The organism is Alphaproteobacteria bacterium, assembly GCA_033344895.1.
Taxonomy (GTDB): Bacteria; Pseudomonadota; Alphaproteobacteria; order UBA8366; family Aestuariispiraceae; genus Pacificispira.
In genome coordinates this window covers 2,986,485-3,044,155 of the sequence record JAWPMN010000001.1, presented here as the reverse complement: position 1 = coordinate 3,044,155, position 57,671 = coordinate 2,986,485, and the positions used below count along the sequence as shown (strand labels likewise).

Below are 57,671 nucleotides of genomic sequence, written 5' to 3'. Positions count from 1 at the left end.
GGCATTCTGCCCGCCGCGATCCTGGGGGTGATCATTCTGCGCACCCAGGCGGACGGCTCTCCCTTTCAAAGCGATTTCGGAACCATCCTGAGACTCGCGGCCGAAAGCCTGATGGTTTTCGTTCTGGTAACCGCCCTTCCCCATTCGGTCTTTTCCCCGGAAGACCCGAGCTGGCGCCTGACCGGACTGGAGCCCGAGAAAGGGCAGCAGATTCTGCACCTCATCCGTCCCCTGGCGCTTCTGTTCTGTGTCGACGAGTTCGTGCTGCGCACAGGGGACGCCGTGCCGCAGCTGTCGGACGTACTATCCGTCGAGTTTCAGTCTGTCTGGACGTTCGGCATGTGCCTTGCGCAGGGGCTGCTCACGCTCGCTCTGCTGCGCCCCTCGCTTTGGAAGACCGACGATGAAATCGCCCAGGATCGAACGGAGGACCCCGACGAAACGGATGAGGAGGAGGAAGGCGTTCGGTCCGTCCGGCGGCCGTTCTGGAAGGCGACGCACGCCCTTCTGGTCCTTCTGACACTGGTTGGAACGCTCGCGCCCGCACTCGGCTACATCAATCTGGGCGACTACCTTCTGAACAATCTTCTGGGGTCGGCCATTCTGGTATCGATCCTCTACATCCTGCGTGGCCTGTTTCGGGAGGTCATTGGCCTGGTCACGGGCAGCACGGTCGTCCGGGATCGGCTGGCCGTGCGTCACAAGACACGCAGCCGGCTGAAATTCGTCACCCGTTTCCTGCTGGACGTGGCCATCTTCATTCTGGGTCTCAGCATCATCGCGCCGAATTGGGGCGTTTCCGAATCCGACATGCTGCACGGCATGCGGATCGCCCTCAGCGGCCTTCAGATCGGAAATGTGACGATCTCGCTGACCGACATCCTGCTGGCGGTTTTCGTCTTCATCGCCGCGCTGGCATTGATTCGGGCCCTGAAACGCAGCCTGGCGGAAAAGATCCTGCCGGAAACCGAGATCGAAGAGAGCCTGCGTCACTCGATCACGGCCGGCATCGGATACGTCGGTTTCGTTGTTGCGGCGGCTCTGGCAGTCGCGGTCGCGGGTGTCGATCTGACCAATATCGCACTGATCGCAGGCGCACTGTCGGTCGGGATCGGCTTCGGCCTTCAGAACATCGTGAACAATTTCGTGTCCGGCCTGATCCTTTTGATCGAGCGTCCAATCAAGGTCGGCGACTGGGTCGTCGTCGGCTCCAATGAAGGCTTCGTCAAGCAGATCAACATGCGGGCGACGGAGATCGAAACCTGGCAGAAGGCGAGCGTCATCGTCCCCAATGCGGACCTGCTGTCCCAGGCCCTGAAGAACTGGACGCATAAGGACAAGATCGGCCGTGTCGACATTCCGATCGGCGTCGCCCTGGACAGCGACATCGACAAGGTTTGCGATATCCTGTTGGAGATCGCGCGGGAGCATCCGCGTTGCCGGCGCTATCCTGAGCCGGTCGCGCTGGTCATGAATGTCGGCGAAAGCCGGATCGATATGGAAATCCGGCTGTTTACCAGCGACATACTCTGGGTCGTCTGGATCGCCAGCGATGTCCGCAAGGAAATCCTGCGTCGGTTCCCGCAAGAAGGAATTGTTATCCCCTATGCGCAGCGTGTCGTCCATCTGGTCGAAAACGGCGATCCGGCGCAGGCGCGATTGCAGGCGGTCACAGGGCAGGTCAAGTCGGACGAAGCAACGGATGCAACACCGGACGTGGACCGGACACCGCAGGAACCTGGCCAGGACGCCCCGCGCTAGGGCTTCAGCACGGCCTCCAGCCGGTCCTCGACATCCAGGGCATGCCGGCCGTGCGACTCGTAGAACTCCTCATATATGCGAAGTTCGCGGTGCACGGTCAGCCCGCCCAAAAGATGCGTGACCTTGCCGTCCTCGCCAAGCGGCAAGGTCAGGCGCTGATAGAGAATGCCGCTTTCGCCGTCGACCTTGTAGATAACCCGCGAATACCAGGGCACGGCCCCTTTGACGATCCGCCCGTAGGAGCGGAGCGCATTGTCGAGGTCATGCCCCTCCAGAACCGCGTCGAGACGCTTTCCGGTGACATCGTTCCTGAAGATTTCCGCCATCCGCGTCCCGGCCAACCTGAACCGATAGCCGCCATCCGGCTCCAGCGTCAGGATATAGAGATGCGGCAGCAGTGCTTTCGGTAGATCGAGCGGATCGATATCCGACCGTCGGGGAAACGGCGCGTCGGCGCGACCCCGCCACCAATAGTCAAACAGGTCCCGCAGTTCGGTCCCGGTCAATGCATCACGGAACGCCTTTTCGTTCAGGGCGCCGGGCTCCCGGACACGTCTGCTGAACAAACCGTTCACGGCTGATCGGACCCCTTTTCACCATTCGCAGGTCCGGGCTTGCGGAGCAGAAACTCGCGCCCGACCTTGACGCGGCGCTTGCCGTCATACTCGACGATGTCGGCCGTCGCGTAGGTTTCCGACCAGCGGTCGGGCAGATAGCTGCCGGTCCCGATCACATTGAGCGGCGCATCGGCCAGGGCCATCACCTTGCATTTCTCCGGACCGAAGCCGCTGGATGCGACGATCTTCACATTCACAAACCCGGCCCGGTCCAGCGCCTCACGCATATGCCAGACGGCGGCGGCAGACACGCCGGGGCCGATCAGGTGCCGCAGCTCGTTTTCGTTGCGATACCCGCGGATCGAACGTGGCGCGTTTCGGTCCAGGACGGCATAGGATTCCGCCGGGTCCAGCCCCTCGCAGAAGCGCCCGCCCGGTGTATCCAGGCGCACCCCAAGACTGCCGGCGCGGGCCAGTTCCGGAAAACGCTCGCAGACCGCCAGCGCGTCGGTGACCTCATGGCCGAAATAGTCGACCAGAACGATCAGCATCTTGTCCGGATGGGCCTCGTGAAACATCTCGGCGGCACGGACCGTGGAGCCGGCATAGCCGATCAGCGCATGCGGCATGGTCCCCATACCCGCGCTCTGGCCAAAATAGTGCGCAGTGGCATCCGTTGCATTGCCGCTGAACCCCACGGCGCCGGACTTGCGCTTCGCCCTGTCCGATCCGACGGAAGCGGCATAGGCCATGATTTCCGCCATTTCCGTACCGGCGCAGTGACGCGCATCCATGGCCAGAAAGGCCGTCTGCGGCAGCTCCTGACACATGGTGAACGCATTATAGGCCGCGACACAGGGCGGGCCGATCTTCTGCAGCAACAGGGTTTCAAGGTCGCAGAGTGCCCGAAAAGACCCCGTCACATACATGATCGGTTCCCCGGCACCGACCCAGCGCCCTTCCTCGTATCGCAGATCGATATCGACGGTGCTGCCTCTTTCCTCGACGGTTCGGCGCAACCATTCGATGGCCAGACGCGGGGCGGACACGACAGGGCGGCGCATGAAGATGGCATAGGTCACCCTGCAATCGCCGAACTTCTCGACAATCTCGCGGGTGCGGTTGAAATAAGCGTCCGTCCAGCGATGGACGAAGGCGTCTACCTCTTTACGATCCGGCATGATGCCCCTGCCCCCACGACAAGGAATGAAAGGAAGGAAGTCCGCCGCGGGAACCAGCGCCCCCGCGGCGTCCCATGATTACTCGGCAGCCTCCGACGGGCGCAGGCGTCCCGCGGCACGACCGGCCTTCAGTTCCTCGGCGATCAGGAAGGCCAGTTCCAGCGCCTGAGCACCGTTCAGGCGCGGGTCACAATGCGTGTGGTAACGCGCCGACAGGTCGGAATCCGAAATTGCCTGCGCACCGCCCAGGCATTCGGTGACATCCTGACCGGTCATTTCGAAATGCACGCCGCCGGCATGCGTACCTTCGGCCTCATGCGCATCGAAGAACTGACGAACCTCGGCCAGAATCCGGTCGAACGGCCGCGTCTTGTAGCCGCTTTCCGACTTGATGACGTTGCCATGCATCGGATCGCAGGACCAGACGACCTTGCGGCCTTCCTGCTTCACGCGCCGCAGCAGGGCCGGCAGGTGATCCTGCACCTTGTCGCTCCCCATACGTGCGATCAGTGTCAGGCGACCCGCTTCGTTCTTCGGGTTCAGAATGTCGATCAGACGGATCAGTTCGTCCGGATCGGTCGACGGGCCGCATTTCATGCCAATCGGGTTTTCGACCCCGCGGCAGAATTCGATATGGGCCCCATCCGGCTGACGCGTACGGTCCCCGATCCAGATCATGTGGGCCGAACAATCGTACCAGCCTCCGGTGATGCTGTCGCGGCGGGTCAGCGCCTGCTCGTACCACAGCAACAGACCTTCATGACTGGTGTAGAACTCGGTCTCCGCGATCTGTGGCACCCGCTCCGACGTCAGGCCGCAAGCGGCCATGAAGCTGAGCGTTTCGTCTAGGCGGTCGGCCAGGGCCTGATAACGCTCACCCTGGGCGCTGTCCGCAACGAAATCCAAATTCCACTGATGCACCTGATGCAGATCGGCGAAGCCGCCCTGCGCAAAGGCGCGCAACAGGTTCAGTGTCGACGCGGCCTGATGGTAGGCGCGCAGCATGCGCGCCGGATCCGGCACACGATCGGCGTCGGTGAACTCGATCCCGTTGACGATATCGCCGCGGTAGCTGGGCAGTTCCTTGTCGCCTTGCTTCTCGGTCGGCGCCGAGCGCGGTTTTGCGAACTGCCCCGCCATGCGGCCGACCTTCACCACCGGGCAAGCCGCCCCGAAGGTCAGCACCACAGCCATCTGCAGCAGAACCTTGAATGTGTCGCGAATATTGTTCGCAGAGAATTCCGCGAAGCTCTCGGCACAATCCCCGCCCTGAAGCAGAAATGCGCGGCCTTCCGCAACCTCGGCAAGCGACGCTTTCAGCTTCCGCGCCTCGCCGGCAAATACCAAGGGCGGATTGGAGGCCAGTTCCGCCTCGATCGACTGCAGTTTCGATGCGTCGGGATACTCCGGCACCTGCAGGATCGGCTTTGTGCGCCAGCTTTCCGGGCTCCAGGTTCCGTGTGCCATTGTCCTAAACTCCAAAGTTCTCTCTTTCCCCGGCGGACGGCCCTATGCCGAATCATGGTCGGGGCGGGGGCCTGTTTTACGCGGTCACCGCAAGGTTTTCCACCGGTTATTCGGGAAATTGAGGTATTTACAACTTTCCCACATTCACGCCGATCCGGATTGGAACCTTCGGCAGAAACCGGGAACGGGATGGAAACATGAAACCTGGCGTCAAAATTGCCATTTGGGCCGGAATCGGGGCTGTTTCGGCCTATCTTGTATGGGAAGCCCTGCGTCCCGGCCCGCCGATGCCCGGCGACAAGCGCTGGTGCCAGGCAATCCGGGACAAGCCGCTGACAAACTGGACCGCCGAGGATGCGCGGGGGTTCGCCGAACAAAACTGCATGCGCTGGGATCTTCAGCCCCCGGACGCGAACAAGGAAGAAGGATCGAGCGGATGAAGAACAAGCTGGTAATCGGGACCGTTTTCCTGGCCGCACTGGTGCTGGCGGGCTGCGAGCCGAAGGTCGGCAGCCAGGAATGGTGCGACATGATGAAGGAACGCAATGCCGAGGACATCACGGCCAAGGAAGCCGCGGAGTTCGCCAAGCACTGCGTCCTGTAAGCGTCGGCCGGGTTATTCGGCGGCGGCCCTGGTCGGCCGCGCCGGCTCGCGCATCGTCACAAACTCCTCCGCACTGGTCGGATGAATGCCGACCGTGGCATCGAAGTCCGCCTTCGTCGCGCCCGCCTTCATGGCGACACCGAAGCCCTGGGTGATCTCACCGGCTTCCGGGCCGACCATATGCAGGCCGACGACCCGGTCGCTGGCCTTGTCGACGATCAACTTCATCAGGCTGCGCTCATCGCTGCCGGACAGCGTATGTTTCATCGGCCGGAATTCGGAACGATAGATCTCAATCTCGCCGTATTCCTTGCGGGCCTCTTCTTCGGTGAGGCCGACCGTGCCGATCGGCGGCTGACTGAACACCGCCGTCGGAATGTCGCGATAGCTCATCTTCCGCCCACCCTTGCCATAGGTATTATGGGCGAAAACCATGCCCTCTCCGATGGCGACAGGCGTCAGCGCGACGCGGTCAATGACGTCCCCCAGCGCATAGATCGACGGCACAGTGGTCTGGTAATCGTCGTTCACGACAATCGCGCCCGACTTCGTCATCTCGACGCCGGCCGCTTCCAGCCCCAGATCCTTCGTCTTAGGGGTTCGCCCAGTGGCATAGAGAATGGTATCCGCTTCCATCTCGGTCCCGTCCTCGAGCGTCGCAACCAGGGCGCCATCGGTCTTCTTCTCAACCGAGGCGATGTTCTTCTTGAACTGCAGGTCGATGCCCTTCTTGCGCACCTCGCCCGCCGTAAAATGACGGATATCCTCATCAAAACCGCGCAAAAAAAGCGGGCCGCGATACAGCTGTGTCACCGAAGCGCCCAACCCGTTGAAGATCCCCGCCAGTTCGACGGCAATGTAGCCGCCGCCGACAACGATGACCCGCTTCGGCAAATCGTCGAGATAGAAGAATTCGTTCGACGTGATCACATGCTCCTTGCCAGGAATGTCGGGTACGGACGGCCAGCCGCCGACAGCGACCAGAATGCGCTCGGCGGTGATCCGGCGTCCATCGACCTCGACCTCATGCGGCCCGGTGACGGTCGCGCGACCGTTGAACAGTTCGACACCGGCATTTTTCAGCAGATTGCCGTAGATGCCGTTCAGGCGGGAGATTTCGGTATTCTTCGCCTCGATCAGCTTCGACCAGTTGTGGGCCCGCGGGCCGACCGTCCAGCCGAACCCTGCCGCCTCATCGAAATCCTCGTGATAATGCGAGGCATAGACCATCAGCTTCTTCGGCACGCAGCCGACATTGACGCAGGTGCCGCCGAGATGCAGGTCCTCGGCAATGGCAACCTTCGCGCCGAGCGAAGACGACATGCGGCTGGCCCGGACCCCGCCGGAACCGGCACCGATGACAAACAGGTCGTACTCGTATTCGCTCATGTCGCGACTCGCTCCTATATGTTACTCAGGTCTCTGTAGTTGGATGGGAACATGGGGTAACGATCCCGCCGGGACAATAGCTGCAGTGCAACAACGCTGGTTCCGCGCGGGAACAAGGGAACGGTATAGAGCTCAATTGCCCATGGAACGTCGCTACACCAAAATGCGGATCTGCACCAATCTGAGGGCGGGCGACATCCTGCCGTCCTGTGGTGCACGGGGATCGAAGGAACTGGCCAAGGCACTTCGCAATGAGTTGGAGAAGCGCGGCGATTTCATACAGATGGAAACCGTCCACTGCCTGGGTCGCTGTCATATCGGCCCGACCATCAAGCTGCTGCCCGGCGGACCGTTTCTACAGGGCGCCCGCCCGGACCAGGCGGCGGAGTTGATGGATCTGCTGGAGACGGAAGACTATGACACGGCGGCCAAGACCTTCCCCGATCAACCGGCGGATTAGGACCATACCGTGTTGCACCCTGCCTTCATCGGACTTGTGATCACCCTCATGCTGCCTGCCGCTGCCTACGGGCAAAACCAGGCCCGGGATTTCCTGCGCCGAATTCCGGAGGTCGTGGAGCCCGAGCCCCATGGCGAGGTGCGATCGCGCACGGACGGATCGCAGATCAATTTCCCTGTCGACGCCCGGGAACTGCCCAGGAACCTTTCGGATACGCTTTCCGACGCCTGTTCACGGCTACGCTTCAATCAGCGACGGCAGGGCAAGTACTACGTGATCGTGGATCAGCAAAATGCCCCGCCCGTCCGCTACGGTTATGCGCAGGGCAACGGCCTCAACCTCTACGATCCGGAAAGGCTGAGCGGCCCGGAACAGGCCTATCTGTTCAGACTGGACGGGACCTCCGAATGCCGCGTCTACGTACTGGCCCTGCCCTGAACACACGCAATAACGCGAATGTGACAAGCCGCGCTGCCAGCCTTTCAATTGAACCCATTCCCATCGCGACCTAACATCCAGGTGATGAACAAGCGCCTGATCCTTGCCCTGTCAGCCTTTCTGGCGGCTACCGCCGTTCCGGCCGCCCCGTCATCGGCATTCCTTTGGGGCTCGGATGAGGAGACCGGTGCCGTCAAGGGAACGGGCCGAGAAGGGAAATGCGGCGCGACGGATCTGGTCATCGCCATCGACACGACGCATTCCATGGCGGCCGCCATCCGCGAGATGAAGCGGGAGGCGATCCGGCTTATCGATCTCGTATCGTTCGTATCGGCGGGCGATTTTCGCCTCGGCCTCGTCAGTTTTCGCGACACCGTACGCGTCGATGTCGATCTGGGATCCGTCGCCGATCCCGGGAAGGCGAAGGATGCGATCACCTGGGCGATCCGGCGGCTGCAAGCGGAAGGCGGCAATGGCGGCCCGGAGGCCAGCGATGAGGCCTTGCGCACCGCTGTCGTCGGGCTCAGTGCCGCCGACCGGGCGCAGGAGGGCGATTTCAGGGGCGAATGGCAGGCCCGCAGCCGCATTCTGGTCCTGATCACGGACAATCTGCCTGGCGGCTTCGACGATTCCTTTGACGAAGGGGTCGACGACGTCAACGCGCGGGAGATCACGACCGAGGCCCTGCGCCGCGACATCCGTATTTCATCCGTCTACATCCCGACCGCCGGCTTTCAATTGTCGCCGGATCCGCGCGTCATAGAAATCATGCGCGCCTATCCGCAACTGACCGGCGGGGTCTTTTCGGTAACCGAGGAATCCGGACGCGGCACCGCGGAGGCGATCGCGGATATCGTCGACCGATGCGGCATGCGTCCGCTGTCCTGATCATTTTCGGAAAGGCCCGGGAAAGACAAAAGGCCCCGCCGGTGCATCCGGTGGGGCCTTTCCGCAAGTCGATCCCGAAATGGATCAGGCAGCCAGTTTCAGCGCCGGGATTTCGGCACCGAACAGCGCCTCGTAGGCCTTCGGGTCGTAATGCTTCAGGCACAGTGCAGCGAATTCGGACGCGCTCATGCCCAGTTGCAGGCCCAGGGCCTTGTAGAACACGGACGGAACCGGGCGGCGGCCGGCTTCGACGTCGGCAATCCAGGCGACGGAAGGCAGCCCGGCCTGTTCGGCCAGTTCGGCCTTGGTGATCTCACGCGCCTTGCGCAGCGCGGCGATCTGATGGCCGCCTTCGACCCAGGGGCCGCGGATATCGGTGGTGTTGGTCATGTCATTCGGTCCTTCAGTTCGGTGGCGCGTGCCCTGTACCGGACCGCGCATGTGTCATTCGATTTACCGTAGCGGAACGGAGACTAGGCAGGCGGTTCTCAAAATTCGGTTAACGAAAGCCCATCGGGCGGCCGAAGCCGCCGTGAGTGGATCGCAACGCTAATCTGGAACCAGCCGCCGGGCCATCCCGTTCCCGGTGCTGTGCGACACATTATTGCAATGCACACATAACCGAACTGCAAAGTTCAGGACTCAGGCATGCAGCCAGCGCATAGCTCGTCCGCCGGCCCGGCGTCAGGCGATTTCCGGCTTGTCGACGACCACGACCGTGTCCCGACCCGGCACCACATCCAACAGGTCCCGAACGCTTTTCCCGGTAGTCGGGACAGGGTGATCCGGCACGATATCGGCCAATGGCGCCAACACGAAGGCCCGCTCCGCAATGCGCGGATGCGGCAGGACCAGTCTTTCCGTCTCAAGAACGGCGTCGCCATGAAACAGGATGTCGATATCGATGGCGCGCGGCCCGTTCACCACCGACGGTACCCGTCCGATCCGCGTCTCCAATGCCTTTACCTTGTCCAGCAGATCCAACGGAGCCAGATCGGTCACTGCCGATAGCGCCATGTTCAGAAAGGCGGGCTGATCCGTGACATACATCGGTGCAGTCTCATAGACCCGGGACAGGGTTACGGGTCCCAACAGGGCCCGGAGTTCCCGGATCGCCGTCGCCAGCATGCCTTCCCGATCGCCCAGATTGCTTCCCAGAGCCAGAACCACAACCCGGGTCATGCGGCATCTTCCGAATTCGCTCGGGCGGCACGACCGGCGGTAAGCATTGCCTCGGTCATGCGCACGACCTTGGCGTTCTCGGCGACATCATGGACGCGAACGATGGCAGCCCCGCGGGTCACGGCGAGCGCCGTCGTCGCCAGCGTCGTCTCCAGCCGGTCACCGGCCGGCAGATCCAGAACACGCCCCATGAAGCTCTTTCGGCTGGCGCCCAGCAGGACCGGGTAGCCGATGTCCCGCACCCGGTCGATCGCCTCGATCAGCGCCATGTTCTGAGCGGGCGTCTTGCCAAACCCGACGCCGGGATCGGCGTAGAGCCGCGCCGGGTCCAGTCCGCTTTCGACCGCATCCGCCATCATCCGCCGCATCTCGTCCAGCACGCATTCCAGGAAATTGTCGCCATAATCCGGCGCGACGTAGCTCCCCCCCAGGCGCCGATCGATATCGGCATGGCCCGGTTTGCTGCGATTGTGCATCAGGATCGCGGGGCATGCCGCCTCGACCACGACGCGCGCCATGTCGGGGTCCGCCTTCAACGCCCAGACATCGTTGACAATGTCCGCCCCGGCTTCCAGCGCAGCCGCCGCGACGCGCGCCTTATACGTATCGATCGATATTGCGACATCAGGCAGAACGTCGCGGATCGCCTGGATCACGGGAACCACACGCGCGGTTTCCTCATCTTCCGCGACAAGCTCGGCGCCGGGACGCGTGCTTTCGCCGCCGATGTCCAGAATATCGGCCCCGGTTTCAACGAAATGTTGCGCCTGCGCGACGGCAGCGGCCACGATGTCGCATTCTTTGCCTAGTCCGTCGCCGGAGAAGGAGTCCGGCGTCACATTCACGATACCCATTACAAGGCATCGCTGCGGGGCTTCGTTAAGGACGGTTCTGGACATCTTCAACTTTCCTGAAACCGAGCTTTTCTTGCCTTCGGGCCCGGTATGGGTAGTGTGCCGCTGTGACTGCGGAATTAGCCCGCGCGCCGGACTTTGCCAAGCCCGTCCGGACGGCGCGGACCGCAAAGGCAGGACAGAGAATACGGACGAGACGTTCAGGGGGAGAGGTAAAGAGGATGCGTGTGATTTCCGAATTGGCCCAGGCCTCCTATACCGTGGCGGAACAGGCCCCGGCCCCGCAGGACGTGACCTATCGCATTTCGGTTCGCGACCTGGACATCGCCTGGAGCATCGGCGTCTTCGATCACGAACATCATCGGATGCAGCCCATCCGCATCAACCTCGATCTCGAGGCCCTGCCTCTGGAAGACTGGAATGCGGACGACTATGACTGCGTTCCCTGCTATGCCCAGATCGCGGAACGAATCCAGCAGATGGCGGCCGAGGGCCACGTGAAACTGGTCGAAACCCTGGCCAGCCGGATTGCGGAAATGTGCCTTGAGGACGAACGTGTCCTGTCCGCCAGCGTGCGCGTTGAAAAGCCCGAAGCATTGTCCAACGCCGCCTTCGTCGGGGTCGAAGTCACCCGCGCCCGCCGACGCTGACCAGGCACCGCCGGGGACCCGATTCGCGAAAACGGCCCTGCGACGCGCCGGACGGAATTCCCCGCACACCGTCACTCCAGCCACTGAATCCCCGGATATCCGAGGTCTTCAGGCTCCATCCCCTGCCGCGATATATCCGAACCTTGCGTGGTTTCCGCCACAACATGTAGCTTTCAGCTGAGGAGATCGCGTCCTCGGTGTCGGTATGGCCGTACCCGCAGAGACGCGGAGATGGGGCAGGATACCGGCGCCGACGCGGCCGGACCGAGGACAAGACGGGCGGACGAAGAACCGTGGAACGGACTTTCTGGATACAAGGCCGGACAGGGCGCTACTGGCAGAACCTGGAAAGCTTGGACAGCGACCAGACGGCGATCGTGCGTCTCGGCGCGCTGATCAGTGAAGACCGTTATGACGAGTTGCGTCTGATCCAGGCCCAGGTCAACGCCATTACCGGTGAGACCGATTACACGAATATCGTGACCATTCGGGACGGCCAGGTCATCGATTCCCCGATGCTGCGCGCCCAACGCGACGCTGACTCCGCAGACGACAGCGAAGAGGCCCTCGAGTCCGACACCGCGGATCTCTCGCCCGAAGACCCGATCCCGGCGACCGATACGGAAGAGACCGTTTCGGAACCGCATCCGCAATTGAAGTTCTGGCCGACGCCGAAGCCGGAAAACATGCAGGGTCGGCTGGGGCTCACCGGTGAAACGCCCTGGGCCCCTGATGTCGAGGATCATGTCGGTGCGGCTTTCCCGGAGGAAGGCGCTCATGCCGCGCTTGGCCGTCCGCCTGTAGCCGGCACTCCCGCCTCCTCGGAGGCCTCGGCCGAAGCCGCACCCAAGTCACAGCGACGCAAGGCAACCTTCGTGCCGCATGTCACGGTCCATAGCGGCCCGCTGGACGACGACATCATGGCCGGCGGATGGAAGATTCCGCGCGACCTGGATGAAAAAGACATCGCACCGACGGAAAAGCGAAGTGAAGACGCCCTGCCGGTACGCCGCACGCCGGATGCCGAAACGTCCCAGCCGCCACTCCGCAGCGGCCTTACCGCCGATCCGGGTGGCCGGGACGCGTCGGCGGAACGCGGATCGCGGCGGTTCGGTCTGAAACGCTTCGGGGCGGCACGTCGGCAAACCGCCGCGGGGCAACCGGATTCGCGCGGCACGGGCCCGAACCGCGTTGCGTTGATGAGCGGTGTCTTCGCCGGAGCGCTGGCGACGGGTCTTGCCCTGTCTGCGATCAACCCGGATTTCGCGGGGCGCTTCTTTGCCGGCGTATCGGGACAGGTCGGCGATTTCCTGCCTAAGACGACCCTGATCGACGCCATCGCCAATGGCGATTTGCAGACCGTCCGGGCGCGACTGGCGGAAGGGACCGATCCGAATTCTCTGGATAGCGAGGGCAATCCGGCCCTGTTGCGCGCCGCGCGGGCCGGCAATCTCGCCGCCGTCAGCCTGCTGTTGCAGGCGGGTGCCGATCCGACCCTTCCGACGAAGGATGGTCGGTCGATACTGCACAGGATCGCCGCCGAAGGGCGCAGCCAGGCGCTGCAGCGCATGATCGACGCCGGAGCGCCGGTCGATCTGGCGGGGGGCGTTTACGGCTGCCTGACGCCGCTTGCCGTTGCCTCCGCCAATGGGCGTGTCCGTGCCGCTTCGCTGCTGGCCGAGCGGGGCGCATCCTTCGATCCTCAACGCGGATGCTCCGTCGGCCCGATGGAGATCGCCGCCGGCCACCCGCATGTACTGGCCCGGCTGGAACAGGTCCGCGCAGAGCGCGACGCCCTGCTGCTGGCAACGCGCAACACGGCCCCGCCGCCGGCAGAGCCCGACAAGAAGCTCGTGACCGCGCAGTTGGATCCACCCGCCCCGGCGCCTGCCCCGGCACCATCTCCGGCCATGGAGGCGCCGCCGGCACTCGAACCCGCAATCGAAGAAACCTCTGAAGCACCGAAGCCGGCCACCTCCGTGGTTTCTTCCGCCCCCGTCGCGCAATTCAGCATCCCCGACACGCCCCCGCCGGACGTATCGGTCACCCCGGAGATGGCAAACGCGGCCAAAGACCTGTCCGCCGCCATCAACGAGACGCTTGATCGGGATGCCCCCGCTCCGCCGCCGCAGCAGGTGGCGAATGTGGGAAGCGAATCCGGGGTATTCATGCCGCCGCCAAAGCCCGCACCGCCGGCGGCGCCGACCGATCCGCGTGTCTTCACCTCGCGTCTGAAGTCGGCCATCGATGCCGGCAATGAAGGCACTGTCGTCGCCCTTCTCGGCTCCCCGCCGCCCGGCTTCTCGCTGGACGATGCGAAATACGCCGTGGAAGACGGTTTCGGATCGGGCGTACGGACTGCCCTGGAACAGGCCGCGCTGAACGGGCAGGCGAACATCGTGCGACTGCTGGCCGATGACGGTGCATCGATCCCCCCGAAACTGATCCATCGGGTCGTGCAGCATGCCGACCGGCCGGAACTGGCCAGCATGTTGGGTGTGCTGCTGGAGGAAGGCGCCGATCCGAACGGTCTGTCCGACGGTCTGACCCCGTTGATGCGGGCATCGCTGCGTGGCGATCCGGAAACGGCCTATATGCTGATGGCATTCGGCGCCAATCCGAGCATCGTATCCGCCGATGGTCGCCTGGCCTCTGACTTCGCCCGGGAATCCGGACGGGCTGATCTGGAGGAACGCCTGGTTCTCGCCGCCAGCGAGCCGCAGTATCGCGATCTGATGATGGGGCTGAGCTGGTCCGACAATCTGGCCAGCGTCCGGGACCGGATCGAGGTCTGCAAGGATATCGGCGACGATTTCACGGCGTGCAAGTTGCGTGTCGACACCTGGCTGAAGGACGCGAAGGTCGTGGTCGCCCAGTTCGACCGCAAGGCATCGGACCGACTGGTCGCGATCCAGATCGACAGCCACCCGATCGCTTCGGTCTCAACAGCGGTTGCCAGTTTCGAAACGGCGCGCCGCTCCATTCAGGAGCGTGTTCCGGCCGGACATGCCGGCTTCGTCACGACTGATTTCGAAAGCAATGACACCCTGTTCCGGGATTTGAGACCGGAAGTGAACCAGGGCCGGTACTTCAGCTATTGGCCGGACCAGGATCGCCGTCGACCGGTGTTCATCCATCTGAAACTGGCAGGGCTGGACGACAATCGAGGCTTCTACCGGGTCGTTATCGGCAATCCGTTCCGCGCCAGCTGACGCAGTCCCGCCACCCGACTATCGCCAGTTTTTCAATGCCTCGGCGGCAGCGGCGACTTCTTCGGTCGTGCCAGCAAAAGAAAAACGCACGGTACGATTTCCTCGCACGGCGTCAAAATCCAGACCCGGCGTGATCGCGACCCCGGTTTCCCGAAGAATGCGGGCACAGAATTCCTGGCTGTCATTGGTGCGGTTGCCGACATCCGCATAGATGTAGAAGGCCCCGTCCGAGGGCGCCAAATCGCCGAACCCTGCCAGCGGCAGCTCCCGCAGCAAGAGGGCGCGATTGTCCGTGTAGCGCCGTAGATTGGCCTGTAATTCTTCATGACAGTCGAAGGCCGCAACGGCTGCGCGCTGGCTGAGTGTCGGCGGCGAGATGAACAGGTTCTGCGCCAGGCATTCCACCGGCCGGATCAGGTCTTCCGGCACGACCAACCAGCCAAGCCGCCAACCCGTCATCGAGAAATACTTCGAGAAACTGTTTACAACGACGGCGCCGGCATCCAGCTCCGCCGCGCTCGTGGCCGCCATGCCGTAGGTGATCCCGTGATAGATCTCGTCGGAGATGACCCGAATTCCGTGCCGGGCACAAAAATCCAGCAATTCCGACAGGGCCTCGCGGTCCAGCATGGTTCCCGTCGGATTGGATGGCGACGCAACGATCAGACCGTGGACCGGCCCGTCCTGCATGGCCCGCTCCAGCAGGGCCGGTGTCGGCTGGAACCGCTCGTCCGGACCGGCGGGCAGCATGACCGGATCGATGCCTAGCGCGTTGAGAATGTGACGATAACAGGGGTATCCCGGCGCCGCGAGGGCCACACGATCGCCAGGATCGAACGCCGCCAGGAAACTCAGGATAAATCCACCCGAGGACCCCGTCGTCACGACGATGCGATCCTCCGGCACCGTCAGGCCGTATTCCGACTGGTAGTGGCCGGCAATTGCCTCCCGCAGCTCCGGAATTCCCAGCGCGACCGTATAGCCGATCCTGTCGGTATCCAGCGCCCTGTGTGCCGCCTCGATCACACCGCGGGGCGCGGATGTACCGGGCTGGCCGACCTCCAGATGGTAAACCGCATCGCCGGACCGCTCCCGCTCTACGGCAGCACGCATGACTTCCATCACCATGAAGGCAGGAATGCTGCCCCGGCTCCCGACCTTCAAGCCTGCCATGGTCAGTTGGCACCTTCCGAATAGGGCGACAGACCATTCCCGCGCGGATCATGGACCACGCCGCAGACAGCCTCCCTGGTCCGGTCCGGATGAATGCCGAGCGGGCAATGGACCGCGTTGACCTTGCCCTGCCACGTCAAACGGGAGACCGGGTGTCCCTTCGCCTGCAAATCGGCCGCCAGGTCGTCCCCATTCTCGGTTTCCACCAGCACGGTGTCGGGTGAATCCACGGCCAGAATGCGCGGCTTCGCGATTGCCTGATCCAGCTTTACATCGGCGAGCAGCGTATCGGCCATGACCTGAATGACACCTGCCGGCGCCAGCGGACCGCCACCGGACGCAATGGCGAACTTGAAACGCAGATTGTTGCTGTTGACAGCGATCGCCGGGCCCAGCCCCAGCGGATTGCGCCCGCGCAGACCCGGCGCGGCGGCCAGCAGAATGCCGGTGTCTCCGGCAATGCGGCCCGTACCGAATGGATTATAGAGCGACAGGTTGCAGGCGACCGACATGCCGCCGGAATCCAACACGACAAAGCCCGTCCCGGATATGACTTCCACCAGTTGTCGTCCCTGCGGGTCCAGCTCGCGCCCGGGCGTCGCCCGGTTCGCATCGTAACCGGCCATCAAGCCGCGCACCCGGTTCGGCGCGACGACCTCTTCCAGGGGGATCGAAGTGGTGAAACCGGGCGCAATCCAGTTCTTTCGGTCTGCCCCGGCCCGCTTCATGACCTCCGCCAGAATATGGGCCCGCTCCTGTTCACTTGCCTCGGCATAGAAGTCACTTTCGACAAGTAGACGCCACATATTGGCCAGCATCGGCCCGGCGGCCGCGGGCGGCGGTGCGAAATGCATTTCGTCATCGCCATAGGGCACGATAATGGGAAGACGGAGCTCCGGCGTGTAGCTGTTCAATTCCTCGTAGGACAGGGTGCCGCCCGCCTCGTGCACGCCTTCCAGGATCCGGCGCGCCAGTCGACCGGAATAGACGACGCCCGCCCCGCCGGCGCGGATCTGCCCCAACGTTCCAGCGAGATCCGGCTGTATCAGCTTTTGGCCTTCCCCAAGCAATCGACCATTAGGCGCGAAAACAGCACGCACACTGGGTTCGCGGTACAACGGATCGGCCGCCCGGGCCAGCTCCTTGGCAAACGCGCGTGAAACCTGGAAACCCAGCCGTGCCAGTCGCTCGGACGGCGACACAACGCTGCGCCACGGCAAACGGCCATAGCGGGCGTGCAGCGCCGCCATGCCACGCGGCAATGTCGGGATGGCGGACGGACGATCGCCACGACCGCCTGTGCCTGCGGGCGGAATGAAGTCAATGACCTCACTGAGGCCCAGACGAGAATCGTTGACGATGCAGACCCCGCCACCGCCAATGCTCACCGCCGACGGGTAGGTGACGGACAGCGCGAAAGAGATCGCCGTCGCCGCATCCGCCGCCGATCCGCCGGAGGTCAGGATATCCCGGCCGATCAGGGCCGCAATCGGCTCGTCGACAGCCAGGCCGCCGTAGAATCCCTGAATATAGCCGATATCACCGTATTGCGGCTCCTCTGAACTGCCGCCGCAGGCCGACAGGGCAAGGACCCCGGAAAGGACAACCCCTGCGCGCAACGCGGCGAATGCAGGTTTGAACCGACCGGCCGGGCACACTACGTTAAGGGTCTTACAGGCCGCCGAGACGGTCATTTTTCTCACGGTTGGAGCATCGAACAAGGATGCGGACCCTCCTAAATTCCTGGCGCGAACGGCTGCAACGCACCCGCGCCGCCGCGTTGTTCAGCTTGATGTTGGCTGGCGCTGTCGGCGCCGCGGGCGCGAGTGTGCCCGGATCGGCCGCCCATGCGCAAGGCCGCGATATCTCCTTCGTCCGGGATACGGAGATCGAAAACACGATCCGCTACTACCTGCAACCCATCTATGAAGCGGCGGGTGTAGACGGATCATCGGTGCGCATTCATCTGATCAAGGATGACCGCCTGAACGCCTTTGTCGCGAACGGACAGCGTATTTTCGTCAATACCGGGCTGCTGGCCCGAGCCGATTCGCCGGACCAGGTGATCGGGGTGCTGGCGCACGAACTGGGTCACATCACCGGCGGGCATCTGTCACAATTCAAGGACAACATCGAAAACGCCCAGACCATGGCAATTGCAGGAATGCTGCTTGGTCTGGGGGCGGCACTCGCGACCGGTGACGGGCAGGCCGCGGCGGCCGGTACGCTGCTGGGTCAGCAGGTCGGCGAACGCTCCTTCCTGCAATACACCCGCGCCAACGAGCAAGCCGCGGACCAGGCGGCTGTCACCTATATGGACGATGCGGGTATTTCATCCCGCGGCCTGGTCGAGTTCATGAAGGTGCTGCAGGAACAGGACAAGCTGTACAGTGCCGGGGCGAACCCCTACACACGGACGCACCCGCTGACCCAGGACCGCATCACCTTTCTGGAAAATCATGTCCAGAACTCCAAGGCGACCGGTAACGAGTTGCCCTTTGAGTTCCAATTGGTCCACGCCCGGATGCGCGCCAAGCTGGCTGGCTATCTGAAGCCACAGGACACGATCGACCGTTTCCCGCCCTCCGATACGTCCCCGCCGGCCCGCTATGCCCGGTCCATCGCCTATATGGAGCTCTTCAAGACCGACAAGGCCCTGGCGGAGATCGATGTCCTGTTGAGCGAGAGTCCCGAAGACCCGTTCTTCTGGGAGACGAAAGGCGACATCTATCGACGGGCAGGCGATCTGACCAAATCGGCGGACGCCTACCGAAAGGCTGTGGAAATTCTGCCCTGGGCGTCGTTGATCCGGGCCAACCTGGCCCAGGTTCTCCTGGAAAGCGGCAATCCCGATGCACTGCCGGAAGCCCTCGACAATGCCAATGTCGCTGTCGGCTACGAACCGAACATGATCCGTGCCTGGAACCTGAAGGGGCAGGCGCACCAACGTTTGGGCGATACCGGCATGGTTTACCTGACCCAGGCGGAGGTTGCGCTCCGCACCGGAGAGAAAGCCCAGGCCAAGGTACTGGCCAAGCGCGCCATGGAAACTCTTCCGGAGGGATCCGCATCCTGGCTTCAGGCACAGGACATCTCGTATCGCGCCGACGGCAAGTAAGGTGGGCGCTGACCCGGCGCCAAACGCCGTTCAACGGCAATGACGATGGCGTGGGGTCGCCCTTTCCCCCTTGGCCGGGCGTGCTGCAGCGCTTATGACAAAGACCGTGACCTGCACAGAATTTCGACGGAGACCGATATCGTGTTTCGCCCCATTCGACTGTTCCTGACGGCATGTGCCGTTTCGCTCTGCTGGTCCGGTACGGCCATTGCGCAGGATGCGATCGATCCCGCCGAACGGGCACGCATCGAATCCATCGTCCGCGATTACCTTCTGAAGAATCCGGAAATCATTCTCGAGGCGATGCAGGTCCTGGAGCAGCGCGAGACCATGGCCGGCGAGCTTCGCCGCCAGGAGGCCATTTCCGGGCTGGTGCCGACGCTGACCGCAAGCCCGCTGACCCCGGTGGTCGGCGCCGCGGACGCGGATGTCACCGTGGTCGAGTTCTTTGATTACCAGTGCGGCTATTGCAAGCGCCTGTTCCCGAGCCTGCGCAACGTCATGGAAAAGGACGAGTCGCTTCGGTTCGTCTTCGTTGAATTTCCCATTCTCGGCCCGGCTTCCCTGGTCGCGGCCCGCGCGGCGCTGGCAGCGCAGAAGCAAGACCTCTACATGGAGTTCCATACCGCCCTGATGGAATTTCAGGGACGCCTGAGTGACGATGTCATCTTCGCGAAGGCGGACGAGGTCGGTCTCGACATCGACCAACTCAAGTCGGACATGGATGACCCGCGGATCGCACAATACATCGAAATGACCCGCTCGGTCGCGGAATCCCTGGATGTACGCGGGACGCCGGCCATGGTCATCGGAAAGCAGTTCGTCGGCGGCTTCGTGCCGGGTGAGCAGCTGGAAGCGGTGATCGAACGCGCCCGGTCCGAGGGATGAGCCTGAAATACGCCGAGCCCCTGGTGGAGGCGCAGCTTCTCCGCCGCTACAAGCGTTTCCTCGCCGACATCCGGTTCGGCGGCGGTGACGAAGACATCGCCCATTGCGGCAATCCCGGCTCGATGATGGGACTGGCCGAACCGGGCACGACGATCTGGGTGTCCGCCAACCGGAACCCGACGGCAAAGCTGAACTGGCGTTGGGAGATCGCGACCCAGGTCATCGACGGGGCACCGGTGCCGGTCGGTATCAATACTAATCTGGCCAATCGCGTCGTCGAGGACGCCATCGGCCGCCACGCCATTCCCGAGCTCAACGGATACGAAGCGCTTCGTCGCGAGGTGAAGTATGGCAGCCGAAACAGCCGGATCGATCTGCTTCTGACCGATCCGGATCGCAGCGATTGTTATGTCGAAGTGAAAAGCGTCACTTTGCGCCGTCCTGACGGGCCAAATCCCGAAGCGGCCGAATTTCCCGACGCCCGTACCGAGAGAGGCGCCAAGCATCTGGCGGAACTGGCCGATATCGCCCGGGAAGGCGGTCGTGCCGTGATGTTCTACCTTGTCCAGCGGGGCGATTGTGCCCATTTCAGCCTTGCATCCGATATCGATCCGGCCTATGCCGCCGCCTTCGCAGAGGCGCGGGATGCCGGAGTTGAAGCGGTATGCTATGATTGCGCCGTCACGCCGCACGGCATAAAACTGAAGTCCGCGTTGCCGCTACGGATATAGGTCCGTTTCCGGCAGCGCCAGAAACGAGACAGTGACCGAAATGCTCTACGATACCGAAGCCGGCCGCATCAAACTGCACAATGCGGAAGATTTCGAAGGAATGCGCAAGGCGGGACGCCTTGCCGCGGAAACGCTCGACTTCATCACGCCCCATGTCCAGCCCGGCATCAGCACCGGCGAACTGGACCGGCTGTGCCACGAATACATCACCGATCACGGGGCGATCCCGGCGCCGTTGAACTATCGCGGCTTTCCCAAGTCGATCTGCACCAGCGTGAATCACGTCGTCTGCCACGGCATTCCCGATGACGCGAAGCTTCTGAAGGACGGCGATATCATCAATATCGACGTTACGGTCATCCTCGACGGCTGGCACGGCGATACCAGCCGGATGTTCCTGGTCGGTGACAAGGTGTCCGTGAAGGCGCGCAATCTGTGCGACGTGACCTATGAATCCATGATGAAGGGCATTGAGGCCGTGCGCCCCGGCATGCGGTTGGGCGAAATCGGCCACATCATTCAGAGCTATGCCGAATCCCGTCGCTTTTCGGTGGTTCGCGATTTTTGCGGCCATGGTCTCGGCCGCGTGTTTCACGACGCGCCCAGCGTCCTTCACTACGGCGAACCCGATACCGGGGTCGAATTGCGCGAAGGCATGTTCTTCACGATCGAGCCGATGATCAATGCCGGCCGGTATCCTGTGAAGACGCTGAACGACGGCTGGACCGCGGTGACCAAGGACCGGTCCCTGTCGGCCCAGTTCGAGCATTCGATCGGCGTGACCGCCGACGGGTACGAGATCTTTACCGCCTCGCCAAAGGGCTGGGATCGCCCGCCCTACGTCTGACGCCTGAAACCGGCCCGAAGGACATGCCGTGACCGACCCCGTCGATCCGCCGGTTTCTGCTGACCCGCCCCACTACCAGGGGCATAGAAAGCGCCTCAAAGCTCGCTTTTTGAATGATCTCGGCGCCAGCATGCAGGATTACGAACTGCTGGAGCTGCTGCTGTGTCAGACAATTCCGCGCAAGGATGTGAAACCGCTGGCGAAGGACCTGATCGCCCGGTTCGGCAGCTTCGGCGGCGTCCTGTCCGCCGACCCCGCCGTCCTGATGGCGCAGAGCGGGTTGAAGGAGAATGCGGTCGTCGGACTGAAGACCGTTCAGCAGGCCGCCTTGCGGCTGATCCGGCAGGACCTGGACAGGATGGATGTGCTGTCATCCTGGCAGGCGGTGATCGATTATTGCCGCGCCGCGATGGGGCGCGACGCCGTCGAGCAGACGCGCCTTTTGTTTCTGGACGGCAGCAACCGGCTGATCGCGGATGAGGTCCAGCAGCGCGGCACCGTCAATCACACGCCGCTATACCCCCGGGAGGTCGTCAAACGCGCTCTGGAGCTGAGCGCAAGCGCGCTGATCATGGTCCACAACCACCCGTCCGGCGACCCGACCCCGTCCCGTCCCGATATCGACATGACCGCCGCCGTGCGCGATGCCCTGGCGCAGATCGACATTCAATTGCACGATCACATCATCATATCCCGGTCCGGCCATACCAGCCTGCGTGCCGAGGGGTATATCTGACCCACCGACGAGCGCCTGTTTCCAAACTGATTGGCCGGTGGGTCCGCGCCCCAATTCTTGCCCCCATGCGGCGGCTGGATTAGTGATTGATCCAGCGGCGGACCGACAGGCGGCCCCGCCCATAACGGCGATTGAGGGAGGTCCCATGAAACTGTTTGGCAAATTGGCCGCGATCGGCCTGATGACCGCGCTGCCGCTTGCGGCGGCCCAGGCGGAAACCCGGGTCACGTACAAGTCGGCGAGTTCGTCGTCTTCCTATTACCAGATGGCGGTCCAGATCGCAGAGGCCATGAAGGCCGGCACCGACGGCGGCATCATCGTGACCGTCGAGGAAAGCCAGGGCTCCGTCCAGAACGTGATGGAATCCGCGGCCCGTACCGGCAACTATGTCTTCACCACCCCGCCGGCGCTGGTCAGTCTCGCCCAGGGCGGCAAGGCCATGTTCGAAGGCAAGTCGAACCCGCGTTTCGATGAGATCCGCGCGCTGTTTCCGATCCCGTCCCTGACCATGCATTTCGTGGTGCGCAGCGACAGCGGCGTCTCCGACCTGGCAGGGCTGGAAGGCAAGACGGTTCTTCTGGGCAAGGGCAGCTTTGGCGCCCGCGAAGGTGAGAAGTACCTCAAGATGTTCGGCCTTGAAGGCAAGGTCGACCTGGCCGATGTCGAGTTGTCCAACGCCGTGCCGGCCCTGAAGAACGGCCAGATCGACGGTTTCGTCACCGCCGGCTCCTTCCCGGCACCGAACGTCATCGAGGCCGCCGCCGGATCGGATGTGACCGTGCTGTCGCTTAGCGACGACCAGATCGCGGAAACCAAGCGCCTGCGCGTCGTCATCCCGGCCGGAACCTATGCCGGTCAGGACACCGATATCGTGACGACCGGTCTGCCGGTGGTCGCCTACACGACGACCGACATGGACGATGACACCGCATACCAACTGACCAAGACCTATTGGGATCAGAAGGCCAAGATGGGCGCCGATGCCGCCTGGTGGAACGGCGTGTCCGCGGACATGCTGGAGAACATTTCCGGCAAGATCCATCCCGGCGCGCTGAAATACTACAAGGAACAGGGCTTCCCGCTTCAAGACGCCCACATGTAAGTGACGTCGAAGTTCGGCCGGCTCTTCGCACAACGGGGGTCGGCCGCTTCTTTTATTCACACAGGACCGAAGCATGAGCGCATCCGCGCGGATGATCTGGGCCGCCCTCGGTGCGGTATCCATCGCCTTTCATCTCTGGCTGATCTTCTCAGGCCTGATCCCGAACCTGGTATCGCGCCCACTGCATATGGCGCTCGCCCTTCCCTGGGCGATGCTGTTCATTGCGGAGACCACGGTACAGCGGATCGTCGGCTGCGTTCTTGGAAGCCTCGGCCTCGCGGCCTGCTTCTGGATTGCCTGGCAGCATGATGTCCTGTCGGACCAGTACGGCTTCCTGCAGGGCAATTTCCAGATCGCCGTCTCCGTCGTCCTGCTTGTCACCGTCCTGGAAATGGCGCGCCGGTCCATCGGCTGGCCTCTGCCGCTCGTCGCGGCCCTGGCCCTGCTTTACGGTCTGTTCGGCCAGCACATTCCGGGCGAATTCGGTCACCCGGGTACACCGCTGCAGAGCTTCCTGGGAACGCTGACCATCGCCGAAGGCGGAATCTGGGGCAAGCTCACCGGTGTCTCTGTATCCATCGTCGCCATTTTCGTCATTTTTGGCGCCGTCCTGAATTCCGGGGAAGCCGGCCAGGGTTTCATGAATGTCGCCGCCGCGGTCGCCGGTCGGCTGCGCGGCGGGGCTGCCAAGGTCTCCGTCATCTCCTCCGCCCTGTTCGGTTCGATCTCCGGCTCGGCTTCGGCCAATGTCGCTTCAACCGGGGCGATCACCCTGCCCGCCATGACGCGATTGGGATATCCCCGCTCGCTCGCGGGCGCTGTTGAGGCCGTCGCCTCCTCCGGTGGCCAGATCATGCCGCCGTTGATGGGCGCCGGGGCCTTCGTCATGGTCGAACTGACCGGCACGCCCTATACCGAGATCATGGCTGCCGCCCTACTACCGGCCGTCCTCTATTTCGCGGCCTGCTGGTTCGGGATCGATGCGTTCTCCCTGCGCCACAAACTGTCCGGCCTGGCAGCCGAGGACCGGCCGCCCATGCGCGCGGTCCTGATCACCGCCGCCTTCTTCATGGTGCCCTTCTCGATCCTGCTCTGGGGCATGTTTGTGGGCGATTACACGCCGCAATATGCCGCATGTCTCGCCATCCTGGCCGGGGCGGTCCTGCTGGTGACGGACGGCAAACTGTCCCTGGACTGGCGGCGAACCCTGTCCCGTATCGAGGCAACCTGCCTGTCCGCGGGGCGTCAGATCGCCACCATCGCATCGATCATCCTGTGTGCCTCCATCATCATCGGTGTGCTGGGCATCACCGGATTGGGGGTCAAGATCACCTCCCTGATCCTGTCCGGGTCCGGTGGCATGCTGTGGCCGGCCCTGCTGCTGACGGCGCTGGCCTGCCTGATCCTCGGCATGGAGGTTCCGACGACGGCAGCCTATGTGATCTGCATCTCGGTGGCGGGACCGGCATTGATGGAGTTGGGCCTGGCGCCGCTTCAGGCGCATCTCTTCGTGTTCTGGTTCGCCTTGTTGAGCACCATCACGCCTCCAGTCTGTGGCGCGGTCTTCATTGCCGCCGGAATGGTCAGTGAGAACTGGCTGAAAGTCGCCGTTTCCGCCATGGGGCTGGGCGTCGGTCTCTACCTGATCCCGCTCGGCATGATCGCGAATCCGGCCTTGATCGACCTGTCCGAAAACCCGACCGCGGCAGTCCTGGCATCCGTGAAGCTGGCAATTGCGCTCGCGGCCATTTCCTTCGGGCTCATTGCGCCGTTCAAACTGCCGGTGCGTGCCGTGCTGGTTGGAGTGGGGGCCGTCGTGCTGTTCGTGCCCGCCCCCTGGTAGACCTGCCGGTCAGCCACGCCCGCGATAGGGCGCGACACCGGGGTCCGGCGCCCAGACGCCCGCCGGAAGCTTGCCATGCTGCCAGAACACGTCGATCGGAATGCCGCCGCGCGGATACCAGTAACCGCCGATACGCAGCCAGCGCGGCGACAGTTCCGCCACAAGTCTGCGCCCGATACCGACCGTACAATCCTCGTGAAAGGCGCCGTGGTTGCGGAAGGAATGCATGTATAGTTTCAGGGATTTGGACTCCACGATCCACTGATCGGGGATGTAATCGATTACCAGATGGGCAAAATCCGGCTGCCCGGTGACCGGGCAGATCGAGGTGAATTCCGGCACCGTAAAGCGCGCCACATAATCCGTATCGGCATGCGGATTGGGCACACGTTCCAATACGGCCTCAGCGGGATCTGTCGGGTTGGGCGCGGCCTGCCCCAATTGTGAAAGGCCAGTCGTATCGGTGGTCATCTCGGGCTCCTCTCGTGTCGCCGGGCCGGTTTAGGGCAAGGACGACCAAATGACCAGAGCCGGTGCTACGACAATCTCCTACGCGGCCTTCGATGCCTGTGCCAGCCGCCCGAACTTGGCGAGCAGATAGTCTACATTATCGGCGCCGAACTCTTCGACAATCTCTTCATGTTCGGTCAGCACCCGCTCCAAGAGGCGGCGCATGCGATGTTCGGGATCGTCGTCCGTCCGCTCCATCTCCGCGCTGTGAACCATATCCAGGGCGGACCGGTAGGCGGGCAGCAGCGCCGGCGGCATGCCGGCCTTCTGATACAGCGATTTCAGCCCCAGTTCGCCATCATCGTGGATCAACATGCGGGCATTGGCGACCGGTACGCTGGCCAGCGAGGCAAGGGCATGTTCGAAGAAACCGAGATCGCCGACACAGAGCGCGCGCAGAATGATCGACGGTGTCAGACGGCCATTGTTCTGCAATTGCTCGACCAGGGCCGCAACCTGTTCGGAATTGCCCTGGCCGGACAGGCCGAGCGTCGCCTTCTCGCGGCTCTGCAGGATGAGGTCCGTCGCGGTCTGCTCCGGCAGTTCATGGTGCTGGACCAGATAGTCCTTCAGATGATCGGCGACCCGTGCGACGAGTTTTTCGGCGATGGTTACAGGCAAGGTCGGGCGATGTACCAGCGGATCCTGTATCTGCGGCCGGTCGCCATAGGTTTCCACCACCCTGTCCAGGGCCGTTTCGCTGATCTCGGCGCCCGAGTTGGAAACCAGGGTTACGACGGCCTCCTCGTCCCCGTGCTCAACGATTGCGTCAGAGACTTTCGAGGAAACGGTTGGGCGCCCTGCCACGGCCTTGGTGCGCGCACCGCCCTGCGTGCTGACGATCTCCACCAGATCCGCGTCGGTCAGGGCCTCCGAGAACTGGATCATCGGCAGGGCGACTTCGTCGGACAGGTCGTTGGCCAATGATTTCGCCAGATTGCTTTCGATATCCGGCGCGTCTTTCAGGTGCTTCGACAGGGCAGCACGGACGCGTTCCTCCGCATCCTTCACCATGACCCGGAAGATATCCTCGGCAATCTGCCTTTCGGATGCGCTCAATGCGCCGGAACCGAATTGGGCAGCGATCTTGTCCGCGGCCAGAGCCCGATTGTCCGTCGACGGATCGGTCAGAAGCCGTTGTACATCAGAAGCGGTCAGTTTCTCGGCCATATCAGCGACTTTCTCAAATCAACGTGCGCCCGCGAGTATTTCTGCAGGGGACAATTACCCTTATACAATACGCTCCAAGCCGTTTTACGCCAAGAGGCGCGGTTCCGCGCCGGTTTTCCGTAGCGTACTTCACGACCTCTTGACTATGCGTTCCTGCCGCAGAATGTCATCAAATGCATGAAAACCGGGCCTAAACACACTGTGCTGCACGAGACGACGATGTTGAGAATTTTGCTTAAAGCTGTGGCGATCCTTTACCTGGGTACGATGTTGAGCGGTCCCGCGGCAGCTCAGGACGGCGTGATTGACGCCCCGACCGCCCTCCAACTGCAGAATGAAGGGGCGATCACCATTGTTGACATACGGCGTCCGCAGGAATGGCAGGACACTGGTATTCCCCGCGGGGCCCGTGCGATCAGCATGCACCATCCGGACGGCCCGGCGGGCTTTCTCGCTGCGGTTCTGGATAGTGTCGACGGCGACAAGAGCACGCCCATCGCCCTGATCTGTGCTTCCGGTGTGCGGTCCACCTGGGCCAGTACCTTCCTGGCCCGAAGCGGCTTCACCAGTGTCTACAACATCAAGGAAGGCATGCTGGGCCGCGGGCGTGCATCGGGATGGATCGCCCGCGGGAACCCGGTGGAGCCTCCTCCCGCGCAGTGATCACTCCGCGGGATTCAGTTCCTTGTTCGTCGTCCGGCTCTTTTCCTCCGCTGCGCGGTTGCCGCCCTCCAGTGTCTTGAGGAACAGCGCCAGCAGCGGCGGAATGATGGTCAGCGTCAGGACCGCCGAAAGCGAAAGCCCGCCGACGACCACGGAACCGAGGCCGCGATAGATCTCCGACCCGGCGCCCGGCAGAACGACCAGCGGCGTCATGCCGAACACGCTGGTAAGCGTCGACATGAAGATCGGACGAATCCGGTTCCGGGTGGCCTCGATGATCGACTCCTCCGGTGACAGGCCTTCCTCACGCAGGTGATACAGTGTCTGGTGTACGATCAGGATCGCATTGTTCACCACGATGCCGATCAGGATCACGAAGCCGAGCAATGTCAGCATGTCCATCGGCTGGCTGATATAGAGGTTCAACACCGTCAGGCCGCCGACGCCGCCGGCCATGGCCAGTGGCACGGACAGCACGATGATCAGCGGATAGAAGAAGCTTTCGAACAGGACCGCCATCACCAGATAGACGATGACCAGCGCCAGCAGCAGGTCGAACTGCATGACCGCCCAGGTCTCGTTCAATTTATCCGCCGTCCCCGACAGACCGATTTCGACGCCGGCCGGAAGTCCTTGCGCCGCGAGGACAGCGATCACCTCGGTCTGCAGCTTCTCCAGGGCAACACCCAACGGCATGTCGTCCTGCGGCCGCAACTGCAGCGTCACGGTCCGGACCCGCTCGGTATGGCGGATCTGCGTCGGCCCGGATGTCACGACGACCTCCGCCAGCGAACTGGTCGGCAGGATCGTGCCAGATCGCGTCACGACCGGCAGGCTGGCAACGCCCTGTGTCGTCGTAATGCCGCGCGCGTCGCCGCTGAGCATCAGGTCCATCAACTTGCCGCCGACCGTGATCTCCGCCACCCGCAATCCGTCATTGAACGCGTCGACGGTCTGCCCCAGTTCGGTGGCGGTAACCCCGTTGTCCGACAACAGGATCGGATCCGGCAGGACGCGCACTTCCGGTTCGCCGAGCTCCAGCCCCGGGATCGGCCGGATCTGGTTGCCGCGCTCGAACGGAAACAATTGCGAAACCATGCCCATCGCGCGCTGCGCAACCCCCATCACCTCTGGCAATTCCGGCCCGCGAATATCGATGTCGATCGATCGGGAACCCCCAACGCCACGTCCGAAGATGGACGGTTGCGTGAAGAATCCGAACGTACCCGGCTCCGCAAATACCGGGCGTTGCAGGTAAGGCATCAGTTCCGCGACACGTGGCGCCTGTTCCTGGGTCGTATTGGCACCAATGAAAGTCAGGGAATTCAACGCAACGAAGAAGAAGTTCTTCATCGGTGGCGGTGCGTCTTCGTCCACTTCGACGCTTTCTGCCTCTTCCACGCCGGGCTGGGCCTGCTTGCCGGTCTCGACCCAAAGCGGCCGGACAGCAGCTTCGACCCTCCCCGCCATGTCGCGCATCGTGTCCAGATTGTAGCCCGGCGGCGGGAAGACCATGCCGAAAATGAAGTTCTGGTTCCCTTCCGGCAGATACTCCAGATCCGGCAGGAGCTTGTATGTGATGAACCCGGTTCCCCCCGTCATGCCGATCACCAGAACCGCCGCCAGCAGACGATTTCGGACCACGGCGCGGGTCAGCGCCATGACCACGGCGACGAAGCCGCGCCCGAAATGATCGATCAACGGCAGTTTGAGAGGCGGGCTGTTCGGGTCGCTGATACCGGACTTCAGCAGCCCCCTCGACAGGGCCGGAATGACCGTTACCGAAACCAGCAGCGACAACATGACGGCAACGGAAATCGCCACCGCGATATCTCGGAACAACTGGCCTACCTCAAGGTCCATGACCAGAATCGGAATGAACACCATCACCGTCGTCAGGGCGGACACCAGGATCGCGCCCCAGACCTGCTTGGCGCCCAGATAGGCGGCCTCGGCCACCGGTTTGCCGTCCTGGCGATGACGGTAGATGTTTTCCAGCACCACGATCGCCGCATCGACCACCATCCCGACGGCGAAGGCGATCCCGGCGAGACTAACGACATTCAAGGACCGACCGAGCGCCGCCATGGCAACGAAGGAAGCAATGACCGAAACCGGGATTGCCAAAGCGACAACCAGGGTGGCGCGGATGGAGCGCAGGAAGACCAGCAGCAGAATGACCGCCAGCATCCCGCCATAGAAGATGTTCCCGGTCACCAGATCGATGGCGGAATTGATGTAGACCGTCTCGTCGTAGAGTTGCTCAAGATAGAGGCCGTTCGCCGCCAGGATCCCGTCGTTAAGCTCCTGCACCGCCGCGCGAATGCCGACCATCGTCTCGATGACGTTGGCGCCCACTTCGCGGGTCGCGTTCAGGGCAATGGCCTGAATCCCGTTGGACCGGATATAGGCGACGGAATCCTTGTGGCCGAACGTCACCTCGGCGATATCACCGACTGTGACGCGTGCGACGCGGCCCGTACTCTCGTCCGTGAAGGTTCGCAGCACGACCTGACGCACGCGATCGACATTGCTGAACTCGTTATCGGTACGCACGATATAGCGACGCTTGCCTTCGTCCACATCACCGCCCGTGATCGATGCATTCGCCGCCCGCAGGGTGTTGACCACATCGGAAACGGTCAGTTTGAACTCCGCCATCCGAACCGGATCGACGATGACCTGCATTTCTTCGGCACCGCCGCCATAGACATCGGAACCTCCGACGCCGGGCACGCGCTCCAGCCGCGCCTTGACATAATCCTCGGCGAAATCGCCGAAGGTATGCATCGGCCGTTCGTTGCCCTCCGTGCGAAGCAGGCGGAACCAGGCAATGGCGTTGTCTTCCGATCCGGCGGTATCCAAGGTCGGTTCGTCCGATTCCGGCGGATAGCTGGAAACCCGATCAAGCCGGTTCGAGACCAGCAGCAGGGCTCGGGACATGTCGGTCCCGATGGCAAATTCAAGCTCGATCTCCGCCTTGCCGTGTTCGGCAGTCCCTATCATCTTCTCCAGGCCTTCGAGCCCGTAGAGGACGTCTTCCTGTTCGTTCAGGATTTCGCGTTCGATTTCCGCGGGGGCAGCGCCGAACCAGTTGGTCGTCACCGTGATCACCGGCTTGTTGACGTCCGGTGCCAGCTGAATCGGGATGGTGGTCAGCGCAACATAGCCGAACATCACTGCCATAAGGACAGCGGCAACAACGGCAGTCGGCCGGGAAATGGCGACTCTGATCAGATCCATGATAACCCTCGTAGCCCGGTCTTAACCGGACGAGCCACTGCGGGCCTCAGCCCCGGATTCCTCCGCGCCGGGCCAGATTACGGGCTGTCCCGGCTGCAGTCTTTCATTGCCGCGGACGACGACAAGGTCTCCGGGCTGAAGCCCGTCGAGAACCACAAACCGTGTGCCGGCCGCTTCGCCCAATTGCACGGGGCGGGGCGCAACGGTCCGGTCGTCGTTGACCACGAAGACCATATTCTGCTGCCCGCGCGGCATGATGGCGTCCTTGTGCACCGTCACGACATTGCGGGCCTCGCCGACCGGCAGGTCGACAGTGACCGTCTGCCCGGCAGCCGGCGCCACGGCGGTTTCCCCATCGAAATCCGGAATGAAACGGACGATCCGCGTACGGGTCAGGGCATTTTCTTCCGGAACGACCGCCCGGACGACACCGCCATAGGTCCGACCGGCGCCGAAGTGCAGGCGAACCTCGCGGCCCATCTGCAGACCGGCGACCCGCTGCGCGGGAACATCGGCTTCAACCTCCAGATACCCGTCATTGATCAGGGTGATCGCCGGATCGCCGACATTCATGTAGGCGCCGCGCACGGTATGCCGTTCCACCACGACGCCATCGAATGGCGCCCGAACGATGCCGAGATCGACATCCAGCTGCGCTTCTGCCAGCAGGGCCCGGGCCCGCGCAACTTCAGCATTGGCTTCACCGACCTGAGCGCGGCGAACCGACACCTCGAAGGACTTGTCTTCCCGCTGAGCCGAAGAAAACGCGGCCGAGCCCTTCAGCTTGTCCAGCCGAGCCAGCTCCTGTTCTGCCAATTGAAGCTGCGCCCGGGCGGTCGAGACCGCGGCCAGCGCCGCGTCCACCGCTTCCTTGGCAACGTCGCGCGACCGTTCCAGGCGGTCCATCGACTGGGTGATCAGCACGTCCCCTTCATGGACGCGATCGCCGACCGAGACATGAACCTCAAGCACCGGGCCGCGCGCCAGGGCAGCCACGGTCCCGCGCTGTACCGCGACCAGACGGCCAAGCACCGGCACGGTCTGTGACAGGGGTTCCTCCACGACGGAATCGACTGCGACCGGCGCGCCCTGATTCTGTGCCATGGCGGGCACGGACCAGGCTGCAATGCCGAGCCAGATCGCGGCAACACCCATACCCGCCCGAAGGCCCCGATTTTCAATCACGCCGATCATCGATCCGTCCGATTTATCCAATTGCATGTGCCGTGCCCCATAGGACAACCGCCGCTATATGCGCCATCGCGTCCGGCTTGGCGAGCAAAAAGAGAACATTTAGGGCATAATATATGTACTAACGCATCAGCGCGCGCACATGTGCCGCCGCGGACCGGCCCAAAGCGTCGAGATCATAGCCACCTTCCAGCGCCGATACGACTCGGCCCTCCGCCGTCCTCTCCGCGACCCGCACCAACTCGTCGGTCACCCATTCGAAATCCGCCTCGTCCAGATTTTCCTGGGCGAGCGGATCGTCACGATGGGCATCGAACCCGGCGGAAATGATCAGTAGCTCCGGCCCGAATTCGGACAATCTCGGAAGAACGATGTCCCGATAGGCGGCACGAAACTCGTCGGACCCGCCATAGGGCGGAAGCGGCACGTTGACAATGTTCTGTGCAACGCCGGTTTCCGAAACACGACCGGTTCCGGGGTAAAGCGGCATCTGGTGGGTCGAGCCATAGAAAAGCATCGGCTCGTTTTCGAACATTGCCTGGGTGCCGTTGCCATGATGAACGTCGAAGTCGATCACCGCGACCCGCTGCAGATGATGGGCGTCCCGGGCATGAGCTGCGCCGATCGCCACATTGTTGAACAGGCAGAACCCCATCGTGCGATCGGGTTCGGCATGATGGCCGGGGGGCCGCACGGCGCAGAAGGCCCGCTTTGCCTCGCCCTTCATGACGGCGTCCACCGCGGCAACAACCCCGCCGGCCGCCCGCAGCGCCGCCTCGCGCGATCCGACGCTGACCGCCGTATCAGCGTCGATCTGGACTCTTCCTTCGGTCGGAAAGGCGTCGAAAAGGGCGTCGACATAGCGCGCCGGATGCATCAGAAGCAGTCGGTCCCGGTCCGTTTCCGGCGCCTCGCGCCGTTCCAGCTCCTCGAACCCGGGACCTTCCAACGCCGCCAGAACGGCCGCGAGCCGAGCCGGCTGTTCCGGGTGGCCATCGCCCATGTCATGTCCGGCGCAGGCAGGGTGGGTAAAGAGCAGGGTCCGCATGGGTACCGGCTTTCTGAAACGGTGTTGAATTTCTGACGCGTCAGCGAGAGTGGAACCGGATCCGTCCGTTTGCAACCATGCTGCACGATGTGCCCGGCAGCCCCCCATGCGTCGGTTGCACGGCAGGGCCGGTGCGCCCTACACTCCCCGTTCCAGCGAAACCCCAAGGCAACAGGATTGGCATGACCGAAGCGACTTCTCCGGATATCGAAAAGCTCTCCTTTGAAGAGGCCATGAGCGAACTGGAAGCGATCGTGCGGAAGCTCGAATCCGGCGAGATCAAGCTTGAAGAGAGCATCGATGCCTATGAGCGCGGTTCGCGGCTCAAGGAGCACTGCCAGGAAAAGCTGAAGAACGCGAAGGCGCGGATCGACAAGATTTCCATCGGACCGGACGGTGCAGCCCGCGCCGAACCGGCGGATATCGACTGACTGACCACGTTGCCGGTCTTAAATGCCGGCATCCGTACCGACCCATTTTTTGAGGACGACATCGAATGACCGATCTTGCGCGGGCCATGGCCGACCTTGCTGCCAGCCTGGAAGACGTCTTGGACCGTTTGCTGCCGAAGGACGAAGCACCCGAGCGCGAACTGCTGGAAGCGATGCGGTACGCCACGCTGGACGGCGGAAAGCGGATCCGGCCCTTCCTGACCGCGCAAAGCGCGGGTCTTTTCGGGGTCGCCAGCAACGCCGCACTGCGGACGGGTGCGGCGCTGGAAATGGTGCATTGCTATTCGCTGGTGCATGACGACCTGCCGGCCATGGATGACGATGCCCTGCGCCGCGGCAAGCCGACGGTGCACAAGCGCTATGGAGAAGCGACCGCCATCCTCGCGGGGGACGCTTTGCTGACCCGCGCCTTCGAGGTTCTGGCGTCGGATTCGACCCATTCGAACCCGGCGGTGCGCGCCGAACTGGTCAAGGAACTGGCCAAGGCGGCGGGCGGCCACGGCATGGTCGGTGGCCAGATGATCGACCTCAAAGCCGCGGACGGCGGCCTGGATATCGGCGGCATCACCCGCCTGCAGCGTTTGAAGACCGGACGGTTGATCGACTTCGCCTGTCAGGCCGGCGCGATCCTGGGCCGTGCCCCCCTGGCCGCGCGAGAGGCGCTGCGCGGCTACACCCACGACCTCGGTCTCGCATTCCAGATCGCCGACGATCTGCTGGATGTCGAAGGGGATGCAGAGGTCATGGGCAAGGCGGCCGGGAAGGACGTCAAGCAGGGCAAGGCGACCTTTGTGTCGATCCTGGGTGTCGAACGCGCCCGCGATCAGGCCAACCGCCTGGCCGACCAGGCCGCCCATCACCTGAAACCGTTCGGTGACAAGGCCGACCTGCTGCGCGACCTGGCGCGGTTCGTGGTGGAGCGCAAGCACTGAACCGCCATGGTTTTGCCCCCGGCGCGCCGTGATGCCGCGCCGGAAATGGCTGGAAAAGCCCCCTATAACGAGCTACGTGTTTGCTGAAACGTGACAATTGCTACAAGGCAAGGCAGCGATACCGTGACCGACGCCACGCCCCTACTCGACCAAATCACCGTTCCGGCCGATCTGCGGAAGCTGGATGTCAACCAACTGCGCCAGGTAGCGGATGAACTGCGCACGGCCACCATTCGCGCCGTATCCCAGACCGGGGGGCATCTCGGCGCAGGGCTGGGTGTGGTCGAACTGACCGTCGCGCTGCATTATGTCTACAATACCCCCGATGATCGGCTGATCTGGGATGTCGGGCATCAGTGCTATCCGCACAAGATCCTGACCGGGCGGCGCGATCGCATCAACACGCTGCGTCAGGGCGGAGGCCTCAGCGGTTTCACCAAGAGGGCGGAAAGCGAGTACGACCCGTTCGGCGCGGCGCATTCCTCTACCTCCATCTCTGCCGGTCTCGGCATGGCGGTGGCGCGCGACCTGAAGGGTGGCGACAACCATGTCGTATCCGTGATCGGCGACGGCGCGATGTCCGCGGGCATGGCCTATGAAGCCATGAACAATGCCGGCGCGACCAATTCGCGCCTGACCGTCATCCTGAACGACAACGACATGTCCATCGCCCCGCCTGTCGGCGCGATGAGCGCCTATCTGTCCCGGCTGCTGTCGTCGAAATCCTATCTGAGCCTGCGCGAGATCGGCAAACACATCGCCGAACGGTTCCCGCGCCAGTTCGAGCGCGCCGTCGAGAAGGCAGAGGAATTCGCCCGCGGCTTCGTCACCGGCGGGACCCTGTTCGAGGAAATGGGGTTCTATTACGTCGGCCCGATCGACGGCCATAACATGGAACACCTGCTGCCGGTTCTGAAGAATGTGCGCGAGGCGCGCGACGCCGGGCCGGTGCTGATCCATGTGGTGACGCAAAAGGGCAAAGGCTACGAACCCGCCGAAAACTCCGCCGACAAGTATCACGGCGTCGCGAAGTTCGACGTCGTCACCGGTGCCCAGCACAAGCCAAAGCCGAACGCGCCGGCCTATCAGAATGTCTTCGGAGAGGTGCTGGCAAAGCTGGCCCAGGACGACGACAAGATCGTCGCGATCACCGCCGCCATGCCGTCGGGCACCGGGGTAAACATCTTCGAGAAGTCGCATCCGGAACGCACCTTCGACGTGGGAATTGCCGAACAGCATGCGGTAACATTCGCCGCCGGTCTGGCATCCGAGGGATACCGCCCCTTCGCGGCGATCTATTCGACCTTCCTGCAGCGTGGATACGACCAGGTCGTTCACGACGTCGCCATCCAGAAACTGCCGGTGCGTTTCGCGATCGACCGGGCCGGCTATGTCGGTGCCGACGGCCAGACCCATTGCGGCGCCTTCGACCTTGCCTATCTGTGCTGTCTTCCGGACTTTGTCGTCATGGCGCCGTCGGACGAGGCGGAACTGGCGCATATGGTCGCCACGGCCGCCGGCATCGACGACCGTCCTTCGGCCATCCGCTATCCGCGCGGTGAAGGCACGGGGATCGAACTGCCCGAGACCCCGACGGCACTCGAGATCGGCAAGGGCCGGATCCTGCGGGAAGGCAAGACGGTCGCGATCCTGTCCTTGGGAACCCGACTGCAGGATGCGCTTTCCGCCGCCGACGATCTTGCGGCACGCGGATTCTCCACGACGGTCGCCGACGCCCGCTTTGCGAAGCCGGTCGACGCCGAGCTCATTCGCCGGCTCGCCGAAACGCACGACGTGCTGATAACCGTGGAAGAAGGATCCATTGGCGGCTTTTCGGCTCAGGTGATGGACGTTCTGACGCGAAACGATCTGCTTCAGGGCCTGAAGGTCCGTACGCTGTACATGCCCGACGTCTTCCTGGATCAGGACAAGCCGGCTGCGCAGGTGGCCGAAGCCGGGCTGGATTCGGCAGGGATCGTCGAGGCCGCCCTGTCCGCCCTTGGCGCGGACCGGACCGACACCGCGGAGAAGCCGGCCCGAGCCTGATTCCGCGTATTCGGGCGGGCTGACGTTGCAGGATCCAACTCTGCCTGGATTGGCTGGCCGATGCCCCGTTTCGTCTTTCTGATTTTCGGCCTGTTCTTCACCGGGTTGGGGCTGGTCGGGGCATTCCTGCCGCTGGTACCGACGGTGCCGTTCCTGCTGCTCGCACTGTGGTGTTTTGCGCGATCCTCGCAACGCTTCCATGACTGGCTCTACACCCATCCCCGATGGGGCCCGCCCTTGCGCCAATGGAGCCGGTACGGTGTCATTCCCTTAAGGGCCAAGATCGCTTCCTGCGCGATGATGACGCTCAGCATGGCCATCATGCTCTGGACCACCGACCTGCATCCGTTCGGATATGTCGGGATCGGATCCTTCCTTCTTTGCGTCGGTATCTGGATTGCGACACGGCCGGGTCGCGTTCCCACAGACGCGGAAGAGCGCGCTTCCCCTTCCTCCTGAAATGGGCGATAAGCCCGGTCATGACGCAGAACTCACTTCATGCGGGCACGCCGGCCAACGGTCGGTGGGCAGAAGCCGGCGCGACCCTGTCGCTCGCCGGACCGATGATCATGACCATGATCGCCGTCATCGCGATGGAAACGGTCGATACCCTGATGATCGGCCGCCTGGGTGAGGAGGCGCTCGCTTCGGCGGCGCTGGCATTGAATGCCTGGTTCATATTCCTGCTGTTCGGGATCGGTGTCCTGGGTGCCGTATCCTCCCTCGCATCCCAGGCCGTGGCGGTCGGCGATGACCGCGGCGTGCGTCGCAGCACCCGGCAGGGGCTCTGGGCCGGCCTGATGATGGGCACGCCCTTCGCCCTGATCCTCGGCCATGCGGAGCCGGTGCTGATAGCGCTCGGTCAGGAGCCACAGATCGCGGCGGGGGCACAGAGCTATCTCAACTGGATGGGCGCGGCGCTGATCGTCGTCTTCCTGAATGTTCCGTTGCGCCTCACCATGGCCTCCTACGGGGTGACCATCCCTGCCATGCTGGTCGTCTGGTCCGGGGTGCCGCTGAATGCCCTGCTGAACTGGGTCTTCATGTTCGGCGGGCTGGGTGGACCGGTCATGGGCCTGGAAGGCGCGGGCGTCGCCACATTGATCGTCGACGTCTACATCTTCATAGTCGCCGCGATTTATGTCAGCCGTGCACCGCTCTTCGCGCGGCTGAATCTGTTCGCGCGGTTCTGGCGGCCGGACTGGCAGCGATTCCGGCAATTGATGGCGATCGGCCTTCCCGCCGGCGGGACATCCGTTCTGGAGCATGGCCTGTTTGCCGCAACGGCGATCATGATGGGGTGGGTCGGCGTTACCCAGTTGGCCGCCCACCAGGTCGCCACTCAGATCATTTCGATAACCTTCATGCTGCCCTTCGGCCTGTCCCAGGCCGCGACCATCCGCATCGGCCTGGCCGCGGGTGCCAGGGATCTGCAGGCGGTACGTTTGCGCGGCAGGACGATTTTCGACCTGACCGTCGTCTCCATGATCTGTGCGGCAATCCTGTTCTGGACCGCCGGGGAATTTCTGATCGGGCTGTTCCTGGCCGCAGACGACCCGAACCGGTCGGAGATCGTTGAGTATGGCGCGCTGTTCCTCGCCATCGCCGCCCTGTTTCAGATTGTCGACGGCCTGCAGGCTTCCGGCAGCGGGGTCCTGCGTGGCATGAATGACACCATGGTCCCGATGGTCCTGGCGATGATCGGATACTGGGTGCTGGGCGTTCCCACTTCCTATTACCTGGCTTTCGAGCTGGGTCTGGGGGGCGTCGGCATCTGGTACGGCGCGGCACTGGGGCTGACGGCATGCGCGGCGGGCGTGGTCTGGCGCTTCTACTACGACACCCGCAGTGCAGATCGGGCATTCAGCCGCATCGCGCGAACCGACGCGGGCTGATCATCACCCGATCCGGGCGGGCAGGTCCGCGACGGATGCCAGGACCGTGGCTGCACCTGCGGCCGTCAGCTCCGCAAGGTCGGAAGTGCCGGTCAGCACCCCGATCCCGGTCGCTCCGGCATTGGCGGCCATTTCCATATCGTGGCGGTTGTCGCCCACGACCCAGACCGTGTCCGGTGCAATGCCGGCGGCGTCGCAAAACCCGTGCACCATACCCGCCCCCGGTTTGCGGCCGTGTCCACTGTCGAACCCGGCCATGAACACGAAGCGGTCCATCACATCGAAGGGTTCCAGGGATTTCTGCAAACCGTTCCGGCTGTCCGCCGTCGCCACGCCCAGCGCCAGATCCATGTCACGCAGCACATCCATCAGATCCGCCAGGGGACAGACCGCGGTCGGCTCCATGTAGCGCGGGAAGGCTTCATCGAGAAACTCGATCACCGCCTCAACCGGCCGCGGGCGCGGCAGGCTGGGCAGCCACAGCCGCGCGATATCGTCCAGATCCCCGGCGGCCAGCGGTGAGCCGGAGACGATGCGGTCCACCGCCGGGTCCCATCCGCCGGCCATCAGCAGGCGCGCGGCCAGGTCCTCGTCGCCTTCCGCCAATTCCAGGGCCACGGCGCGGTTCGCCGGCATCCAGGTGGCGTGGTAGTCGAGAAGCGTGCCGTCCTTGTCGAACAGGATGCCGCGCGGCTTTGACAGGGTCATGGTGGATCAGCCGGCGAGCGGGCTGTTTTTCTGAAGCTTCACGCCGCTCAGCGACAATTGCTCGCTCAATTCCTTCTTCAGGAAGCCGAGGGACTGATCATCCGGTGCCTCGCAGCGCGCGACAAGCGCCGGTTGCGTATTGGACGCCCGCAACAGCCACCAGCCCCCTGTGCTGGAGACCCGGACCCCGTCGATGTCATCAACATCCGCGCCCTTGTCGCGCAGCCGGGTCTGTACCTCTTCGATCACGTCGAACTTCCGCTTGTCGTCGACATCGATCCGGATCTCGGGTGTGTTGACCATCTTCGGCAATTCGTCCAGCAGCGTGGAGGCCTTCTTGCCGCTCTCCGCGACCATGGCCAGAAAGCGAACCGCCGTATAAAGGGCGTCGTCATAGCCGTAATACTTGTCGGCGAAGAAGATGTGCCCGCTCATTTCCCCGGCCAGCGGTGCGTTGTGTTCGTACATCTTCGTCTTGATGATCGAATGCCCCGTCGGGCACATGACGGGCTTTCCGCCCAGTCGCTCGATCTCGTCGAACAGGACCTGACTGGCCTTCACATCGGCCAGAACCGCAGACCCCGGCATGCGCTTCAGGACATCACGGGCCAACAGGGCCAGCAGCTGGTCACCCCAGATCACGCGGCCCTTGTCGTCCACCACACCGATCCGGTCGCCGTCACCATCGAAAGCCAGGCCGACATCCAGTTTTTCCGTCAGCACCAGGTCCTTCAACTGGGCCAGGTTGGCCTCGACCGTCGGGTCCGGATGGTGCGCCGGAAAGGTGCCGTCCACCGTCTCGTTGATCAGCATGTGCTCACCCGGAAGGCGGTGCGCCAGACGCAGAACGATCGGACAGGCCGCCCCGTTGCCGGGATCCCACCCGACGCGCAGCCCCTTCTTGGTCGTGTAATCAAGGGCCAGTCGGGATGTATACGCCCCCAAAGAGTCCGTCTCCACCGTACCGCCGGACGCCCGGGCCCAGACCCCGCGCGATGCCAGATCGCGCAGCCGGCGGATTTCACTGCCGTAGAACGGCATGCCGTTCAGGACCATCTTGAATCCGTTGTATTCTGGCGGATTGTGAGATCCTGTCACCATGATGCCCAACGACGCCTTCAGCATCTTGGCGGCGAAGTAAAGGCAGGGCGTCGGCACCAGTCCGATACGCAGGACATACAGCCCGCAAGACGCGAGCCCCCGGCAGAGTTCTTCCTCCAGCATCGGGGAACTCATCCGGCCGTCATAGCCGACAACCGCGATACGCCCGCTACCGGCGACGGCGATCGTCCCCATGGTACGCCCCAGTGCCAGGGCATCAGACGCCGTCAGCGTGCTGCCGACAATCCCGCGAATGTCGTATTCGCGCAGAATGCTCGGGTCAAAACGATGGCCCGCAACGGACATGATCCTACAACCCTCCTAGACCTATCCTTCGGCGGTCACTCGACCGACGCTGGCATAGGTGAACCCCCTGGCCGCCATATCATCGGGATCGAACAGATTTCGCAAGTCCACGATCACCGGCCGGGCCAAGGTCTTGATCACCCGATCCAGGTCCAATGTGCGGTATGCGGTCCATTCGGTAACGATCACAGCCGCGTCCGCGCCTTGCATGGCGCTATAGGCATTATCGGCCCATTCGACCCCTGAGAGAAGGGATTTCGCTGTTTCCATCCCTTTGGGATCGTGCACGACGACCTTCGCGCCCTGCTCCTGCAGGCCGGCGACGATGTCGATCGACGGGCTTTCGCGCATATCGTCGGTCTCTGCCTTGAAGGTCAGGCCCAGCACCGCAACCGTCTTGCCGGTGATCGTATCGCCCATGGCGCGGGATACGCGTTCCGCCATGGACCGTTTCCGTTGGTCATTGGACTCGACCACCGCTTCGACGATGCGACTTGGCGCCCCATGGCGCCGCGCCGTCGCCACCAGTTCCAACGTGTCCTTCGGGAAACACGACCCACCATAGCCCGGTCCCGGCATCAGGAATTTCGGACCGATCCGCGTATCCATGCCGATACCGCGCGACACCTCATGCACATTGGCGCCGGTACGTTCGCAGATATCGGCGATTTCATTGATGAACGCGATCTTCGTCGCCAAGAAGGCATTCGCGGCATACTTGATCAGTTCCGCCGATTCCGGATCGGTCACCAGAAGCGGAACACCGCGGTCGGTCAGGGGCTTGTAAACGCCTTCCATCACTCCGCGCGCCCGTTCGCTGCGGACGCCGACCACGACCCGGTCCGGTTCCAGGAAGTCATCGACCGCAGCGCCCTCGCGCAGGAATTCCGGGTTCGAGACAACCTCAAATTCCTCCGGATTGCGGATACGGGCCACGATTTCGGACACTTCGCGCGCCGTGCCGACCGGCACCGTGGACTTGTCGACAATCACGGTAAATCCGGTCATCGAGGCCGCAATCGCTTCCGCGGCCGCGTGGACATAACGCATATCCGCATGGCCGTCCTCGGGGCGCGGCGGCGTACCGACCGCAACGAAGGCCGCATCCGCGCCCGGCACGGCTTCCGAAACCTCGGTCGTGAAGGACAGACGCCCTGCCTCGACATTGCGCTTCACCAATTCGTCCAGACCGGGTTCGTAAATCGGAATGACCCCGGCTTCCAGCTTGCGGATCTTTTCCGGGTCGATGTCGACACAGGTCACGGTATGGCCCAGATCGGCGAAACACGCGCCGGAAACGAGGCCCACGTAACCGGTCCCAATCATTGCGATACGCATCATTGTCTTCCTACCTCTCCCTGCCGGGGCAGGTCGAATTCGGCGCCTCAGCGGAAGCGCGCCAGGGTCTCACGGGTGGCATCGGCCAGATCCGGCCGGGCCAGGGAAAAGGCGATGTTCGCCGCCAGCCAACCAGTCTTGGTGCCGCAGTCGAATCGTTCGCCTTCGAAGCGCAGGCCATGGAACGGCTGATGCCCGATCAGCTTCGCCATGGCGTCGGTTAACTGGATTTCGCCGCCGGCGCCCTTCTCATGCCGCGCCAGATGGTCGAACACTTCCCCGTCCAGGACGTAGCGGCCGATGATCGACAGGGTCGACGGCGCGTCCTTCGGATCCGGCTTTTCCACCAGCCCGTCGATCCGGGCCAGCCGGTCGGCGGCATTCGGCGTGTCCAGGATGCCGTATCGGTTCGTCTGCTCGCGCGGCACATCCTCGACCGCGACAACATTCCCGCCGGTTTCGGCATGGGCGTCGATCAGCTGCCTGATACACGGGGTTTCGGACAGAACCAGATCGTCCGGCGAAATGATGGCGAAGGGTTCATCGCCGATCATGTCCCTTGCGCACCAGATCGCATGCCCCAGCCCCAATGCCGCTGTCTGGCGAACATATTTGATGCTTCCCGGATCCGGCAGGAACGCCAGAATTTGATCCAGTTCAGCGGTCTTGCCCCGCGCCTCGAGGGTCGCCTTGAGTTCGAAGGCCAGATCGAAGTGATCTTCCATCGCCTGCTTGCCGCGCCCGGTGACGAAGATGAATTCCTCGATGCCCGCCGCGGCGGCCTCCTCGAACGCATACTGGATCAGCGGCTTGTCGACGAGGGTCAGCATTTCCTTCGGAATCGCCTTGGTGGCGGGCAGGAAACGGGTACCGAGACCGGCGACCGGAAAGACGGCCTTTCTGACGGGTGCGGGCATGACTTTCTCCCGAATGCGGCAGGAATGCCTGAAGCGGCGGAACCGGGGTCCGCAGCGTATTGCCACACGCCGACCCGTCTGGGCAAGCATCCCGGCATTCCCGGCCCTCGCTGTCACCGAAAGGTCACGTGCGCTCGCTTCGTGGGACACCCCTGGCACCAAAATTCTCATTTGGAATTAATTTTATCTATAGAACTATCGTCATCTATAGGATCTGCCTTTTAGCAGACGCCGAACCGGTAGACGTGACCGCTGACTCCGCCTACGACACCAATATCGCAACATCGGCGGGAAACGCGGTCGGCCATGCTGGACATCATATGGACCATTGCCCCGATCTTTCTTTTGATCGTGCTTGGCAATTTGCTGCGTCGGAACGGCATCCCTTCCGTCGAATTCTGGAATCTGAACGACAAGATCGTCTATTGGATCCTATTCCCGGCCCTCCTGTTCCATACAACGTCGACGCTCCAGCTTTCCGGCGGCATGTTCGGTTCTTACGCCGCGATCATTCTTTCCGGTTTTGGCGGTGCCGTCGTTTTCAGCCTTGTCTCCGCGCGCCTGTGCGGCATGCCGGGCACGGTCGCCAGTTCGGTCCTGCAAGGCGCCGCGCGGCATAATACCTTCATTGCGCTGGCGGTTGCGGACCGGATTTTCGGAACGGAGGGCCTCGCACTGGCCGCCCTGGTCACCGCCGTCCTGATTCCCATCACGAACATCGTCGTCGTGACCCTGATGGTCGGCATGCTGCCCCAGAAGGAGGAACGCAGTGTCGTGCGCGCGATCCTGCGCGATCTGGCCCGCAATCCGCTGCTGATCTCTGTCCTGCTCGGTGTTGCGTTCAACCTGTCCGGGGCGGGTCTCGTGCCGGTCCTGCATGACACGACCGACATTCTGGGCGGGGCCGCCCTGCCGATCGTGCTGCTGTGCATCGGGGCGAACCTGCGCCTGAAGCAGATGAAGGCCAGCACACTGCCGGTCGTCCTGTCGATGGCCGGCAAGTTCGTCGCCTTCCCGGCGGCGATGTATGTCGCGATCCTGGCAGTTGGGATGCAGGGTCTGCCGGCGCTGATCGCGATGATCTTCGCCTGCGTGCCCACCGCGGCGTCCAGTTTCACCCTGTCGCGCCAGATGGGCGGTGACGCCCCGCTGATGGCGGCAATCGTCACCCTGCAGACATTGATATCCTTTGTGACCCTGCCCATTGCCATCGTCCTGCTTGGGCGGGTCTTCGGTGTCTCATTCTGACGCCAGTTCGTCGAACCATTGACGCTGCAGGTCCTCGTCCACGGCGGGGTCTTCAAGAACAAGCCGGATCGTATCCTGGGCATAATCCTCCAGCCGCGCCGTCAGGTCCGGCTCCCAGACCCGAAGGTACGATCCGGAAAACATGGCATTCCGTTTCGACACGTCCGGCGTCCCGAAACGCGCCGTCAGTTTCGCATCCACTTCCTTCAGGTCGAATCCGTTGGGATACTTGTCCTCAACCTCGATGCGGTAGAGGCGGTCGTCGTCCGGGCGAACCGTGAAGAAGATACCGAAATGGTATTCCCGATACCGGCAGAGCGTCCCGTGGTGCCGACGATAGCCCGTCTGGATCGCGGGCTCACAAAAGAACCGGAAATGCCCCAACGTCTCCAGCGCCTCCGCCCGGGTCATACCCAGCGACAGACCGCGCAGACTGCGCGCCGCTTCCTCGGCCTGGACCGGGGTTGCCGCCATGAGGCCAAGGATGAATGCGACCGCCCGCCGCGTCAGCATGTCAGGCCGCGCTTTTCGTGCCACGCGGCCAGCGATTCCTCGGGATATTCGGGATATTGCGGGTCGCCCGCCAGGCCTTCGATGCGGCACCAGGGCGCCTTGTGATCGACCATCAGGTGGACATATTCCGGCGGCGTCGGCAGTGGCGTATCAATGGCCGATGCGAAGGGATGAACCAGGTCGGGCCAGCGCGGATCATAACACCAGAGGCTGGAGCCGCACTTGCCGCAGAAATGACGTCGCAGCGGGCTCAGGCCGTCCTCATGGCGCTCATTCCTGGCCCGGTAGACCGTCAGGGAGTCCGCTCCTTCGCACCGAAGTGTCTCGTGACGGGCCCCCAGATTGACGGCATAGCCGCCCCCGCCCTGGGTCTTGCGACAGATCGTGCAGTAACAACGATTGTAGGGATAGGGGTGTGGCGCTTCCACTTCAAACCGGACCGCGCCGCAATGGCAGCTGCCTTCAAGCTTCATCGACGCGCCTCCAGGTCATTCGTGGCCGACAGGATGATAGTCGTAGGGTCCGATCCCCTGCACCAGAACCAGCCGGGCCGTGTCGGTACCGGCATTGCGCACTTCGTGAGCGACCTTCGGGTCCATGGCGCAGGTTCCCCCCGCCGTCAGCCGATGCATGGCCTTCGGCGCGCGGGATTCTATCTCCACCGTCCCGCCGAGACAGTAGAACCGGTCAATGATTTCCGAATGCCAGTGCCAGGGGACCTTGTCCCCGGGTGCCAGTGTCATTTCCAGAACGCGGAGGGTCGGCGTCTCCTGGACGACTTCGATCCGCTCCACGTCGAACTGATCCTCCCAAGGTCGGGTATCGGTCATGGCGCTTTCCTAAACCTCATGGAAAACACCATGGTCGCGCCGATCCGTACCGAATGCAAATCAGGATCGCTCCCGACTTCGTGAGAACCGGCGATCAGCGCAGATATTGCGTATCCCCGTCGACACTCAGCGCCTGACCGGACAGGGTGCCGCAATCGTCCGACGCAAGCAGCATCGCCATGGCAACGATATCCGACGGCGGGATCAGACGGTTCATGGAGGCAAGACCGGTATAGGTCTGCTTCATTTCTTCGAAAGGCACGCCCCGTGCCGCGGCCTTGGCGGCGATCACGCGGTCGATCCGCTCACCCTCGACAGCCCCCGGCAGGATCGCGTTGACGCGAATGTTGTGCGGCCCCAGCTCCGCCGCCAGCGACTTGGTAAAACCGACCACGCCCCATTTCGATGCCGAATAGGGGGTCCGCAGCGGAAAGGCGAATTTACCCGCCGCGGAGGACAGGTTGATGATCGCCCCACCGCCATTGGCCTTGAGCAGCGGGACAACCCGCCGTGTGCACAGGAAATGGCCCATCACGTTGATCTGCAACGTGCGCTCGAAATCCGCCGGATCGATATCCTCCACCGCGCCGGTAGGCCCTGCAATTCCGGCGTTGTTGACCAGAACGTCGACCCCGCCCAGGAATGCGAATCCCGTGTCGATAAAACGATCGACGTCGGCCCGGTCCGACACATCCGCCTGGATCTGCCCGATTTCGGGACGGGACCTGGACAGGTCGGTCAGCGCCGCCTCGTCGATATCGCAGACATAGACCTTCGCGCCCGCATCCGACATGGTCTCCGCCATCAGGCGGCCGATCCCGGCGCCGCCGGCACTGATCAGAATCCGCTTACCGCTCAAATCATGGCTCATGTCTTCCGTTCTCCCTGCAAGGCCTCTTCATAAAGCGCCAAAGTTTCGCCGACGACGATCGCTTCGGCGAATTCCTGTTCCACCAACTGTCGTGCCGCCGCGCCCAGCCTGCGCCGCAATTCGGCATCTTCGGCCAGATGCTGCAGCGCGTCCGCCAGGGGCGTGACGGATTTCAACGGCACCCGTATTCCGGTTTGACCGTCGCGGCAGATCTCCCGACATCCCGGCACATCGGTCGCCACGACCGGACGCCCGCAGGCCGCGCCCTCCAACAGGGATTTCGGCAGCCCCTCGCGATAGGACGGCAGCACGGCAATATGTGCATCGCGATAGGCCCCCGGAATGTCATCAGACGGTCCGGTGACCTCGACCAGTCCCGACTCCTGCCAGCCCTTCAACGTCGCGACGGGAATGCTGGCAGGGTTCGCATCGGTCGGACCGACCAGCCGGATGCGGATCCGAACGCCGCGCTGCTGAAGGATGCGTGCAGCCTCGACCAGTTCCCCGATCCCCTTGTCCCACAGCATGCGACTGACACAGACGGCCACGGGAATGCCATCCGGTTCCGGACCGGCCGTGTATCGGTCGATGTCGACCCCGGAGCCGCGAATGATCCGGATGCGGTCACGCGCCACGCCGATCCGGTCGGCGAACAGGTCTGCATCGTCCCCGTTCTGGACGATCAGGGTCGCGTTGCGTCTATTGCCAAGTTTTCGAAAGGCCCATTCGACAATCGGCCGGATCAGCCGGATCTTCATGCCTTCGGCGATGAACAGGAACCCCAGCCCGGCCATGGCGTTGATGACGGCCGGCACGCCGGCAAGCACCGCCGCCACCCCGCCATACAGCACCGGCTTCATGGCAACATGATGTACGAGGTCCGGCTTTTCCCGCCGATAAAGGGCCAGGATCGCGCGAAAGGTCCCAAGATCGCGGACCGGATTCAGGCCCGATCGATCGAAGGGGATATCGACCGGCTCGAACCCCTCGGCTTCGATCCTGTCGCGATGGCCGGCCATCCGGCTGGCGACGATGACACGGGCACCGGCTTTCCGCGCTGCCCGGGCAAACGGCAGGCGATGCGACCAGAAATACCAGTCCTCCGTGACGAGGTAGAGAAGCGTTCGCCCTGTCAGCGACCCGCTCATGCCCGGCCGACCCAACGGTCCGCCCAGGCTTCCAGCATGCAGACGCCCCAAAGCGCCTCGGCCCTGGCGCCTCGGCCGTTCAGATGATCCCGCCAGGCCCTGCGGATCGGTGCCGGGTCGACCCAGCCGCGGGCCCTGAGCCTGTCCTCGGCCAGCAGGGTTTCAGCCCAGTCGCGCAGCGGCCCGGAAAGCCAGTCGCCCAGCGGGATGGCGAAGCCGGATTTCGGGCGATCTACCAGGTCCTTCGGGACATGCCGGTACAGAACCTCACGCAGCGGCCATTTTGTGACGCCGTTGCGGATCTTCGCGTGTGTCGGCAGGGTCCAGGCGAATTCCACCACCCGGTGATCCAGCAACGGAACCCGCGCTTCCAGACTGACCGCCATGCTGGCCCGGTCGACCTTGGTCAGAATGTCGTTCGGCAGGTATCCCACGGTATCGGCCCAGGCTGCCCGCGCCGCGGCATCACGATCCGGCGCACCGTCCGGCATCTCCATTGTGCGGCCGAGACCGGTCAGGTCCTCCGGCCAATGCGTGATCAGATCCAGATATCGATCATCCGCCGATCCGGCGGCCAGCGCGCGGGCCAGTTTCTGGGCCTTCGTTCCCGCCATGCGCGGCCGGTACTTCGACGGAATCGCCTTCGCTATCCCATCCCACAGGGCCGGCCCCGGCGCGGCCAGAGCGCAGCCGGCGAGGCGCCGCAGCGGATTGGGAACATTGCCCAACCGGCGTTCCATGGCATTTAGCGCCCGGTGTCGGTTGTAACCGAAAAACACCTCGTCGCCGCCGTCGCCGCTCAATGCCACGGTCACGCTCTGTTGTGCCAGCCGACAGACCAGATAAGTCGGCAGCGCGGATGAATCGGCGAAGGGCTCGTCAAACCAGTCCGGAAGATTCGGGATCAGGTCGCGGGCATCGTCGGCGGAAAGGCTCAGTTCGGTGTGATCCGTGCCGAGATGCGTCGCAACAGCCCTGGCATGGTCGGCTTCGTCATAGTCCGACGCGCCGAAACCGATCGTATAGGTCTTGACCGGCCTGTCGGACGCCTTCTGCATGAGAGCGACGACGGTGGAGGAATCCACCCCGCCTGACAGAAGCGCGCCCAGCGGCACATCCGCCACCATGCGCCGGCGGACCGCGTCGGACACCAATTCCTCCGTGCGGTCGATCAGGTCGCGATCGTCGATGGATTGAACGGGCTGGCGCGCGACATCGGCCATCGACCAGTAGGCCTTGCGGGATATCTCGCCATCCGCCCCGATAACCGCATAACCACCGGGCGACAGGGCCTCCATATCGCGGTAAATGCAATTCGGCGCCGGAACGGCATTGCCCTTCAGATATCCGTCCATCGCCAGCGGGTCGACCGCGGCCTCGAATTCGGGATGGGCGCGGACCGCCTTCAGTTCCGATCCCCAGAAGACCCGGCCGTTCTGACGCCCGAAATACAGAGGTTTGATGCCCAACCGGTCCCGGATCAGCGTCAGTTGCCGCTCCTGCCGGTCCCACAGCGCGATGGCGAACATGCCGATCAGACGCGGCAGCGTCTTCGCCACCCCGTCCCGGGCAAACAGTTCCAGCATCACCTCTGTGTCGGACGATCCCCGGAAACTGTGCCCACGCGCTGCGACATCATCTGCCAGTTCGCGGTAATTATAGATCTCGCCGTTGTAGGTCAGGACGTATCGGCCGTCGGCGGAATGCATCGGCTGGTGACCGGCGGGCGACAGGTCGATGATCGCAAGGCGGCGGAAGCCGAGGCAGATTCCGGCCGATTCGTCCGCCCAGACATCGCCCATATCCGGCCCGCGATGAGGCATGGCGTCGGTCATGGCACGGCCAATTTCCGTCAGCCGCCGCGCATCGGTCCGTCTACCTGTATCGAAGAAACCTGCTATCCCGCACATGGCGCCGGACGATACAGCGCTTCACGCCCATCGTCATCCGGGTATCGGCACCTCATCGCCTTCTTTTAGGGTTTCCATCGCGACATAGGTCGCGGTCGAGATCACACCCGGCAGTCCATTCAGGACATCGCCCAGAAAACGGCGGAAGGCATCCATATCCTTGGCCCGGACCTTCAGAAGGTAGTCGAACCCGCCGGCAACCATGTGGCATTCGGCAATGCCGGGCACGCCGGTCACCGCATCGCGAAACTGATCGAAGATATCGGTCGTCGTCCGGTCCAGCGTAACCTGGACGAACACGGTCAGGCCCGAGTCGAGGCGCATCGGGTCCAGCCGCGCCGCATAGCCGCGAATGTAGCCTTCCCGTTCCAGCCGCCGAACACGCTCCAGACACGGTGTCGGCGACAGGTTGACCTGCTTTGCCAGGGCGACATTGGTCAGGCGCCCATCGGCCTGAAGCGCCCGAAGGATGTTGCGGTCGATGCGGTCCAGAGGGCGCGCCGAGTCGGCATTCATAGCATAACTCACTATCAAAATGGCGTTTCACTACAGGATATATCGTTTAAACCTGAAAATCAGAAGCACATTCGGCTGAAACGGCGGTAGATTCCGCCCATCCGACAGACTGGAGATTCCGATATGCTGCTGACCGACGATCAAGCCAAACGCCACGCCGACATGTCCGATCTGCGACAGGCCGTCCGCGATGCCTATCGCATGGACGAGCCGACCTGCCTTGAGGAACGCCTGTCACAGGCAAGCCTGAGTGCGTCGGCCCGCGACCGGATCGAGGAACGGGCCCGGCAACTGGTCGTCGAAGTGCGCAAGGATCGGGTGAAATCCTCCGGCATCGATGCCTTCATGCACGAATACGAACTGTCCTCGCGCGAAGGTGTGGTTCTGATGTGCATGGCGGAAGCGCTGCTGCGCATTCCCGATGCCGAAACGGCCGACGCGCTGATCAAGGACAAGATCGGCGGCGCCAACTGGGAATCCCATCTGGGCCACTCGGAGAGCTGGTTCGTCAATGCGTCGACCTGGGCACTGATGCTGACCGGCCGCGTCGTCAATGTCGATGAGCAGGGTGGCGAGCGCGACTGGCGCACGACGATGCGGAAGCTCGTCCACCGTTCGGGTGAGCCGGTCATCCGCCAGGCGGTCACCCAGGCGATGCGCGTCATGGGACGACAGTTCGTCATGGGCCGCAAGATCGAAGAAGCCCTGGACCGGGCGAAGAGCTTCGAAAGCCGCGGCTACCGCTACTCGTACGACATGCTGGGCGAAGCCGCCCGGACGATGAAGGACGCGGAGCGCTACTTCAAATCCTACGCCGACGCCATCGACCGGATCGGCAAGGCCGCCAAGGGCCGCGGCGTGATCGAGGCACCGGGCATATCCGTGAAACTGTCCGCCCTGCATCCGCGATACGAATTCGGGCAGGAAGAACGGGTCTTCAACGAATTGACCCCGCGGGTCATCGACCTGTGTCGCAAGGCCAAGGAGTACGATATCGGCCTGTGCATCGACGCCGAGGAAACCGACCGGCTGGACATCTCCATGGACGTCATCGAAGCGGTGGCGAGCGACCCTTCGCTGGCTGGCTGGGACGGGCTGGGGCTTGCGGTGCAGGCCTATCAGAAGCGCGCCTATCCGCTGATCAAGTGGCTGGCGGATCTGGCAAAGCGCACCAAGCACCGCCTGATGGTGCGGCTGGTCAAGGGCGCCTATTGGGACACGGAAATCAAGCGCACGCAGGAGCTGGGCCTGTCCGACTATCCGGTCTTCACCCGCAAGGTATCGACCGATGTGTCCTATCTGGCCTGCGCACGGCTGCTGCTGGAAGAAAGAGACGCCTTCTACCCCTGCTTCGCGACCCATAACGCCCATTCACTGTCCGCCATTGCGGAAATGGCCGGAAATCGCAGCGATTTCGAATACCAGCGCCTGCATGGCATGGGCGACGCGCTGTACGATCAGGTCGTCGGCAAGGCCGGCAGCGGCGGCTATCCGGTACGCATCTACGCCCCGGTCGGCAGTCACGAGGATCTTCTGGCCTATCTGGTCCGGCGCCTGCTCGAGAACGGGGCGAACACCAGTTTCGTGAACCGCATCGTCGACGAGAAACTGCCGATTGCCGAAATCGTCTCGGACCCGCTGCGTGAGGCGGAACGGCTGAATCCCGTGCGCCATCCGCAGATTCCGATGCCGGAAGCCCTGTTCGGCGAGGGCCGCAAGAATTCCGAGGGGCACGACATCACCGACGCCCCGACCCTTCTGCGCCTGCGCAATGAAATGAACCGGTCGTCGAACGATCCCTGGCTGGCCGCACCATTGGTCGGCGGTGCCCCGGTCAAGGGCGAGGCCCGGACCGTCTATGCCCCGGCGGACAGCAGCCGTCGCATCGGCGAAGTGACCGATGCCAGCGCCGACACCGCGAAGGAGGCCTTCGAACGGGCATTGAGGGCCCAGCCGCTGTGGGACGACACCCCGGCGACGGAGCGTGCCGCCGCTTTGGAACGGGCCGCCGATCTGTATGAGCAACACGGCCCCCGTCTGATGGCCATCGTCATGCGCGAAGCAGGCAAGACCCTGAACGATGCGATCGCGGAACTAAGGGAGGCCGTCGACTTCCTGCGCTATTACGCCGTCCGCGCGCGCATGGAATTCGCGGAACCGACGGTCCTGCCCAGCCCGACAGGGGAGACGGATACGATCGCCCTGCATGGACGCGGCGTATTCCTGTGCATTTCCCCCTGGAACTTCCCGCTCGCGATCTTCACCGGCCAGATTTCTGCCGCCCTGGCGGCGGGCAATGCGGTGCTGGCAAAACCGGCTGAGCAGACGCCGCTGATCGCCTATGAGGCCGTGAAGCTGCTGCATGCCGCCGGGGTACCGGTCGATGCCCTGCACCTGCTGCCGGGCGATGGGCCGACCATCGGCAATGCCCTGCTGTCCGACCCGCGACTGGGCGGCGTGGCCTTCACCGGCTCCACCGATACGGCACGGCTGATCAACCGGAAACTGGCGGAGCGCGACGGCCCCATCGTGCCGCTGATTGCCGAAACCGGCGGCCAGAATGCGATGATCGTCGACAGTTCCGCCCTGCCGGAACAGGTTACGCGCGACGTCATCATTTCATCCTTCCAGAGCGCCGGTCAGCGCTGCTCGGCTCTGCGCTGCCTCTATGTCCAGGAAGACGTGGCAGACAAGCAGATCGAGATGATCGCCGGCGCCATGAAGGAATTGAAGGTCGGCGATCCGGCCTGGCTGTCCACCGATGTCGGCCCGGTCATCGATTCCGAGGCCAAGGCGGGGCTGAACGCCCATGTCGCCGAAATGCGGAAGTCCGCCAAACTGGTCGGCGAAACACCGCTGGGTCCGGAATGCGACAAGGGAACCTTTGTTGCCCCGGCCGCGTTCGAAATCTCCGGCATCGACGCGCTGGACAAGGAGCATTTCGGCCCGATCCTGCACATTGTCCGCTTCAAGGCGTCGGAACTGGATGCCGTCGTCGACGCCATCAACGGCACCGGCTACGGCCTGACCTGTGCATTGCACAGCCGGATCGACGATACGGTCGCCCGCGTCCTTCGGCGCCTGAAAGTCGGCAATGCCTATGTAAATCGCAACCAGATTGGCGCAATTGTCGGTGTCCAGCCGTTCGGCGGTGAAGGTCTCAGCGGCACCGGTCCGAAGGCGGGCGGTCCACGATACTTGCATCGCTTCGCCGCAGAGCGCACCATCTCTGTCGATACCACCGCCGCCGGCGGCAATGCGTCCCTCATGACACTGGAGGCCTGATCGAAGCAGGCCCGGCGGACACCGAGGAACGCGGCGCGGCCGGCACTTTCATGTTCGGCGTCTTGAGACCAGAGTCGTGCCGCGTTTCCCCATCATCCTGTCCCTGCTGCTGTTCTGCGCGACCGGGTCGTCGGCCCTGAATGCGCAATCCGTGGCCGACCCGCTGGCCCCGCCTGAAGGGGTCGGCCCCGATCTGCGCGCGGCCTACGAGTCCGGACGGCTGATCTTCAACGGCCATTGGCGCCCTTCCGGAACCGACGGCCCGGACGATCTGGAAGGTCTCGGCCCCCTCTACAACAGGATATCCTGCGCCTCCTGTCACAGCGCCGGCGGCCGCGGGAAGCCGCCGGGCGGTCCCGGGGAGAACTTTCTCACGGCGCTGGTCCGCATTGGTGTGGTGGCGGAGGATGGCAAGGTCTCACCGCACCCGGTCTTCGGACACCAGATCCAAGACCGGGCTGTACCGGGCACAAAACCGGAAGCGGAACTCTCCCTCAAATGGCGGTATACGAAGGGGCGGTTTCCGGACGGCACCCCTTATGAGCTGCGTGAACCGGATCTGACAATCATCCCCGATCCGGGCCCGGATGCCCGCTGGTCGATCCGCATCGCCCAGCCGCTTCACGGCGTCGGAGCCTTTGCACATGCGGTGCCCGGCCCCGACGATACCGGGCGTTTCGGCTGGAAGGCCGGCATGCCCAGTCTCGCGGCGCAGAACGCCTCTGCGCTGTCCCAGGATATGGGGATCACCAGCCTGTACTTTCCGGAACCGGTCTGCCCTTCGCAGTCGGCGACATGTGGTGACAACCCTGACGAAGTCGGCGGCGTCCGCCTGAACTTGCTGACATTGTTCACCGAGTTGCTGCCGCCCCCCGCGCCGTCGCAGCACCGCAACGCTCGTGGAGAAATGCTCTTCATGAAGATCGGCTGCGGGTCCTGCCACATTCCGGAGATCCCGCTGCGGACCGGACCGGAGCGTCTGAACGCCTATACCGATCTGCGCCGCCACAATATGGGCGAAGGCCTGGACGACGGACTGCCGGAAGGCGCGGCCGCCAGCAACGAATGGCGGACCGCGCCGCTATGGGGACTGGGCGTCGTTCTGGCGGACGATCCGCGCGCACCGCTGCTGCATGACGGCCGGGCACGCGGCGCGGAGGAAGCGATCCTGTGGCATGGCGGCGACGCGGCGCGGGCACGCCATGCATTCGTCAATCTGACGCGGGAAGACCGGTCCTATCTTCTGGATTTCCTGGCCGGCCTCTAACGCGCCCCAATCCGGCGCAGCGCCGCATTCATCAGGACGACCGGCCCGATCCCGGCGGCGACGATCATCAGGGCAGGCAAGGCCGCCTCCTCCAGGAGTTCGTCCTTGGCGTACTGATAGACATGCGTCGCCATGGTCTCGAAGTTGAACGGCCGCAACAGCAGTGTCATCGGCAGTTCCTTCATGACATCGACGAAGACCAGCATGCCGCCCGCCAGGATCGACGTCCGCACCAGCGGCAGAATGACGTGGCGGAAGCTGCTGGCGAAACCATGCCCCAGCACGCGGCTGGCATTCATCATGTTCGGTGGCAGCCGCTGCACGCCGGTGGTGATCGCACCGTAGCCGACCGCCATGAATCGCACGGTGCAGGCAAAGATGACCAGCCCAACCCCGCTGGACAGCAGGGCCCCGGACGGTACCCCCGTCACGGCCTCCACGGCCGCTGAAATGCCAGTATCCAGCGCACCGACCGATGTCACGACACCGATCGCCAGGATGGTCCCCGGAAATGCATAGCCGACCGACGCCATCGCCGCCATGATGCGCATCCAGCGCCCGCCGCGATAGGTCGACACGAAGACGATGAGGGCAGCGACCGCCATGACGATGCCCGCGCTCGATCCCGCGACCAGCAGCGAGTTGAGGACCGCATCCAGCGCCGCGTCCTCCAGCGACAGGGAATACCCGCGCAGAACGAAGCTGAGCAGCACCCCTACCGGAACGACGAACCCCACCACGATGGGCAGAAGGCACACCAGGACGCACCAGACCGAAGCACTGACACCGGGCCGTACCGACGCCATCGGCATCGCCTTGCGCCCGGTGTCGGAATACTGCCGCCGAGACCGGGCGTAGCGTTCCATCACCAGCAACGCCAGAACGAACAGGAAGGCCAGACTGGCAATCTGTGCGGCGGCGGTCAGGCTGTTCATCCCCAGCCAGACGTTGAAAATGCCCAATGTCAGGGTCTCGACCGCGAAATACTCGACCGTGCCGAAGTCGGAAATCGTCTCCATCAGGACCAGGGCCAGCCCCGCGACAATGGCCGGGCGGGCGATGGGCAGCGCGACGGACCAGAACAGGTTGCGGTTCGCCAGCCGCGCCGCCTCGAACAAGGAGGCCGGCGTCAGGCTGAAGGCCGTGCGCGCCATCAGATAGACATAGGGATATAGCACCGCCCCCATGACCAGCGACGCGCCTTCCAGCGACCGGATTTCGGGGAACCAGTAGTCCCGGGCACTCGCCCAGCCGAATACCTCCCGCAAGCCGCCCTGCACCGGACCAGCATATTCGAGGAAATCGGTATAGGTATAGGCGATCAGATAGGCAGGCACGGCCGCGGGCAGCAGCAGCATCCATTCGAACAGCCGTCGCCCTGGAAAGTCGTAACGCGACACGGCCCAGGCACCCGGCACGCCAAAGGCCAGCGATACCAGGGTCACCCCGACCATCAGGCCCAGCGTGTTAACCACATAGCGCGGCAGAACGGTGCTGAAGAGGTGGCTCCACAATCCGCCGGTGTCACCGGCGGCCGCGACGAAGATCGACAGGATCGGCGTGACGCAGAGCAGGCACAGTAAGATGGCGGCCCAAGTCCATACGGCACCCCGACTGCCGGCGCCGTGAGAAACTGCCTGAGCCGCCGTCGAGTCTACCATCCCACCCGATCAATGATCATTTGAGCCTGAGGCGCCAAATCCGAAATCGTCGCGATCGGCATGTCGTCTTCCTTGAACGTGCCCCAGGATTTCAGCTCATCGGAGGCGGGCACTTCCGGATTTACCGGATACTCGTAATTGACCTCTCCGTAAAGGCGTTGCGCCTCGGCGGAGGTCAGGAACTCCAGGAAACGAACCGCTTCATCCTTGTTCTTGGAGTGAATCGCGACGCCGCCGCCGGAGATGTTCACATGCGTGCCGCGCCCTTCCTGGTTCGGGAAGATCAGGTCGACCGCATCGGCCCATTCGCGCTGTTCCGGCGATTCGGAGGATTTCAGCTTGCCGAAATAGTAGTTGTTGATGATCGCAACATCGCAGACGCCTTCAAAGATCGCCTTGACCTGCGCCCGGTCATTCCCTTGCGGACGGCGCGCCAGATTGTCGACCACACCCTGCGCCCATTCCTGCGCCGCCGCTTCGCCATTCGCATGGATCATGGAGGCGATCAAAGCCCGGTTGTAGACATGACTGCCCGGTCGGGAGCAGACGCGTCCCTCCCAGACATCGGAGGCAAGATCCTCGTATGTCGTCAGCTTGTCCGCGTCGGCGGCTCCCTTGCGGATGGCCAGGACCCGCGCGCGCTTGGAAAAGGCAAACCAGCGGTTTTTCGGATCGCGCAGATGGGCCGGGATGTTGCGCATCAGCACATCCGACTCGACCGTCGCCAACAGGTCCTTGTCGGCGTAGACGCTCAACCGGGCGATATCCACCGTCAGGATGACGTCCGCGGGGCTCAGTTCGCCTTCGGCCTGCAGGCGTTGCGCCAGGCCCTTGGAGGCATAGACGATGTTGATCTTCGTACCGGTCTCGGCGGTATAGGCCTCAATGAACGGTTCGATCAGGAAGGGCTGGCGATGGGAATAGATGTTCAATTCCTGCGCGGCGGATGCGCGCATCGGCGAAAGCGCAAGCATGGCCGCGGCCGCAACCAGCGCGGCGAGCCCCAGACGGAACGCGGTCAGGGCCCGGGTCGAAACGATGTTTTGCATTGCAGTCCATCCTTTGCACATGAACGCATGAAGGCTTTGCGCCGCCTCCATGAAGGGTGACAGGTAGAGGGTGCGAAGCCGGTGATCAACCGTCGCCCCGTCACCGAGGCCAAAACGGATGCGCTGGCGCGCGCCGGAAAGATGCAGGGTTCCGCCAATCCAGTCCCAGATCGCCAGCGCCGCGCCGAAATTTCGGTCGAAATGCCGCACGGCGTCGGAATGGTGGATCTGATGCTGGCGTGGCGAAATCAGGATTCGCTCCAGCCAGGCGGGATAGGAAAACGGCACATGGGAATGGCGTAGATTGGCACCGAGCGCATTGAACGCGAAGAGAAAGACATTCGCCCCCAGAACCGTCGTAAGGGTCGCGCGATCCCCGAAGAAGAATACGAAGGCGGCAACGCAGACCGCCTGACTGAGCGCGGACCGCAGGGCAAACAGGACACCTTCGACGGGGTGCGTGCGAAAGACCGTGAACGGCGTCAGGGTCTCGGCCGAATGATGCACCTTGTGGAAAGCCCATAAAACCGGCCAGCGATGCAGCCATCGGTGCAGGATGTATTTGGATGCATCATCCACCAGGAACTGCGTCAGGGTGAACAGCAGGGCCACCGCCCAGACCGGCACGCCGAGCCAGAGCGCCGGCCGTCCGGCGAACCAGACATGCAGGCTTTCGAAGAGCAGGGTCGCAACCGTCAGCGTCGACAGCAGTCGGGGCGCCAGCCCCATCATGATCCCCTGGTTGATCGCAAAAAGCTGGAAATCCGCCCTG

General features: G+C 63.3%; 51 protein-coding genes (2 of these 51 cut by a window edge). 24 read left to right on the top strand and 27 right to left on the bottom strand.

The annotated features are described in order from the left end of the window. Positions 1-1,761: the 3' portion of a mechanosensitive ion channel gene (locus tag R8L07_14610; GenBank protein ID MDW3206765.1), read on the top strand. 765 nt of this gene lie to the left of the window's left edge; 1,761 of the gene's 2,526 nt are visible here — the last part of the coding sequence; the start codon falls outside the window, past its left edge; it ends in the stop codon at positions 1,759-1,761. On the opposite strand, the gene R8L07_14605 is transcribed toward R8L07_14610, so the two are convergent. The 3 genes from R8L07_14605 to R8L07_14595 all read right to left on the bottom strand — a co-directional run bounded on the left by R8L07_14605 (position 1,758) and on the right by R8L07_14595 (position 4,966). Further along, complete coding sequence (locus tag R8L07_14605; GenBank protein ID MDW3206764.1) at positions 1,758-2,336, bottom strand: PAS domain-containing protein; 579 nt, start codon at positions 2,334-2,336, stop codon at positions 1,758-1,760. The genes R8L07_14610 and R8L07_14605 overlap by 4 nt on opposite strands. Further along, the gene (locus R8L07_14600) at positions 2,333-3,499 is read right to left on the bottom strand and encodes a nicotinate phosphoribosyltransferase (GenBank protein ID MDW3206763.1); all 1,167 of its coding nucleotides are present in this window, start codon (positions 3,497-3,499) and stop codon (positions 2,333-2,335) included. The genes R8L07_14605 and R8L07_14600 overlap by 4 nt, the downstream gene beginning before the upstream one ends. Positions 3,500-3,577: 78 nt before the next feature. After that, positions 3,578-4,966 (bottom strand): 3-deoxy-7-phosphoheptulonate synthase class II, encoded by a 1,389-nt coding sequence (locus tag R8L07_14595; protein MDW3206762.1) that lies wholly within the window; start codon positions 4,964-4,966, stop codon positions 3,578-3,580. A 197-nt stretch (positions 4,967-5,163) separates the two neighbouring features. On the opposite strand from R8L07_14595, the gene R8L07_14590 reads away from it, so the two are divergent. Together R8L07_14590 and R8L07_14585 are read left to right on the top strand one after the other, a co-directional pair. Continuing rightward, complete coding sequence (locus tag R8L07_14590) at positions 5,164-5,406, top strand: DUF3012 domain-containing protein (GenBank protein MDW3206761.1); 243 nt, start codon at positions 5,164-5,166, stop codon at positions 5,404-5,406. Then, entirely contained in the window at positions 5,403-5,570 is a 168-nt protein-coding gene (locus tag R8L07_14585; GenBank protein MDW3206760.1) for a DUF3012 domain-containing protein, read from the top strand. The genes R8L07_14590 and R8L07_14585 overlap by 4 nt, the downstream gene beginning before the upstream one ends. A 12-nt stretch (positions 5,571-5,582) precedes the next feature. Here the strand turns inward: R8L07_14585 and gorA are convergent, their stop codons facing one another. Beyond that, positions 5,583-6,959: a glutathione-disulfide reductase gene (gene gorA, locus R8L07_14580; protein MDW3206759.1), complete on the bottom strand. Its 1,377-nt coding sequence runs from the start codon at positions 6,957-6,959 to the stop codon at positions 5,583-5,585. Between the two features lie 142 nt (positions 6,960-7,101). Between gorA and R8L07_14575 the strand changes: the two genes are divergently transcribed. The 3 genes from R8L07_14575 (at position 7,102) to R8L07_14565 (ending at position 8,745) form a co-directional block, all read left to right on the top strand. Continuing rightward, positions 7,102-7,419 carry a (2Fe-2S) ferredoxin domain-containing protein gene (locus R8L07_14575; GenBank protein ID MDW3206758.1) on the top strand — a complete coding sequence of 106 codons (318 nt, stop codon included), beginning with the start codon at positions 7,102-7,104 and terminating at the stop codon, positions 7,417-7,419. Between the two features lie 9 nt (positions 7,420-7,428). After that, positions 7,429-7,857: a hypothetical protein gene (locus tag R8L07_14570; GenBank protein MDW3206757.1), complete on the top strand. Its 429-nt coding sequence runs from the start codon at positions 7,429-7,431 to the stop codon at positions 7,855-7,857. 84 nt (positions 7,858-7,941) lie between these two features. Then, positions 7,942-8,745 carry a vWA domain-containing protein gene (locus tag R8L07_14565; GenBank protein ID MDW3206756.1) on the top strand — a complete coding sequence of 268 codons (804 nt, stop codon included), beginning with the start codon at positions 7,942-7,944 and terminating at the stop codon, positions 8,743-8,745. 84 nt (positions 8,746-8,829) lie between these two features. Here R8L07_14565 and R8L07_14560 read toward each other — a convergent pair whose 3' ends face one another. From R8L07_14560 to folP, 3 genes are all read right to left on the bottom strand, one after another. Further along, positions 8,830-9,135 (bottom strand): helix-turn-helix transcriptional regulator, encoded by a 306-nt coding sequence (locus tag R8L07_14560; protein ID MDW3206755.1) that lies wholly within the window; start codon positions 9,133-9,135, stop codon positions 8,830-8,832. 294 nt (positions 9,136-9,429) lie between these two features. Further along, positions 9,430-9,927 (bottom strand): 2-amino-4-hydroxy-6-hydroxymethyldihydropteridine diphosphokinase, encoded by a 498-nt coding sequence (gene folK, locus R8L07_14555; GenBank protein ID MDW3206754.1) that lies wholly within the window; start codon positions 9,925-9,927, stop codon positions 9,430-9,432. Next, positions 9,924-10,826, bottom strand: a complete 903-nt coding sequence (gene folP / locus R8L07_14550; protein ID MDW3206753.1) for a dihydropteroate synthase — start codon at positions 10,824-10,826, stop codon at positions 9,924-9,926. The genes folK and folP overlap by 4 nt, the downstream gene beginning before the upstream one ends. Positions 10,827-11,002: 176 nt before the next feature. Between folP and folB the strand changes: the two genes are divergently transcribed. Further along, on the top strand, positions 11,003-11,431 hold the full coding sequence (gene folB / locus R8L07_14545) for a dihydroneopterin aldolase (GenBank protein ID MDW3206752.1): 429 nt from the start codon (positions 11,003-11,005) through the stop codon (positions 11,429-11,431). A 293-nt stretch (positions 11,432-11,724) separates the two neighbouring features. Then, complete coding sequence (locus tag R8L07_14540; GenBank protein ID MDW3206751.1) at positions 11,725-14,643, top strand: ankyrin repeat domain-containing protein; 2,919 nt, start codon at positions 11,725-11,727, stop codon at positions 14,641-14,643. An 18-nt stretch (positions 14,644-14,661) separates the two neighbouring features. Here the strand turns inward: R8L07_14540 and R8L07_14535 are convergent, their stop codons facing one another. After that, entirely contained in the window at positions 14,662-15,816 is a 1,155-nt protein-coding gene (locus tag R8L07_14535; protein ID MDW3206750.1) for an aminotransferase class I/II-fold pyridoxal phosphate-dependent enzyme, read from the bottom strand. 2 nt (positions 15,817-15,818) lie between these two features. Next, the gene (locus R8L07_14530; protein ID MDW3206749.1) at positions 15,819-17,435 is read right to left on the bottom strand and encodes a gamma-glutamyltransferase; all 1,617 of its coding nucleotides are present in this window, start codon (positions 17,433-17,435) and stop codon (positions 15,819-15,821) included. A 104-nt stretch (positions 17,436-17,539) separates the two neighbouring features. On the opposite strand from R8L07_14530, the gene R8L07_14525 reads away from it, so the two are divergent. The 7 genes from R8L07_14525 (at position 17,540) to R8L07_14495 (ending at position 25,081) form a co-directional block, all read left to right on the top strand. Beyond that, the gene (locus R8L07_14525; protein ID MDW3206748.1) at positions 17,540-18,934 is read left to right on the top strand and encodes a M48 family metalloprotease; all 1,395 of its coding nucleotides are present in this window, start codon (positions 17,540-17,542) and stop codon (positions 18,932-18,934) included. A gap of 141 nt (positions 18,935-19,075) precedes the next feature. Next, the gene (locus R8L07_14520; GenBank protein ID MDW3206747.1) at positions 19,076-19,822 is read left to right on the top strand and encodes a DsbA family protein; all 747 of its coding nucleotides are present in this window, start codon (positions 19,076-19,078) and stop codon (positions 19,820-19,822) included. After that, on the top strand, positions 19,819-20,553 hold the full coding sequence (gene sfsA, locus R8L07_14515; GenBank protein MDW3206746.1) for a DNA/RNA nuclease SfsA: 735 nt from the start codon (positions 19,819-19,821) through the stop codon (positions 20,551-20,553). Before R8L07_14520 ends, sfsA begins: the two co-directional genes overlap by 4 nt. 40 nt (positions 20,554-20,593) lie before the next feature. Then, positions 20,594-21,400 carry a type I methionyl aminopeptidase gene (gene map, locus R8L07_14510; protein ID MDW3206745.1) on the top strand — a complete coding sequence of 269 codons (807 nt, stop codon included), beginning with the start codon at positions 20,594-20,596 and terminating at the stop codon, positions 21,398-21,400. Between the two features lie 28 nt (positions 21,401-21,428). Further along, complete coding sequence (gene radC, locus R8L07_14505) at positions 21,429-22,136, top strand: DNA repair protein RadC (GenBank protein MDW3206744.1); 708 nt, start codon at positions 21,429-21,431, stop codon at positions 22,134-22,136. Positions 22,137-22,281: 145 nt separating this feature from the next. After that, positions 22,282-23,238 (top strand): TAXI family TRAP transporter solute-binding subunit, encoded by a 957-nt coding sequence (locus R8L07_14500; GenBank protein ID MDW3206743.1) that lies wholly within the window; start codon positions 22,282-22,284, stop codon positions 23,236-23,238. Between the two features lie 73 nt (positions 23,239-23,311). Next, positions 23,312-25,081 (top strand): TRAP transporter fused permease subunit, encoded by a 1,770-nt coding sequence (locus R8L07_14495; GenBank protein ID MDW3206742.1) that lies wholly within the window; start codon positions 23,312-23,314, stop codon positions 25,079-25,081. A gap of 9 nt (positions 25,082-25,090) precedes the next feature. Here the strand turns inward: R8L07_14495 and queF are convergent, their stop codons facing one another. Together queF and R8L07_14485 are read right to left on the bottom strand one after the other, a co-directional pair. Further along, a complete protein-coding gene (gene queF / locus R8L07_14490; GenBank protein MDW3206741.1) occupies positions 25,091-25,552 on the bottom strand; it encodes a preQ(1) synthase in 462 nt (153 codons plus the stop codon). 78 nt (positions 25,553-25,630) lie between these two features. Then, complete coding sequence (locus tag R8L07_14485; GenBank protein ID MDW3206740.1) at positions 25,631-26,761, bottom strand: DUF2336 domain-containing protein; 1,131 nt, start codon at positions 26,759-26,761, stop codon at positions 25,631-25,633. Positions 26,762-26,980: 219 nt separating this feature from the next. Between R8L07_14485 and R8L07_14480 the strand changes: the two genes are divergently transcribed. Then, the gene (locus tag R8L07_14480) at positions 26,981-27,424 is read left to right on the top strand and encodes a rhodanese-like domain-containing protein (GenBank protein ID MDW3206739.1); all 444 of its coding nucleotides are present in this window, start codon (positions 26,981-26,983) and stop codon (positions 27,422-27,424) included. On the opposite strand, the gene R8L07_14475 is transcribed toward R8L07_14480, so the two are convergent. The 3 genes from R8L07_14475 to R8L07_14465 all read right to left on the bottom strand — a co-directional run bounded on the left by R8L07_14475 (position 27,425) and on the right by R8L07_14465 (position 32,906). Then, positions 27,425-30,667, bottom strand: a complete 3,243-nt coding sequence (locus R8L07_14475; protein ID MDW3206738.1) for an efflux RND transporter permease subunit — start codon at positions 30,665-30,667, stop codon at positions 27,425-27,427. Positions 30,668-30,688: 21 nt separating this feature from the next. Beyond that, the gene (locus tag R8L07_14470; protein ID MDW3206737.1) at positions 30,689-31,888 is read right to left on the bottom strand and encodes an efflux RND transporter periplasmic adaptor subunit; all 1,200 of its coding nucleotides are present in this window, start codon (positions 31,886-31,888) and stop codon (positions 30,689-30,691) included. A 91-nt stretch (positions 31,889-31,979) separates the two neighbouring features. Beyond that, entirely contained in the window at positions 31,980-32,906 is a 927-nt protein-coding gene (locus R8L07_14465) for a histone deacetylase family protein (protein MDW3206736.1), read from the bottom strand. 182 nt (positions 32,907-33,088) lie between these two features. Between R8L07_14465 and R8L07_14460 the strand changes: the two genes are divergently transcribed. The 5 genes from R8L07_14460 (at position 33,089) to R8L07_14440 (ending at position 38,231) form a co-directional block, all read left to right on the top strand. Further along, the gene (locus tag R8L07_14460; GenBank protein MDW3206735.1) at positions 33,089-33,337 is read left to right on the top strand and encodes an exodeoxyribonuclease VII small subunit; all 249 of its coding nucleotides are present in this window, start codon (positions 33,089-33,091) and stop codon (positions 33,335-33,337) included. 65 nt (positions 33,338-33,402) lie between these two features. Beyond that, complete coding sequence (locus R8L07_14455; GenBank protein MDW3206734.1) at positions 33,403-34,290, top strand: polyprenyl synthetase family protein; 888 nt, start codon at positions 33,403-33,405, stop codon at positions 34,288-34,290. A gap of 123 nt (positions 34,291-34,413) precedes the next feature. Further along, entirely contained in the window at positions 34,414-36,336 is a 1,923-nt protein-coding gene (dxs, locus tag R8L07_14450) for a 1-deoxy-D-xylulose-5-phosphate synthase (protein ID MDW3206733.1), read from the top strand. A 60-nt stretch (positions 36,337-36,396) separates the two neighbouring features. Beyond that, positions 36,397-36,795 carry a YbaN family protein gene (locus tag R8L07_14445; GenBank protein ID MDW3206732.1) on the top strand — a complete coding sequence of 133 codons (399 nt, stop codon included), beginning with the start codon at positions 36,397-36,399 and terminating at the stop codon, positions 36,793-36,795. 20 nt (positions 36,796-36,815) lie between these two features. Then, positions 36,816-38,231 (top strand): MATE family efflux transporter, encoded by a 1,416-nt coding sequence (locus R8L07_14440; GenBank protein ID MDW3206731.1) that lies wholly within the window; start codon positions 36,816-36,818, stop codon positions 38,229-38,231. 3 nt (positions 38,232-38,234) lie between these two features. Here R8L07_14440 and R8L07_14435 read toward each other — a convergent pair whose 3' ends face one another. The 4 genes from R8L07_14435 to galU are packed head-to-tail and all read right to left on the bottom strand — an operon-like array spanning position 38,235 to position 42,601. Next, the gene (locus R8L07_14435) at positions 38,235-38,939 is read right to left on the bottom strand and encodes an HAD family hydrolase (protein ID MDW3206730.1); all 705 of its coding nucleotides are present in this window, start codon (positions 38,937-38,939) and stop codon (positions 38,235-38,237) included. Positions 38,940-38,945: 6 nt separating this feature from the next. After that, the gene (locus R8L07_14430; protein ID MDW3206729.1) at positions 38,946-40,346 is read right to left on the bottom strand and encodes a phosphomannomutase/phosphoglucomutase; all 1,401 of its coding nucleotides are present in this window, start codon (positions 40,344-40,346) and stop codon (positions 38,946-38,948) included. Between the two features lie 21 nt (positions 40,347-40,367). Next, on the bottom strand, positions 40,368-41,684 hold the full coding sequence (locus R8L07_14425) for a UDP-glucose/GDP-mannose dehydrogenase family protein (GenBank protein MDW3206728.1): 1,317 nt from the start codon (positions 41,682-41,684) through the stop codon (positions 40,368-40,370). Between the two features lie 47 nt (positions 41,685-41,731). After that, a complete protein-coding gene (galU, locus tag R8L07_14420) occupies positions 41,732-42,601 on the bottom strand; it encodes a UTP--glucose-1-phosphate uridylyltransferase GalU (GenBank protein ID MDW3206727.1) in 870 nt (289 codons plus the stop codon). Positions 42,602-42,907: 306 nt separating this feature from the next. On the opposite strand from galU, the gene R8L07_14415 reads away from it, so the two are divergent. Beyond that, entirely contained in the window at positions 42,908-43,849 is a 942-nt protein-coding gene (locus tag R8L07_14415; protein MDW3206726.1) for an AEC family transporter, read from the top strand. On the opposite strand, the gene R8L07_14410 is transcribed toward R8L07_14415, so the two are convergent. The 7 genes from R8L07_14410 to R8L07_14380 form a co-directional block, all read right to left on the bottom strand. Beyond that, the gene (locus R8L07_14410; GenBank protein MDW3206725.1) at positions 43,841-44,386 is read right to left on the bottom strand and encodes a hypothetical protein; all 546 of its coding nucleotides are present in this window, start codon (positions 44,384-44,386) and stop codon (positions 43,841-43,843) included. The two genes, R8L07_14415 and R8L07_14410, sit on opposite strands and share 9 nt — an antisense overlap. Next, positions 44,356-44,835 carry a GFA family protein gene (locus tag R8L07_14405; protein ID MDW3206724.1) on the bottom strand — a complete coding sequence of 160 codons (480 nt, stop codon included), beginning with the start codon at positions 44,833-44,835 and terminating at the stop codon, positions 44,356-44,358. The genes R8L07_14410 and R8L07_14405 overlap by 31 nt, the downstream gene beginning before the upstream one ends. A gap of 15 nt (positions 44,836-44,850) precedes the next feature. Then, positions 44,851-45,192, bottom strand: coding sequence for a cupin domain-containing protein (locus R8L07_14400; protein MDW3206723.1), 342 nt, complete (start codon positions 45,190-45,192; stop codon positions 44,851-44,853). Positions 45,193-45,286: 94 nt separating this feature from the next. Beyond that, a complete protein-coding gene (locus tag R8L07_14395) occupies positions 45,287-46,063 on the bottom strand; it encodes an SDR family oxidoreductase (protein MDW3206722.1) in 777 nt (258 codons plus the stop codon). Then, entirely contained in the window at positions 46,060-47,211 is a 1,152-nt protein-coding gene (locus R8L07_14390; protein MDW3206721.1) for a glycosyltransferase family 4 protein, read from the bottom strand. Before R8L07_14390 ends, R8L07_14395 begins: the two co-directional genes overlap by 4 nt. Beyond that, entirely contained in the window at positions 47,208-49,121 is a 1,914-nt protein-coding gene (gene asnB, locus R8L07_14385; protein ID MDW3206720.1) for an asparagine synthase (glutamine-hydrolyzing), read from the bottom strand. The genes R8L07_14390 and asnB overlap by 4 nt, the downstream gene beginning before the upstream one ends. Before the next feature lie 33 nt (positions 49,122-49,154). After that, positions 49,155-49,637 carry an Lrp/AsnC ligand binding domain-containing protein gene (locus tag R8L07_14380; GenBank protein MDW3206719.1) on the bottom strand — a complete coding sequence of 161 codons (483 nt, stop codon included), beginning with the start codon at positions 49,635-49,637 and terminating at the stop codon, positions 49,155-49,157. Positions 49,638-49,760: 123 nt separating this feature from the next. On the opposite strand from R8L07_14380, the gene putA reads away from it, so the two are divergent. After that, complete coding sequence (gene putA, locus R8L07_14375) at positions 49,761-52,922, top strand: bifunctional proline dehydrogenase/L-glutamate gamma-semialdehyde dehydrogenase PutA (protein MDW3206718.1); 3,162 nt, start codon at positions 49,761-49,763, stop codon at positions 52,920-52,922. Positions 52,923-52,998: 76 nt separating this feature from the next. After that, positions 52,999-54,189, top strand: a complete 1,191-nt coding sequence (locus R8L07_14370) for a di-heme oxidoredictase family protein (GenBank protein MDW3206717.1) — start codon at positions 52,999-53,001, stop codon at positions 54,187-54,189. Here R8L07_14370 and R8L07_14365 read toward each other — a convergent pair. Together R8L07_14365 and R8L07_14360 are read right to left on the bottom strand one after the other, a co-directional pair. Next, complete coding sequence (locus tag R8L07_14365; protein ID MDW3206716.1) at positions 54,186-55,850, bottom strand: iron ABC transporter permease; 1,665 nt, start codon at positions 55,848-55,850, stop codon at positions 54,186-54,188. The two genes, R8L07_14370 and R8L07_14365, sit on opposite strands and share 4 nt — an antisense overlap. Beyond that, positions 55,844-57,671: the 3' portion of an extracellular solute-binding protein gene (locus R8L07_14360; GenBank protein MDW3206715.1), read on the bottom strand. 194 nt of this gene lie beyond the right edge of the window; 1,828 of the gene's 2,022 nt are visible here — the last part of the coding sequence; the start codon falls outside the window, past its right edge — the gene reads right to left on this strand; its stop codon occupies positions 55,844-55,846. The genes R8L07_14365 and R8L07_14360 overlap by 7 nt, the downstream gene beginning before the upstream one ends.

Excerpts from the sequence above, each read along its gene's own strand:
- R8L07_14445 (MDW3206732.1), top strand. The coding sequence starts at position 36,397 with ATGCCCCGTTTCGTCTTTCTGATTTTCGGCCTGTTCTTCACCGGGTTG.
- R8L07_14425 (MDW3206728.1), bottom strand. The coding sequence starts at position 41,684 with ATGCGTATCGCAATGATTGGGACCGGTTACGTGGGCCTCGTTTCCGGC.
- R8L07_14525 (MDW3206748.1), top strand. The coding sequence starts at position 17,540 with ATGCGGACCCTCCTAAATTCCTGGCGCGAACGGCTGCAACGCACCCGC.
- R8L07_14365 (MDW3206716.1), bottom strand. The coding sequence starts at position 55,850 with ATGGTAGACTCGACGGCGGCTCAGGCAGTTTCTCACGGCGCCGGCAGT.
- R8L07_14500 (MDW3206743.1), top strand. The coding sequence starts at position 22,282 with ATGAAACTGTTTGGCAAATTGGCCGCGATCGGCCTGATGACCGCGCTG.
- R8L07_14575 (MDW3206758.1), top strand. The coding sequence starts at position 7,102 with ATGGAACGTCGCTACACCAAAATGCGGATCTGCACCAATCTGAGGGCG.
- R8L07_14415 (MDW3206726.1), top strand. The coding sequence starts at position 42,908 with ATGCTGGACATCATATGGACCATTGCCCCGATCTTTCTTTTGATCGTG.
- R8L07_14405 (MDW3206724.1), bottom strand. The coding sequence starts at position 44,835 with ATGAAGCTTGAAGGCAGCTGCCATTGCGGCGCGGTCCGGTTTGAAGTG.
- galU (MDW3206727.1), bottom strand. The coding sequence starts at position 42,601 with ATGCCCGCACCCGTCAGAAAGGCCGTCTTTCCGGTCGCCGGTCTCGGT.
- R8L07_14600 (MDW3206763.1), bottom strand. The coding sequence starts at position 3,499 with ATGCCGGATCGTAAAGAGGTAGACGCCTTCGTCCATCGCTGGACGGAC.
- R8L07_14590 (MDW3206761.1), top strand. The coding sequence starts at position 5,164 with ATGAAACCTGGCGTCAAAATTGCCATTTGGGCCGGAATCGGGGCTGTT.
- R8L07_14440 (MDW3206731.1), top strand. The coding sequence starts at position 36,816 with ATGACGCAGAACTCACTTCATGCGGGCACGCCGGCCAACGGTCGGTGG.
- R8L07_14485 (MDW3206740.1), bottom strand. The coding sequence starts at position 26,761 with ATGGCCGAGAAACTGACCGCTTCTGATGTACAACGGCTTCTGACCGAT.
- R8L07_14460 (MDW3206735.1), top strand. The coding sequence starts at position 33,089 with ATGACCGAAGCGACTTCTCCGGATATCGAAAAGCTCTCCTTTGAAGAG.
- sfsA (MDW3206746.1), top strand. The coding sequence starts at position 19,819 with ATGAGCCTGAAATACGCCGAGCCCCTGGTGGAGGCGCAGCTTCTCCGC.
- R8L07_14430 (MDW3206729.1), bottom strand. The coding sequence starts at position 40,346 with ATGTCCGTTGCGGGCCATCGTTTTGACCCGAGCATTCTGCGCGAATAC.
- R8L07_14380 (MDW3206719.1), bottom strand. The coding sequence starts at position 49,637 with ATGAATGCCGACTCGGCGCGCCCTCTGGACCGCATCGACCGCAACATC.
- R8L07_14535 (MDW3206750.1), bottom strand. The coding sequence starts at position 15,816 with ATGGCAGGCTTGAAGGTCGGGAGCCGGGGCAGCATTCCTGCCTTCATG.
- R8L07_14400 (MDW3206723.1), bottom strand. The coding sequence starts at position 45,192 with ATGACCGATACCCGACCTTGGGAGGATCAGTTCGACGTGGAGCGGATC.
- R8L07_14475 (MDW3206738.1), bottom strand. The coding sequence starts at position 30,667 with ATGGATCTGATCAGAGTCGCCATTTCCCGGCCGACTGCCGTTGTTGCC.
- folK (MDW3206754.1), bottom strand. The coding sequence starts at position 9,927 with ATGACCCGGGTTGTGGTTCTGGCTCTGGGAAGCAATCTGGGCGATCGG.
- R8L07_14595 (MDW3206762.1), bottom strand. The coding sequence starts at position 4,966 with ATGGCACACGGAACCTGGAGCCCGGAAAGCTGGCGCACAAAGCCGATC.
- R8L07_14435 (MDW3206730.1), bottom strand. The coding sequence starts at position 38,939 with ATGACCCTGTCAAAGCCGCGCGGCATCCTGTTCGACAAGGACGGCACG.
- R8L07_14565 (MDW3206756.1), top strand. The coding sequence starts at position 7,942 with ATGAACAAGCGCCTGATCCTTGCCCTGTCAGCCTTTCTGGCGGCTACC.
- map (MDW3206745.1), top strand. The coding sequence starts at position 20,594 with ATGCTCTACGATACCGAAGCCGGCCGCATCAAACTGCACAATGCGGAA.
- R8L07_14470 (MDW3206737.1), bottom strand. The coding sequence starts at position 31,888 with ATGCAATTGGATAAATCGGACGGATCGATGATCGGCGTGATTGAAAAT.
- R8L07_14455 (MDW3206734.1), top strand. The coding sequence starts at position 33,403 with ATGACCGATCTTGCGCGGGCCATGGCCGACCTTGCTGCCAGCCTGGAA.
- R8L07_14465 (MDW3206736.1), bottom strand. The coding sequence starts at position 32,906 with ATGCGGACCCTGCTCTTTACCCACCCTGCCTGCGCCGGACATGACATG.
- R8L07_14480 (MDW3206739.1), top strand. The coding sequence starts at position 26,981 with ATGTTGAGAATTTTGCTTAAAGCTGTGGCGATCCTTTACCTGGGTACG.
- queF (MDW3206741.1), bottom strand. The coding sequence starts at position 25,552 with ATGACCACCGATACGACTGGCCTTTCACAATTGGGGCAGGCCGCGCCC.
- folB (MDW3206752.1), top strand. The coding sequence starts at position 11,003 with ATGCGTGTGATTTCCGAATTGGCCCAGGCCTCCTATACCGTGGCGGAA.
- R8L07_14495 (MDW3206742.1), top strand. The coding sequence starts at position 23,312 with ATGAGCGCATCCGCGCGGATGATCTGGGCCGCCCTCGGTGCGGTATCC.
- R8L07_14585 (MDW3206760.1), top strand. The coding sequence starts at position 5,403 with ATGAAGAACAAGCTGGTAATCGGGACCGTTTTCCTGGCCGCACTGGTG.
- gorA (MDW3206759.1), bottom strand. The coding sequence starts at position 6,959 with ATGAGCGAATACGAGTACGACCTGTTTGTCATCGGTGCCGGTTCCGGC.
- R8L07_14390 (MDW3206721.1), bottom strand. The coding sequence starts at position 47,211 with ATGAGCGGGTCGCTGACAGGGCGAACGCTTCTCTACCTCGTCACGGAG.
- putA (MDW3206718.1), top strand. The coding sequence starts at position 49,761 with ATGCTGCTGACCGACGATCAAGCCAAACGCCACGCCGACATGTCCGAT.
- R8L07_14395 (MDW3206722.1), bottom strand. The coding sequence starts at position 46,063 with ATGAGCCATGATTTGAGCGGTAAGCGGATTCTGATCAGTGCCGGCGGC.
- R8L07_14560 (MDW3206755.1), bottom strand. The coding sequence starts at position 9,135 with ATGACCAACACCACCGATATCCGCGGCCCCTGGGTCGAAGGCGGCCAT.
- asnB (MDW3206720.1), bottom strand. The coding sequence starts at position 49,121 with ATGTGCGGGATAGCAGGTTTCTTCGATACAGGTAGACGGACCGATGCG.
- folP (MDW3206753.1), bottom strand. The coding sequence starts at position 10,826 with ATGTCCAGAACCGTCCTTAACGAAGCCCCGCAGCGATGCCTTGTAATG.